This is a genomic window from Cohnella phaseoli, assembly GCF_003386235.1.
GTDB classification, from domain to species: Bacteria; Bacillota; Bacilli; order Paenibacillales; family Paenibacillaceae; genus Cohnella; species Cohnella phaseoli.
On the sequence record NZ_QRDZ01000005.1, the window covers coordinates 346,029 to 403,699 of the forward strand.

General features: G+C 55.3%; 34 protein-coding genes (2 of these 34 cut by a window edge). 26 read left to right on the forward strand and 8 right to left on the reverse strand.

From position 1 onward, the window contains the following. The 5 genes from DFP98_RS09050 to DFP98_RS09070 all read left to right on the forward strand — a co-directional run. On the forward strand, window positions 1-587 hold the 3' portion of the coding sequence (locus DFP98_RS09050; protein ID WP_209074217.1) for an ABC transporter permease. Its footprint begins 313 nt before the window's first position; 587 of the gene's 900 nt are visible here — the last part of the coding sequence; its start codon lies off the left edge, out of view; it ends in the stop codon at window positions 585-587. 17 nt (window positions 588-604) lie between these two features. Next, window positions 605-1,489 carry a carbohydrate ABC transporter permease gene (locus DFP98_RS09055; RefSeq protein WP_116060243.1) on the forward strand — a complete coding sequence of 295 codons (885 nt, stop codon included), beginning with the start codon at window positions 605-607 and terminating at the stop codon, window positions 1,487-1,489. Window positions 1,490-1,516: 27 nt separating this feature from the next. After that, window positions 1,517-3,556: a hypothetical protein gene (locus DFP98_RS09060; protein ID WP_116060244.1), complete on the forward strand. Its 2,040-nt coding sequence runs from the start codon at window positions 1,517-1,519 to the stop codon at window positions 3,554-3,556. Between the two features lie 369 nt (window positions 3,557-3,925). Then, complete coding sequence (locus DFP98_RS09065; RefSeq protein WP_181917578.1) at window positions 3,926-8,884, forward strand: DUF4838 domain-containing protein; 4,959 nt, start codon at window positions 3,926-3,928, stop codon at window positions 8,882-8,884. A 117-nt stretch (window positions 8,885-9,001) separates the two neighbouring features. Continuing rightward, window positions 9,002-11,599, forward strand: coding sequence for a hypothetical protein (locus DFP98_RS09070; protein WP_116060246.1), 2,598 nt, complete (start codon window positions 9,002-9,004; stop codon window positions 11,597-11,599). 278 nt (window positions 11,600-11,877) lie between these two features. Here the strand turns inward: DFP98_RS09070 and DFP98_RS09075 are convergent, their stop codons facing one another. From DFP98_RS09075 to DFP98_RS09090, 4 genes are all read right to left on the reverse strand, one after another. Continuing rightward, on the reverse strand, window positions 11,878-12,669 hold the full coding sequence (locus DFP98_RS09075; RefSeq protein WP_116060247.1) for an ABC transporter ATP-binding protein: 792 nt from the start codon (window positions 12,667-12,669) through the stop codon (window positions 11,878-11,880). Window positions 12,670-12,675: 6 nt separating this feature from the next. Next, window positions 12,676-13,776, reverse strand: coding sequence for a FecCD family ABC transporter permease (locus DFP98_RS09080; protein ID WP_116060248.1), 1,101 nt, complete (start codon window positions 13,774-13,776; stop codon window positions 12,676-12,678). Beyond that, window positions 13,776-14,816, reverse strand: coding sequence for an ABC transporter substrate-binding protein (locus DFP98_RS09085; protein ID WP_116060249.1), 1,041 nt, complete (start codon window positions 14,814-14,816; stop codon window positions 13,776-13,778). Before DFP98_RS09085 ends, DFP98_RS09080 begins: the two co-directional genes overlap by 1 nt. Window positions 14,817-15,037: 221 nt before the next feature. Beyond that, window positions 15,038-16,075, reverse strand: a complete 1,038-nt coding sequence (locus DFP98_RS09090; protein WP_116060250.1) for a helix-turn-helix domain-containing protein — start codon at window positions 16,073-16,075, stop codon at window positions 15,038-15,040. 299 nt (window positions 16,076-16,374) lie between these two features. On the opposite strand from DFP98_RS09090, the gene DFP98_RS09095 reads away from it, so the two are divergent. The 14 genes from DFP98_RS09095 to DFP98_RS09160 all read left to right on the forward strand — a co-directional run bounded on the left by DFP98_RS09095 (window position 16,375) and on the right by DFP98_RS09160 (window position 42,686). After that, entirely contained in the window at window positions 16,375-16,659 is a 285-nt protein-coding gene (locus DFP98_RS09095) for a late competence development ComFB family protein (protein WP_116060251.1), read from the forward strand. Between the two features lie 321 nt (window positions 16,660-16,980). Continuing rightward, window positions 16,981-18,624 carry a type 2 periplasmic-binding domain-containing protein gene (locus DFP98_RS09100; RefSeq protein WP_116060252.1) on the forward strand — a complete coding sequence of 548 codons (1,644 nt, stop codon included), beginning with the start codon at window positions 16,981-16,983 and terminating at the stop codon, window positions 18,622-18,624. Window positions 18,625-18,941: 317 nt separating this feature from the next. Continuing rightward, the gene (locus DFP98_RS09105; RefSeq protein ID WP_220377072.1) at window positions 18,942-24,470 is read left to right on the forward strand and encodes a polysaccharide lyase family 8 super-sandwich domain-containing protein; all 5,529 of its coding nucleotides are present in this window, start codon (window positions 18,942-18,944) and stop codon (window positions 24,468-24,470) included. 326 nt (window positions 24,471-24,796) lie between these two features. Further along, complete coding sequence (locus tag DFP98_RS09110; protein ID WP_116060297.1) at window positions 24,797-25,702, forward strand: ABC transporter permease; 906 nt, start codon at window positions 24,797-24,799, stop codon at window positions 25,700-25,702. Window positions 25,703-25,716: 14 nt separating this feature from the next. Then, window positions 25,717-26,595 carry a carbohydrate ABC transporter permease gene (locus tag DFP98_RS09115; protein ID WP_116060254.1) on the forward strand — a complete coding sequence of 293 codons (879 nt, stop codon included), beginning with the start codon at window positions 25,717-25,719 and terminating at the stop codon, window positions 26,593-26,595. 21 nt (window positions 26,596-26,616) lie between these two features. Beyond that, entirely contained in the window at window positions 26,617-28,941 is a 2,325-nt protein-coding gene (locus DFP98_RS09120) for an AraC family transcriptional regulator (RefSeq protein WP_181917579.1), read from the forward strand. Window positions 28,942-29,276: 335 nt separating this feature from the next. Then, a complete protein-coding gene (locus DFP98_RS09125; protein ID WP_116060256.1) occupies window positions 29,277-30,671 on the forward strand; it encodes an MDR family MFS transporter in 1,395 nt (464 codons plus the stop codon). Window positions 30,672-30,873: 202 nt separating this feature from the next. After that, the gene (locus DFP98_RS09130; protein WP_181917580.1) at window positions 30,874-32,340 is read left to right on the forward strand and encodes a glycoside hydrolase family protein; all 1,467 of its coding nucleotides are present in this window, start codon (window positions 30,874-30,876) and stop codon (window positions 32,338-32,340) included. A 248-nt stretch (window positions 32,341-32,588) separates the two neighbouring features. Beyond that, window positions 32,589-33,623 (forward strand): LacI family DNA-binding transcriptional regulator, encoded by a 1,035-nt coding sequence (locus DFP98_RS09135; RefSeq protein ID WP_116060258.1) that lies wholly within the window; start codon window positions 32,589-32,591, stop codon window positions 33,621-33,623. A gap of 45 nt (window positions 33,624-33,668) precedes the next feature. After that, on the forward strand, window positions 33,669-35,999 hold the full coding sequence (locus tag DFP98_RS09140) for an alpha-galactosidase (protein ID WP_116060259.1): 2,331 nt from the start codon (window positions 33,669-33,671) through the stop codon (window positions 35,997-35,999). A 147-nt stretch (window positions 36,000-36,146) separates the two neighbouring features. After that, window positions 36,147-37,868: an extracellular solute-binding protein gene (locus tag DFP98_RS09145; protein WP_181917581.1), complete on the forward strand. Its 1,722-nt coding sequence runs from the start codon at window positions 36,147-36,149 to the stop codon at window positions 37,866-37,868. 71 nt (window positions 37,869-37,939) lie between these two features. Then, window positions 37,940-38,839, forward strand: coding sequence for an ABC transporter permease (locus DFP98_RS09150; RefSeq protein ID WP_246016468.1), 900 nt, complete (start codon window positions 37,940-37,942; stop codon window positions 38,837-38,839). 15 nt (window positions 38,840-38,854) lie between these two features. Beyond that, window positions 38,855-39,739, forward strand: coding sequence for a carbohydrate ABC transporter permease (locus DFP98_RS09155; RefSeq protein ID WP_116060262.1), 885 nt, complete (start codon window positions 38,855-38,857; stop codon window positions 39,737-39,739). A 49-nt stretch (window positions 39,740-39,788) separates the two neighbouring features. After that, window positions 39,789-42,686 carry a family 78 glycoside hydrolase catalytic domain gene (locus DFP98_RS09160; RefSeq protein WP_116060263.1) on the forward strand — a complete coding sequence of 966 codons (2,898 nt, stop codon included), beginning with the start codon at window positions 39,789-39,791 and terminating at the stop codon, window positions 42,684-42,686. A gap of 204 nt (window positions 42,687-42,890) precedes the next feature. On the opposite strand, the gene DFP98_RS09165 is transcribed toward DFP98_RS09160, so the two are convergent. Both DFP98_RS09165 and DFP98_RS09170 read right to left on the reverse strand, forming a co-directional pair. Further along, window positions 42,891-45,323 (reverse strand): beta-propeller domain-containing protein, encoded by a 2,433-nt coding sequence (locus tag DFP98_RS09165; RefSeq protein ID WP_181917582.1) that lies wholly within the window; start codon window positions 45,321-45,323, stop codon window positions 42,891-42,893. Between the two features lie 129 nt (window positions 45,324-45,452). Beyond that, window positions 45,453-46,196, reverse strand: coding sequence for an AAA family ATPase (locus tag DFP98_RS09170; RefSeq protein ID WP_116060265.1), 744 nt, complete (start codon window positions 46,194-46,196; stop codon window positions 45,453-45,455). A gap of 178 nt (window positions 46,197-46,374) precedes the next feature. Between DFP98_RS09170 and DFP98_RS09175 the strand changes: the two genes are divergently transcribed. Genes DFP98_RS09175 through DFP98_RS09195 form a run of 5 tightly spaced genes read left to right on the forward strand, consistent with a single transcriptional unit; the run spans window position 46,375 to window position 54,238 of the window. Next, window positions 46,375-47,814 (forward strand): SWIM zinc finger family protein, encoded by a 1,440-nt coding sequence (locus DFP98_RS09175; RefSeq protein ID WP_116060266.1) that lies wholly within the window; start codon window positions 46,375-46,377, stop codon window positions 47,812-47,814. Window positions 47,815-47,835: 21 nt separating this feature from the next. Further along, window positions 47,836-49,623, forward strand: a complete 1,788-nt coding sequence (locus DFP98_RS09180) for a HEAT repeat domain-containing protein (RefSeq protein ID WP_116060267.1) — start codon at window positions 47,836-47,838, stop codon at window positions 49,621-49,623. After that, complete coding sequence (locus DFP98_RS09185) at window positions 49,599-50,690, forward strand: ATP-binding protein (RefSeq protein ID WP_116060268.1); 1,092 nt, start codon at window positions 49,599-49,601, stop codon at window positions 50,688-50,690. The genes DFP98_RS09180 and DFP98_RS09185 overlap by 25 nt, the downstream gene beginning before the upstream one ends. Continuing rightward, entirely contained in the window at window positions 50,648-53,008 is a 2,361-nt protein-coding gene (locus DFP98_RS09190) for a DUF5682 family protein (RefSeq protein ID WP_116060269.1), read from the forward strand. The genes DFP98_RS09185 and DFP98_RS09190 overlap by 43 nt, the downstream gene beginning before the upstream one ends. Before the next feature lie 3 nt (window positions 53,009-53,011). Further along, window positions 53,012-54,238 (forward strand): VWA domain-containing protein, encoded by a 1,227-nt coding sequence (locus DFP98_RS09195; protein WP_116060270.1) that lies wholly within the window; start codon window positions 53,012-53,014, stop codon window positions 54,236-54,238. A 246-nt stretch (window positions 54,239-54,484) separates the two neighbouring features. Here DFP98_RS09195 and DFP98_RS09200 read toward each other — a convergent pair whose 3' ends face one another. Continuing rightward, a complete protein-coding gene (locus DFP98_RS09200) occupies window positions 54,485-54,847 on the reverse strand; it encodes a hypothetical protein (protein ID WP_116060271.1) in 363 nt (120 codons plus the stop codon). Window positions 54,848-54,972: 125 nt separating this feature from the next. Here DFP98_RS09200 and hprK point away from each other — a divergent pair, with 125 nt between their 5' ends. Further along, complete coding sequence (hprK, locus tag DFP98_RS09205) at window positions 54,973-55,887, forward strand: HPr(Ser) kinase/phosphatase (protein WP_116060272.1); 915 nt, start codon at window positions 54,973-54,975, stop codon at window positions 55,885-55,887. Continuing rightward, window positions 55,884-56,921 (forward strand): TraB/GumN family protein, encoded by a 1,038-nt coding sequence (locus DFP98_RS09210; RefSeq protein WP_116060273.1) that lies wholly within the window; start codon window positions 55,884-55,886, stop codon window positions 56,919-56,921. The genes hprK and DFP98_RS09210 overlap by 4 nt, the downstream gene beginning before the upstream one ends. A gap of 92 nt (window positions 56,922-57,013) precedes the next feature. Here the strand turns inward: DFP98_RS09210 and DFP98_RS09215 are convergent, their stop codons facing one another. Then, window positions 57,014-57,671, reverse strand: partial view of a bifunctional 3-deoxy-7-phosphoheptulonate synthase/chorismate mutase gene (locus DFP98_RS09215; RefSeq protein WP_116060274.1) — the 3' portion only. Its footprint extends 407 nt past the window's final position; the window shows 658 of its 1,065 coding nt (coding positions 408-1,065); its start codon lies beyond the right edge, outside the window — the gene reads right to left on this strand; the stop codon is at window positions 57,014-57,016.

A 57,671-nucleotide genomic window follows, 5' to 3' on the forward strand; every position in this document is an offset into this window, starting at 1 on the left:
AACGGGGAGTTCAGACGCTTATCTATTTGCCGCATTTTCTATCGTGGGTAATTCTCGGCGGCGTGCTCGTCGATATTTTATCGCCTTCCGAAGGAATCATTAATCAGCTTCTGAATGCGGTCGGCTTGGATTCGATCTTTTTCCTGGGCAGCAACAAATGGTTTCCGGCCGTGCTTATTTTCTCCGACGTCTGGAAGGAATTCGGGTTTAGCACGATCGTATTTCTGGCCGCCATTACGGGTATCAACCCGTCTTTATACGAAGCGGCTATTGTGGACGGTGCGAATTATACGAGACAGGCGTGGCATATTACGCTGCCGGGAATGGTGCCGGTCATCGTTCTGATGGCTACATTAAGCTTAGGCAACGTTCTGAATGCCGGTTTCGATCAGGTATTTAACCTGTACAGTCCGAGCGTATATCAAAGCGGGGATATTCTGGACACGCTAATCTACCGTATCGGTTTGCTCGATGCGCAGTTCGGCGTTGCGACCGCAATCGGCTTATTCAAATCGTTCGTTTCGTTCGTGCTCATCACGATATCGTATTTCTTGGCGTATCGTTTGGTCAACTATCGCATTTTCTGACGAGAGGAAGGTTTCCAATGCAACATCGGGTGTCCGTTGGCCGAAAAGTGTTCGTCGCGGGAAACTACGCTTTTCTCGTTGCGCTTTCCTTGCTTTGCCTGCTCCCCTTGGTTCAGGTGCTGTCGATCTCGTTTAGTTCCAGCGCGGCGGCATCGGCGGGGTTGGTGAAACTGCTTCCCGTCGATCTGACCTTTTCTTCTTATAAGTATATTTTGCAGAAGCAAGAATTTATTAGCTCATTCGGTATCACGTTCCAGCGGCTTGTTCTTGGTTTTAGCATCAATATGAGCTTATCGCTTCTATGCGCTTATCCGCTTTCCAAAGAACGCAAGGATTTAAGGATTCGCAGCTATTATGCTTGGTTTTTCGTATTCACGATATTGTTCAGCGGCGGCCTTATTCCAACGTATATGGTAGTCAGCATGACAGGTTTGATCGATACGATCTGGGCACTCGTCATTCCGAGCGCGGTTTCCGTATTCAATGTCATTCTGCTGCTTAATTTCTTTCGGGGGTTACCCAAAGAGATCGAAGAATCGGCCTTCATGGACGGGGCGGGACATTGGCTCGTCTTGTGGAAGATGTACGTGCCCATGTCTTATCCGGTCCTGGCCACCGTATCTTTGTTTACAATGGTTTTTCATTGGAACGCTTGGTTCGACGGACTGATCTATATGAATTTCCCGAAAAATTATCCGCTCTCGACTTATTTGCAGTTGTTGGTCATCAATAGCAATCCTATGAAAATGGATCCGAAAAATTTAGCGGGCATTCTTGAAATTTCCGAACGTACGACGAGGGCGGCGCAAATCTTTTTGGGCGCGCTTCCGATTCTTATCGTCTATCCTTTTCTGCAGAAGTTTTTCGTGAAAGGGATCGTGCTCGGAAGCGTCAAGGGATAACCGAATCCCATAATTAAGAGGTGCGAGATGAAAGCCGCGAGTTATGAAAAATGGATCTGGATCGAATTAATCGGGTTCGATAATCGGGAAAGCGATTATGGAGTTGCCGCTTATTTAGATACGGTAGGGTTCATACCGGAAAGTATCTTCCTTCTCTTATACACGCCCGACTTCGTGCATGCGCATAAAGGCATGGACACGGAGTGGCATTTGCCGATGGAGGCGTGCTCTTACGGTGCGCGCCCTTACGGCAAGCTGCACGATAGACAAGAGTGGACCAACTTTCAGTTGCGCAGTCTGGTAACGGAATTACAGAAGCATGGAATCGACGTCTACTGCAGCTTCTTCGATATTTATCAATTCCATGTCGGAGATACGCTGCGCGCAAGCGAATGGTGCGCCGCTCATCCGGAGCTCTACGAGATGAGGAAGTCGGGAGAAGCCTTCCCGGCAATCAATCCGCTTAAGCGTTTAAAGGATGGAAGCTGGTATGAAGACTTGTTCGTTCAAGATCTAATGAAAGTAATGTCGGATTATGGTTTTGACGGTTACCATGGCGCCGACGGATACACCAGTCCGCGGCTTAGCCTGGCGGAGACGGATTACTCGGATGATATGGTCGAGCAGTTCATCGCGGCTACCGGAGTCGACATTCATACAGGATTAGCAGCTCGTTGCGACGGAAATCCGCTCGATATGGAACAGCGTGCCGATTGGATTTGGAATAATAAACGTCTGGAATGGATTCGATTTCATTGCGAACGATGGGGTCGATTATGGGACAAAATCATGTCCGCCATTCGCAAGGAAGGGAAGAAGGCCTATCTGAACACGGCTTGGACCAGGGATCCTTTTGAAGCGATATATCGCTACGGCGTCGATTATCGCAGGCTTTCGGATTCGGGGATCGATGGGTTTGTCGTCGAAACCGTCGGAGCATCGCTCTCCGCCGGAGCGGGAGAAACGGAATACGAGCCGGGTGCCGAATTTGCGGCGATGCTGTTATCTATTAAAGCTTATGTGCCGGAGCAGAAGCTGGTCTGCTTAAATGCGATCCAAGATACGAACGAGCAATGGGATGCCTTGAGCCATGCGCCGACCGTGCTGGAACGGGATATTTACTCTTTGGCTAACCTGTATTTGCAAAATTCGTCGGGGATAAGCCGCTGTTCCGGAGGTTTTATGGCTTGTCTCGGGGATGGGATTAGCCGGGATGGATGGAATTGGATAGCCAAACGGTGGGATGGAGCGTTCGACGGAGAGCCCCTTCGGACTGCCGGTGTCCGCATGGTGTGGTCCGATCGGCTGCTTCACCGATCTTTGGAGGATTATTCCGAAACCCGTCATTGGCCGGTTCACAAATATATGACGGAATTGATCTCCCGAGGCGCTCCTCTGCATACGATCGTTAACGTGAAGGATATCCCCGAAACCGATGGACCGATTCTCGTTACTCTGCTGCATCTATTGCCCGACGAGGAATTGCAAAGCGTTCTTGCTTATCGGAACGGTTCGTCCGTTCTGATCGGCAGGATGACAGAGCGTATATCCCGGATCCAGACAATCGCCAATTGGCGAATAGATTGCGAGATTAACGGGTTATTCTGCGTAACAAGGGATTGCAGCGGTGAAGCGGTAGAAGCTTTTGCGATGGAGCATAGCGCCGATTTCGAACGACAAGAGGAGCGCCAGCGTTCCGGGTTCAAGGAGGGAGTGTCCTGGCTCAACAGCCTCTATTTCAGTCCGGTCAGCGAAGCGTTCTTGAGCAAATGCGTCGAGGGAATTATCGATCGGACGAACGTACCCAAGTCGTTGAAGAACGAGGCATTCATTCGCGCTGCCGTACTGGAGACGCTTCCCCATCGCTGGCGAATCCTCATTTCCAATCTGCACATGAATTACAAGTCGGCGCATCTTGATGCGGGTCGTCCCATCGACAAGATCACCGTCTTAACCGATTTCCCCGGAGTTCCGGTCCATCCGCGAGGCTCGGAATTCAGCTTATATGTACCCGGAAGGGGAATCGTCATGATTGAGCTCGAGTTGCAGGCTAGCGGGGATGAGTAGATTGCGTTCGGTATTGGGAGAGCAGCGAGCAATACGAGTATTGAAGTTAACCAATCAATAAATGACAGCCTCTAAGGGGAAGCCCATGAGGCTGTTGTTTTTTTCGTATGGAACCGCTTATTGAGAAGTCGGCTCGACGGCGATAGTAGAACACCGCAACAGATGTCAAGGAAAGCAAGATTGGCAAATAGCGCAGCAAATTCATGTGATTTATAGTTGTTTTGTAAGCGTTTTATATTTGTGTCTATAGGGGGGCCGTTTGGAATAGCTCGAACCATATGCAAGTCCTCGATTTGACGAGAAGCGGAACGATGGACGGCTATGGCTTCTTTGGTATGCTCGTTAATCTATTTAAGAGGGGTTGATGTTGTGGGAAGGTTACGTTCTAAGCGTTTACTATCGCTCGTGTTGATCGCGAGCATGATCGTATCGGTCTGGATGCCGACTCAAGCTATGGCGGTAAACGAAAAGGCCAATACCGAGCAAGGAGCTGCGTATGTCTCGAAACATTGGGCGCAGGGGGTCTTGGATAAATGGATAGGACTCGGCTTACTCAAGGGATACGAGGATCGTGACTATCGGCCGGATAATCCGGTCACCCGGTCCGAGTTTGCGGCTTTGATTAATCGGGTTATCAGCTTGCCGGCCGTTCGCTCCGGCGCGAATCCATTCTCGGATGTCGGCGAACAGGTCTGGTACGCACAGGACGTCTTCAGACTTCACGCTGCCGGCATTATCAAGGGAGCGGGCGGGAGTCGGTTCGAGCCTAACAAACCGATTACCCGTCAAGACGCCGCGGTCATCGTTGCTCGAGCGTTCAGGGTGAAGGCGGACGTTAAAGCATCTGACGAAGGCTTTACGGATGCAGCATCCATCTCTTCCTACGCCGTCTCGGACGTGTCGGCATTAAGAGCCAAGGGGTACTTAAAAGGGAATGGAAATCATCAATTCAATCCCAAGGCAAATATGACGCGCTCCGAGGTCGTACAACTGATAGATAACGTTATGGGAACTTTGATCAAAGAAAAGGGAGATTTCAATACCGACATTGAAGGAAATCTCGTCGTGAATACAGACGGCGTCTCACTGAAAAATATGGTCGTATCCGGCGACCTATTCATTACCCAAGGTGCGGGAGAAGGAGAGATTTTGCTGGACGGCGTAACGGTAAAGGGAGCCACTTACGTTCTGGGCGGCGGAGAAAACAGTATCCTTATTCGCAATTCCCGGCTGTCGGGTCCAGTGATCGTTGACAAATGGAACTCGCGGATTCGCATCGTGGTAGAAGGAACAACGGAGATTCAAGAGGTTCAAATGCTTTCCGGAGGAATTTTGCAAGAAGGAAAGTTGCAAGGAAAGGGATTTGTGAACGTCATTATTCTCGTTCCGAACGATCAAATCGAGGCTAGAATCGTTCTGGATGGAGAATTCGATGAAATTAGACATATGACCGGAACGGTAAGCTTCGAACTAAGTCGTATCGCCAAAGTTGTACTTATGATCTTTAATGCGGCAGCCAACGTTACCGGCGAAGGAGTCATTGAGACGGCTAAGCTTAACGTAAGCGGCGTTAAATTCGACAAGTGGCCCAACAAGGTGAATTTTTCAACAAATGTGTCGGCTATGATTGGGAAAGAGCTTGTGACGGCGGACAATCGGAATGCAACTACAAATTCGGGCGGCAGCGGCGGCGGCTCCCCTCCGTCGACGTCAACGCCGGAACCGTCGCCCTCTCCGGAACCAACGTCAACTCCAGAACCAACGTCGTCCGCAACAATCGTTGAATCCGGTATAGCCAAAGCGGATATTTTCGTGAGTTCCTCGGCGAACGAGATGATGGCGCTTGCTGCGAAGGAGCTTCAGGATACGTTAAAGCTGGTTAGCGGCGCCGAGCTTCCGATTTATAAGTGGAACCCCGAATCATCCGTTAGCGCGGCGTTATCGGTCAGCGAACTAAACGTCAAGAAAAGCGGGACATATCCGATCCGGCTCGATCTCGTCAATAACGAGGAAACGCCGGTACACGTCGACTTGACGCAAAGCTTTGTCGGCCCTATTACGGCAAGCTTCCCTGAAGGAGTGGCATTGGCCGGGTACGAGAACAAATCCGTTGTCGGCGCTGTGTATGTGGCGAGCGCAACGCCGGTCGGAGCACATGTCGTTACGATTCAGGCAAGCGTAGGCGAAACGCCGTTAGGCCCGGTGACCTTAAGCGTGCATTACGATCCCAACCTTCTCGCGAATTCCGGATTCGAATTGTCTAATTCGAACGGAACCAGCCCGACTGGCTGGTATTCGCCTTCAGGAGGCAGAGACAATGTCGTTCGGCACGACGGCAACTACTCGTTAAGGCTGGATTTAGGGAGCTCTGCCTACATGTTTGCGCGCACGGACCAAAATCTCAAGCTGGAGCAGGGAAAACGCTATAAATTAAGCGCTTGGGTTAAGGCAACCGGTAACGGAGAAATGAATATGGAAATTCACGAAATGCAGGCAAACGGGGGCAATAATCCTGTCACCGCTAGGGCGATCGCCTCTTTAAGCGAACAGTGGCAACTCGTGGAATTGCCATATTCCCCGGATGCGAATGCGCAATACGATTATCATCGGATTTTCTTCTTCATGTCCGGTACGGAATCGATGTGGGTGGATGACGTCATCTTAACCGAGATCGTTGAAGAACCTTCACTTGATCTTCTATACAACTCCGGATTCGAAATCGGGAATTCGAACGGCACCTTCCCGGATGGCTGGTATTCGCCGACGGCAACTTGGGACGATCAAGAACGGAAGAACGGAGGACGCTCTTTAAGACTGGAATTACAAGGCTCGGATTATATGTTTACGAGGGCTTTGCAAGATCTGGATCTTATACCGGGAAAGCGATATAAGCTGAGCGCATGGGTGAAGGGAGCCTCGGCAGGTTCCGTCAACATGGAGATTCACGAATTACTGGCAGGCGGCGGCAATAACCCGGTTACAGCAAGGACGGCTGTTGACGTAACCGATCAGTGGCAGCAGATTGAGTTGGAATATGCGCCCGATGCCAGCGCCGTATACGATTATAATTGGATCTATATATTCATGTCGGGGACGGAATCGTTGTGGATCGACGACGTCACGTTAACGGAAATCGGCAACGATGCCGAACCTGAAAACGATGACGGAAGTGATAACGCCAATGAAAGCGCGAGCGATGACGACCGCGTCCGGATCATTCTGGCAACTCCGGATACGAACGCGCAGCTTTCCGGGATGTTTCCGGAAGATCTCGCTTATTTGCAAGGAACGGACGGATTTGCCATTCGAACATCAGGGAATCGGATTTATATTTTCGGGGAGAATGCCAGAGGCGCTTTAAACGGCGTTTATGACTTCCTTACAGATAATGCAGGAGTGCTGTGGACGAGGTCGACGGACTTCGGAACGCTTTACGAGAACCAACCTACCCTTGTTGCGAACAAAATCGATTATCGGGAAAAGTCCCCGTTTAAGCTGCGAGGATGGCATACGACCGGTTCCGGAAAAGCGGGAGAGTTTCATGCGGACGCGGACAGCGAGTCCATGCTGGCTAGGAACAAATTAAACGCCAAGCTGGCCGAGATCGGAAATATCGATTACTGGGAGCGGCAATATGCTCTGGGTCTAAATCCGGTTCTACTCGGTCATAACCTTGATTTCTGGCTTCCGAACGAGAAATATTTTGCCGATCATCCCGATTACTACAATGAAATCAACGGAGAATACGTTCCCGTATCGTTGGAGCATTCTCAAATCAACTTCTATCATCCGGACGTTCCCGGGGTGATCGCGAATGAAATGAGGCAGCTTCTTTCCGTTCAGGACATGGATTACCTTGGAGTCGGAATTATGGATAACCAGGTTTTCGACCAGGGGCAATTAAGCAGGCAGCCGTTCACAACGCCTGACGGACTTGTCGTTCAACCTGAAGATCCGGCTTACAAGTCGACGGTTTTCTTCACTTTTCTTAATAAAATAGCAGCCGATATTAAAACAACCCATCCGAACGTCAAAATTACGACTTTTGCTTACTTTTTTACGGATACTCCTCCGAAAGTTGAGCTAGAGGACAATATCATTATCGTAATGGCGCCGGCTGCCGAAGACGTCAGAGTTCCTTTCAATACGAGCGATCAGAACAATTCGAATTATTCCTATAAGCTTAAGCTCGAAAGCTGGGTACAGAAAACGCACAACATTCTTATGTACAATTACTACGGTTGCTGCGCCACGGACATCTATGAAAGGCCGATAGCCGAGAAGGTGCAGGCGGACGTGCAATATTATCGCGATCTTGGCATATTGGGCGTGCTGCCGGAAGGACAATTGGATAACGGGGTCGTCTGGGGCGTCAACGCGCTGCAATATTGGCTTATTAATCAATTGTTCTGGAATCCGGATGCGGACCTGGAGGCGCTCAAAACCGAATTTTTGGAGAAGGCGTACGGAGCCGCTGCGGAGTCGATGAGAACTTATTACGAGCTGATCGAGCAGGGCTGGAACTATGATCAACAAGCGGTCGGCGTCTATTCCAGGGCAAGCCAGTTGATCGGTCATTACGTTATTCAAGCCGGCATTAAAGATGCCGCCCAATCCGCTTTGGATGAAGCTTGGCAGCTGGCCGACGCGCAAGCGAAGAAGAGGATCGAGCCGATCAAGACGACATTCGAAACGATGGTTTATCTCGTGGGCGAGCTTCCTAATCTGTCGGCAACGGCGTCCAAAACGACCTACGGCAAAGAGCAGATTATGAATGCGTTGGACTTCGGAGCGGGGCCTTGGGCCGGCATACAGCCCGTGACCGAGTTCCGCGAGATGGGTACCCGCAATGAAGTGCAGGAGGAAACGAAAGTGTATCTCTTGTGGGACGACGAAAACCTATATGTAGGTTATGAAAATCTCGATAACGATCTGGATGGTATGGTCGTAAGCGAGGACGCTCCCGGGGAGTGGTGGAGAAGCGGGGCGGACGACTCGGTCGAAACCTACGTGACGGGCGACAAGACCGGAACCTATTACGGATTTTTCTCTAATCCTCGGGAAGTAAAGTTCGAATACAAGTCGTTCCAGGACCCGACCTATAACGGGATCTGGCAAGTCAGCGCGGAGGTGGGGACGGACCGCTGGAATACGATTCAGGCGATTCCGTTCGCGAGCATCGGCGTCGATCCGAGCACGACGGATACGTTGTACGGATTCTTCTTCCGCAATTTCCATGGCAAAGAACGTTTCATTACTTGGGGCGGCGGAATGGTGTGGAATCCGTCCGAATTTTATCCGATTCATCTCGACGGAGGCAATCATTAAGATCGGCATCGTTCCGTAAGCTTGTAGAATCTTCCGATAGCGCGCTCCTCCTCTCCATTGCACAGGGGGAGTGCGCTATTGGTTTCTAATGCTTCTACGAAAAAGGAGTGATTTACGATGAAGAATAAGTATAAAATCGCTTCGCTTCTCTTCTCGGTTACTTTGCTGCTGACTTTTTTTAATCCTTATCAAACGGTATCGGCCTCAACCTCGGGTTCAACAAGTGACGGAACCCTATTGGTTAACGGGCAGCCTTTTTTTCCATTCGGCTTTTACGAAGTGGCATGGGGGCAAATTCCGTGGCACACGAATAATTTTACGGTCGAGTCGGATGTGGCGAGCTTTGCAAGAGTTACAAATGTAAAAGGCGTGAGGTTAAAAATACTTAAAGCCAATATGGTTCAGAACTATTTCGGTATTGTGGAAATTGAGGTGAACGACGGATCGGGACCCAACCTGGCTACCTCGGCTACGGCGAGCGCAACAAGCGTGCATGCCGATCCGAATCATTCTCCTGCCGAATTAAACGATGGCAGCTTGTCCAACGATTATGCCAGCGGCACATTTCCGGCGATGCCGGCATATGTGACCTTGACGTGGAACAGCGCGAAGTCCTTCGATAAAGTCACGCTCAAAGCGTGGCTTTGTCATACGATTGCGCCTACGCATTATGAAGTGGAGGTATCCGCAGACGGAGCGACGGGATGGACGAAAGTGGCAAGCTCATACAAGATGCCGGCGGGCAAGCTTTCAGCGGATATGCATCAATTAGCTGCAGACGGCTTTAACGTCATGCATCCTTCCGCCGACCTGGATAACGGATTCGACACAAGTTTCGTCGACGATGCCGGTGCAAAAGGAATCAAGCTTATGCCTGAAAATATTGCTACGCTCGTTAATTATAATTTTTTGGCGCAATGGAAAGATAAGCCTGCTATTCTAGGTTGGAGCATTTGCGACGATTGCGATCCTTACATCGAGCCCGCGACGGCTCAAAGCTATCAAGACGCTGTCAGGGCTATCGATTCCAATCATATTACTTACGGAACGGGTGCGCATTATACGTATGAGCCGGGATACAATGTCGGAAGTTATGTGAATATCCTGGATACGATGGGGCGGCAGATGTATCCGATCGGCACCAGCATACCTATGAATACGGTATACGCCGCGATGAAGGATACGGCCGATGCTTATAGAGCCGCGGGGAAACCGGCGTTTGGAGTTATTCAGACCTTCAGTTGGTACCAGATCGCGCCTTCGTTGCAGCCGGACCCCGTATTGGGACGTGCTCCCGATGCGAGCGAAGTGAGAAACATGACCTACCAAGCGCTTGCGGCTGGGGCAAAAGGAATCTTATTTTTCCCCTACTATTATGCACCGAACAATACGACGATTCCGGCCGATCTGTACGCGGAGACCAAAGCTATGGTCCCCGAGATTAATGCCTTGAAGCCGGCGCTAATGCTCGGCAATAAGACGGAGGTACCGACGGGAAATCCGAATTTAAGAGTGACTCATTGGGAGTATGACGGGAAAGTATATGTCATCGTCGTCAACACAAGCTATGACTCGGTGGCGAATGTTCCCTATCATCAGCCGGGGGGACCTGGGACGCCGGCTGATGATAGCGCGTCTATTCCATTGCCGGCAGGCTATCAGAATGCTGTCGCGAAGAGCATGTTTACTCGACTGCCATCCACGCTATCGATAGGCACGGACGGGAAACTGTCGGGGACGGTTGGCGCTGAACAGGTACAAGTGTACGAATTGACACCCGTCGGGAAATACGACCCTCTAGTTACCGGGCAAACATTAGGAGCTCTGCGGAACGATTTCACCGGAGAAGCGGGATTCAATTTTACGATCGGGGGAACCGCTCGAACCGTTACATCTCTAGGAAGGTTCTATGTAAGCGGAAATAACAAGTCCCATACGGTATCCCTATATAAGGAAAGCGATAAATCTTTAGTGGCATCCTGCACGGTAAACATGGCAATCGGGACAGCCGACGTTTCGGGGTTCAAGTACTGTACATTACCCGCATCTATTACGCTAGCGGCTAATACTTCATACAACCTTGTTTCGAGCGAGACGAGCGGGGGAGATCAATACTATCATGATGATACGACCGTAACCCTAGGATCGGGCACGGCTAATTTTGCGATATTCAAATGGAATGGAGTCTGGTACTACGACGGTTCGGCTTCTCAAAGCTTTGGTCCGGTTAATTTGTTGTTCAAGGACTCCTCGAATTTCTCTATGCTGACCGGAAAAACATTGGGATCCCCTCAAAATAGTTTCACCGGAGAAGCGGGCTTCAATTTTACAATCGGAGGAACCGCTCGAACCGTTTCGTCCCTAGGAAGATTTATGGGTAACGGCAATAGCGGCTTGCATACGGTATCCCTATACAAGGAAAGCGATAAGTCGTTAGTCGCTTCTTGTACGGTGAATATGGCGGCAGGCAAGGCGGATGGACTCGGCTTTAAATACTGCAATTTATCGACGCCCGCATCGCTGTCGGCCAATACCTCCTATAATCTCGTGGCGAGCGAAACGAGCGGAGGAGATCGATATTATCATGATGATACGACCGTATCTTTAAGCAATGCGTGGACGGCGAACTTTGCGATATTCAAGTGGAACGGAAGCTGGTACTACGACGGTACGGTTAATCAGAGCTTCGGCCCCGTCAATTTGCTATATTATTGAAGGCATAAGCTGGGTGAGACCGCGCTAATTGAGGAAGCTTGGGGATGGAGGACTGAACAAGGACGCTGCGGAAAATGACGCCGCTGCTTGCCGGAGAAAGCCGGCGCCGCCGCGGAACGCTCCGGCGCCGGCCGGAGCGTTGTCTTCGGACTTCGAGAGATTCGGGAACATTCCGCGCTGGTACGGGTGTGGCGCTAAGTCCTCTAAGGTGTGAGCTTCGGCCCCTGCGCCAGCCCATGCCCTTCGAATAGCGCCGAGCCCCATCGATTCTACAGCCCTTACACCGCCTCGGAGCATGGATGCGGAGCGGCCGGCAAATAAGCGATTGCCAGATCGCCGGTGATCGGGTTCGGGTATACCTCGCAATCTACGTCGTATACTTCCTTGATCAACGACTTGGTTAACAGCTTCTTCGGAGGACCGAAGCCTGCTACCTCTCCATGCTTGACCGCATAGAGCACATCGCAGTACATAGAAGCCATGGACAGATCGTGCAGCGCCGCCAGCACTCCGATGTTCAGAGATTTGACGATCGAGAGAATCTGGAGCTGATACTTCATGTCCAAATGGTTGGTCGGCTCGTCGAGAATGAGAAACTTCGGCTGCTGGGCGATGGCCCGGGCGAGGATGACGCGCTGCTTCTCGCCGCCGGACAAGGTCAAATAGCTGCGGTCGGCGTAAGCCGTCAGATCGACTTTATCGAGGGCGTCGCGCACAATTCGCTCGTCCTCCGCGTTATCCGCCTCCATAAAACGCTTGTGCGGCGTTCTGCCCATCGAGACCATCTCCCGGACGGTGAAGTCGAAGCCGAGCTCGTTGAACTGGCCGACTACCCCGAGCGTCTTGGACAGGCTGCGGACGGATGATTTCAGCACGTCCTGCTCGCCGAGCAAGATCCGTCCCTCCCGGGGCTTGAGTATTTTATAAATGCTTTTCAGCAGCGTGGATTTGCCGCAACCGTTCGGGCCGATGAGGCCGACGAATTGCTTGTTCTTGACCTGCAAGCTGATTTTCTTGACGACATCGACGCCCGACAGAGCGACGGACACACAATCGGCGTTTAATTCCATCGTCTATTACCCTCCGAATCCGTATCTTTTTTTGAGCAGCATGTACATGAATATGGGCGCTCCGAACAAGGAGGTGAGAATTCCGATCGGGAGCTCCCCGTTAGGAATAACCGTGCGAGCCGCAACGTCCGTCCAGATCATGAACAGAGCGCCGAACAGGGCGGCGGCCGGGATAAGCCGCTTATGATCCGAGCCGGCGAAGCCGCGCACGATATGCGGCACGATAAGTCCTACGAAGCCGATGATTCCGCAGGAAGCGACCAGAAAGCCGGTAACGACGGCCGAGAGCACCATGTACAGACGTCTGTAAAAGACGAGGTTGACGCCAAGGGTAACGGCAGCCTCTTCCCCCATCAGCATTGCGTTGAGTATCCGGGATTGCAGCAGAAAATAGAGCAGAGCGACCAGAACGACCGCGGCAATGAGCGGCAGGGACGCCCATTGTGCCGAGGCCAGGCTGCCCATCGTCCAGAAGGTGACGGACCGGATGCCTTCGGCGTTTTTGGCGAAGTAAATAATAAAGTTCGACATCGCGCCGCACACCGCGTTAATGACCGTACCGGCCAGCACCAGCTTGACTGCGGAAGATTTGCCTCCGATGCTGGCAAGTCCCAGTACGAGGGCCGTTGCGCCCAACGCCCCGACGAAGGCCCACGAAGCGACCCCGAATTCTCCCAGCCAACCTCCGAAGCCGAAGCCGACCATAATCGCGAAGGTGGCGCCCAGCGACGAGCCGGACGAGATGCCTAGAATAAACGGATCGGCCAGCGGATTCTGCACGGCCGCTTGCATCACCGAGCCGCACAGCGCCAGGCCGATGCCCGCGATTGCAGCCAGCAGCACCCGGGGCAGGCGGATTTGCCAGATGACGTCGACGAGCAGTTCGTCGTTAATTACGCTTGCGTGTCCGGTCTGAAGCCCGGTAATCTGATGGAGCAGAATTCGCAGCGAGTGGCCGAACGGAATACCGATCTGACCGATCGATACGGATAAGATGATCGAGCAGCCCACCGCCGCCAACAAGAGCAGGGCGATCGCCGATGACGGAAGGCGTTTGGCCCCGGGAAGACGGTCGGCGGGGCGCTGCGCGACAGGCGAGCTTGCCATTACGATTGGCCTCCGAACAATCCGGGATGAAGGAAGGCGGCCACATCTTCGTAGAGATCGGCCAACTCCAGGCTGCCGCGAATGGCGTTCGTATAGTCGGCGACCATGACGTCCCCGTTCTTGATCGCCGTTACGCTGCGCAGCGTCGGATTGTTCAACAGCTTGTTCCTCGCGGCTTCGCTATCCGAGCGTTGAAACTCGGTCAGAATGATTTTGTCCGGATTGACGGAGAGAATCGATTCGGCCGACATCTCCACGTAGGTGTCCTCGGACAGTTTCAAATACTCCCCGCCCGAGCCTTCGATCATCTCGTCAATAACGCATAGGGAGGGAGAGTAGTAGTCGTACGTCTCCCGGCCGCCGCTGGCGACGAGCAGCACCTTCGGCTTGACGGATACCTGTTCCGTGGTCTTCTGAATGGCGGCGATGCGCTCTCGTTGTTCGGCGATAAAGGCGTCCGCCTTGGCTTCGATATTCAGCGCGGTGCCCAGGTTGGCAATGTCGTCGAAGAACCCGTCGATCGTTCTTCCGATCGTGTAGTTAATTCCCGCGAGCACGGGAATATTCCGCTCGTTCCAGAACGCGATGTCGCCGATGCGGTCCTTCTTGAAGCCGGACGACATGGCGACGATCAGATCCGGCTTCAACTCCAGGATTGCCTCGGGGGACGGCCACATCTCGGCCAGAATCGGCAGCTTGGCGATTTGTGCCTCGTATTTCGAATAGGACTTGTCCAGATAACCCAATCCCGCGATTTTATCTTCTTCCCCGAAAGCGAGCATCAGCTCCGCAAAGCCCTGTCCGACGACGACGACCCTTTCGGGCGCTTTCTCCAGCGTTTGCCGAATCTCTTTTCCTTCATCGTCGTACATCGAGAGCGTTACAGGGTAACGGCCGGACTGTTCGGAGGCCGCTTGCTTCGAAGGAACGGCGTTTGTCGTTGCGGCCGGCAGTTCCGGCGCGGAATTTTGCGAGCAGGCGCTTAGCAGGGGCAGGCATAGTGCCAGTCCGAGCACGCCGCGTCTTAGTTGAGAGAGCATGTCATTTCCTCCTTTGTAATTGAGAACGATTATCATTATACCTAACAATCGAAGAGCCTCTTATTGAGCGCGGGTCCGATTCTTGTTGAGCGATGAGCCGATTCGTCTTTTTTGACAGCACAAAAAAGGGTTTGTCCCATAAGTAAGGCCGTACAGGCTCTTTCTGCTTACGGAACAAACCGGAAATGCCGGGGCGACGCTCATGAAGGAAGACGAGTCGGTTAACGTTTATGCAAAATGGAAGTTTCCCGGTATTGCATCGGGGTCATTCCGAAATGCTTCTTAAAGGCGACGCCGAAGTTGCTTGGATTGGAGTAGCCTACCTCGTAAGCGATCTCGCTGACGGACCGATCCGTGCCGAGCAGCAGAGACGAGGCTTGCTGGAGCGTCTGCTTGCGGTGATAGCTGAAAATCGTATCCCCGTACAGCATTTTAAACCCTTTCGTAAGCCGTTTAAGCGCAATGCCCAATTGATCGGAGAGCGAGGATAGCGTCGGGCATTCTTCAGGCGATTCCATCAGCAGGCGGGGAATCCGCTTGATTTGCCGATACTCGTGAGGGCTTAAGGAGATGGCCACATAATCGCTGACGCGCTCGATTTCAAGCGACACAATGGCGGACAAGATCTCGGACACCTTGCTCTCGTAGAAGAGGGCGCGCGTTAAGACGGGTAAGCGGCAGTGATAGATTTGCAGGAAGGCCGAGGCGATTTCCGGGGACGCTTGCGCCCCGAGATAATACTCGGCCCGCTCGCGGGCATCCATGCGCTCGATCGTCTCGTTCCAGATTCCGATGCCGGCGCTGCCGAAATAAGCGGGCAGCGCCGCGCGGCTACCCGTGATCGATACGCCGCGGTAGGCTTGTCCGGCATTGCGCCGAATATTGCCGCTGACGGCCTGCGACAAGGAGACGGAAAGCTCGTTGGCGGCAAAGCGGGCCTCTCCCGCCTGCCGTTCGTGAATGTGCATGCTTCCGTCAATGCAGTATTCCAGCTCGAAATAATCGTCGTCCAGATCGAACGCGGTCACCATCTCGTCCGTCAGTACGAAGTCGTAAATGAGCAGCATAACGTTGGATTGCAGAAGATACATTTGCAGCGTGCCTTGGCCGTATTCCGGCTTAATATCGTATACGACGCCGCTGCCTGCGGCATGGTTCGGCAGGAAGCGGACGGTTCCGAGCTGTCCGTGAATGGCTTTATACTGTTCGAGCATACGCATGTATCCGTTGCCCGTATGCACGGAAAAATGGTGCGCCATCTTTAGTCCTCCTTCGCATCGCCGAACTTTTCGAGCGCTTTGGGGAATCGGCCATACCAAATGTTATCATACGCAAGCGCGCAAGTGATAGACTATGGAGAGGATGGGAACGTAGGGGCAACTCGCATTCGCAGTACAAAGGGAGATTCGAACGATCTTTTTATTACGTTAGGCTTAGGAAGAGATCGGGCACCGGGACAATCGAACCAACTCTGCCGCGCCCCTCTATCGATCGGGGACTTGCCTGCCGATATAGGAAGGGAGATCTGCATTACCGATTCAGATGGAGAGTGTCAAATATGTTCTTTTCTCGCGAGCTATCCGTATTTAATGCGATGGAACCGATCGTCAGCGGTTTATTCGAGGAGCATTACGTGAAATCGGGAATTTTGGAATGCAGCTGCAACCAATGTCAGATGGACATCGTGCTGCTGGCGTTGAATCATTTGCCTCCGCGCTATACGTCCGGCCAAGCCGGTGAAGCTTATATTAAAGCGATTTATCAGGAGCCGCAGCTTCAGTCCGACATTTTGCGCGAGCTGACGAAAGCGGTGCAGGTCATTCGGGACAGCCCCCGCCATTAGCCGGCAGAGCGTCATCCGTATAGGGTGGCGTTTTATTTTTTTTGCCTGTAGCGAGCTTGGCTATTTAGGGGAAACTTATATGAAAATAGGGGCATTCCAAAGATAAATGAACCTCGTCAAAAATTGTTACTCGCGATTTGTCTAGATTTGAATACGTCTTCAAGAGTTGCGAATATACACATTCCGGGATGTCCCTGTACGATGGGGATGTGATGAACCGAGCCGGCACGGCAGTCTTGCAGTCATAAACAGTCCTACTAATAAAAGCGGCTGTGCGGACATGCGGTAAACATCAAACTCAATCCTAAAGGGGAGTAACAGATGAAGAAAGTCTCCAAATTTGCGCTTCTGCTTTCTATCGCATTAACGACCGGCGCAATCGCCACGGCTTGCTCCAAAGACAGTTCGAACGGCGGCGCAAGCAGCAGCGCCGCGCCATCCAGCCAAGCATCCAGCTCGTCCTCAAGCGAATCGTCCGCCGGACCGATAACGCTGAAGCTATGGCATCCGCTTAATCCTAACGCCCAAGCGGTCGTGCAGAGCCTGAGCGACGTAGAGATGGTTCAGGAGTGGGAGAAAAAAACGAACGTTAAATTCAAATTCGAGCATCCGACCGGCACTGGCGCCGACGCTCAGCAGCAATTCGGCGTTATGGTCGCTTCGGGCGATCTGCCCGATCTGATCGTGTGGAACATGACCAATTTCCAAGGCGGTCCGGCCAAGCTGTACCAGGACGGCACTATCATTAAGCTGAACGAGCTGATCGACCAATACGCTCCGAACCTGAAGAGAATTCTGGACGAGAATCCGCAGGTGGCGAAGCAGATCAAAGCGGATAACGGGGATCTCTACGTTTTCCCTAACCTGAAATATGGCGAGTACGGGAAATACAAAACGTTCGCCGGCCAAATGATCCGCAAAGATTGGCTCGACGAGCTCGGACTGCAATCGCCGGAAACGATCGACGAGTGGGAAAACGTACTGCGCACGATCAAAGAGAAGAAGGGGATATTCCCTTATACGGCTGAAAAAGATTTGCTGCTCGGCTCCCGCAATTCGTCCGATTTCATGGGAGCGTACGGCATCGGCAAGGAGTTTTACCTGGATAGCGGCAAGGTACAATACGGGCCGATGCAGCCTGCATTCAAAGATTACTTGGCGCGTATGCAGCAATGGTACAAAGACGGGCTGATCGATCCCGATTACGCCTCCAACGACGGCAACGCCAAAACGGCGAAGATGGCTTCGGGCAAAGCGGCCGCATCCTTCGGATATATCGGAGGCAGCATGGGACAGTGGCTACCGGCCCTTCAGGAAACCGTTCCTAACGCGATGCTGGCGGCTGTGCAGTATCCTGTAATGAACAAAGGCGACGAGCCTAAGTTCACCGAAACGGGTTGGGAATACAGCAATGTAGGCGCGCTTATTACCAGCTCGAATAAAAATCCGGCCGAGACGATCAAAGCGTTGGATTACCTGTTCAGCGACGAGGGCGCCGTACTCAAAAACTTCGGAGTCGAAGACAAAACCTATACGTCCGTAGACGGCCAGCCGAAATATACCGATCTGATTCTGAACAACCCGGACAAGCTGCCGATCGGCCAAGCGATGGCGAAATATTTTATCGCGAACTATCCGTTCCCTGGCTTGGACGACGACCGTTACAACGACCAATACTATGCGCTTGACGCTCAGAAAGATGCGGTTAAGGTGTACGCTCAGTATTCGAACAACGCGGCTTCCGTTCTGATTCCGCCGATTTCGTTGACGCCGGAGGAAGCTTCCGAATTTGCCAAAATCATGACCGACGTGAACACGTACCGCGATGAAGTCGTAACCAAAATCATTATGGGTTCCGCGCAGGTCGACAGCTTTGACAAAGCTCTCGAGCAATTCAAGAAGATGGGCATCGATCGCGCACTCGAGCTGCAACAAGTTGCGTACGACCGCTTCCAGCAGCGTTAATCCCGGCGGGGATGTCTCATAAGTCAACCAAGTTGCTGTAAAAGATAATCGATGATAAAGGTGCAAGGGGTATGTGCCTCCCTCCGATGCTATACGCTTTCTGAAGTCTGAATGGGTAAACCCGTGATAAGGTGATTTCAGAAGCGTATGAGGCAGTCTCCGGGAGGCACATCCCCCTTTCTTTATATCTCGATCATCTCAAGCAACTCTGCTTATAGGACAACCCTTTTCATTATCCGAAATCAACTTCATTTCTTCCGAGGTGATCAATTTTGAAAACGCATTCAAAATTATGGAATAAGATGTTAGCGCTTACCATGGTTGTTCAATTGATGGGCATGGCCGCTCCGGCAGGACAGTCACACGTACGGGCAGCGGCAGTAAATGTAGCGGATAACGGCGGCTTTGAAACCATGAGTGCGGGACAAACGGGTTGGGTGAACGGAATAGGAGCGAGCGGATGGGGAGTGTGGAACGCTTCGCCAGGCGGACTTGTATCGGTGACGGACGCCGTATACTATTCCGGCAACCGTTCGCTGGAGATCAAGCATCCGGCATCGGCGAGAACCGGCGTGAGCGAAGATGTGACGGTAGACAAAGTGCAGGCTGGAGGAAAAGCGTATAAGCTGGGAGCCTGGATCAAGACGGAAAATGTAACGGCTAATCTCGGCGCGTTTATCCGCACGCAGTATTACGAGAAGCTGACATCCAAGGACGGCTCGAATGTAAAGCTAGGGGACGGCCCCAGTCTGGAAAAGCTGACGGGAACAAATGACTGGACCTATCGAGAGATCGTTCTGAACGCTCCGCCGTCGACCCGATATATCCGCTTGGAGCCGTTCTTCGAGACGGGAACCGGGACGGTCTGGTTCGACGATGTTACGCTTCAGGAGTGGGAGGGCATCACCGGTCTGAGCTTGGAGCCGGCGACGTTCAAGCTGCGCAAGGACGAGAGCTACACGCTGACCCCCCGCGTGCTGCCTGAAGACAGCACGGGCTACGAGCTGACGTGGAGCTCTTTAAATCCAGGCGTAGCCTCCGTGGACCAGCAGGGCACGGTTACGGCGCATGAGACGGGAACGGCCGTTATCCGCGTCGCAACTACGGACGGCCTGCTCGCGGCGCAAAGCACGGTGTCGATCGAATCGCCCGAGCTATTGGACGGATACGCCGCTTTGCGCGCGAAATGGCGCGATCTGCTGCTGGGCGGGCAGCAGGTGCTCGTTGAAGATCCCGACATCCAATTGGCCATCGAACTGCTCAATGCCAAAGTCGCCAATGCCGAGCAGACGGGCAGTTGGGACCTGCTAAGCAAGGAGGCCGATCCGACTTCCTTGTTCACGGGCGTTATTACAAAGACGAATACGAAGTCCGCCAATATCTCAAGCGCTTACGGCCGAATTGTCGACATGGCTTCGGCTTACAAGAACCCTCATTCGGCGTTCTACGGCAATGCCGAGCTGCTGAACGATGCGTTCAAAGCGCTGGATTGGATGCATAAGTACCAATATAATCCGGGCAAGTCGGTCAGCGACAACTGGTGGGATTGGGAGATTGGCGCTCCGCAGGCGCTCGCCAACATTTTGGTGCTGTTATATGACGAACTGCCCGAGGATAAATTCAAGCAATACTTGCAGTCGATCGATCGTTTTGTGCCCGACCCTCGCAAGAGGCTGAACGGCGTTACCGAGACCGGCGCCAACTTGCTGGACAAGGCGTTGGTCGTCACGCTGTCCGGGGTGCTGGGGGAAAATGCCGGCAAAATCGACTTGGCCAGAAGCTCCATCACGGGCGAGTTCCAATATGCCGTATCGGGAGACGGCATCTATCGCGACGGTTCCTTGATCCAGCATAGCGATCTCGCCTATACCGGCGGCTACGGCTCCGTTCTATTGGGTCGTATATCCGATCTGTTTTACTTGTACAGCCGATCGCCGTGGGAGATCACGGACCCGAATGCGGACAATGCGTATCGGTGGGCGGAGGAGGTATTCGAGCCTTTGATCTATAAAGGCGCGATTATGGATTCGGTCAAAGGACGGAGCATTTCGCGTTCGCGCGATTCCGACCATCTGTCCGGCCGGGGCATCATTCGCACGATCGGAAGGCTGACGCAGGGCGCGCCCGACGCTTACGCCGCCAGCATGAAGAGCAAGATCAAAGAATGGATACTCGCGGACACCAGCTTCGAGTCCTATTACAAAGGGTTGTCGCTGTACGATATTAACGTGCTCAAGAGCATCGTGAACGATCCTGCGGTAACGGCAAGAGGACCTCTGGTGAAGCATCATCAATTTTCCGCCATGGATCGAATCGTGCATCTGCGAGACGGCTACGGCTTCGGCATCAGCCTGTTCTCCGACCGCGTCTCGGCTTTTGAATTCGGCAACGGCGAAAATGCGAAGGGGTGGTACACGGGTATTGGAATGACGAGCCTGTATACCGACGATCTGAAACAATACAGCAATGAGTATTGGCCGACGGTGAACAGCTTCCGCTTGCCGGGTACGACGACGGACGGCTACGCCAAGTCTCCAACCGCTTGGACGTCCTACTACAACGGCCGGGATTGGGTAGGAGGTTCTTCTTTGGACGGTCTGTACGGCTCTGCAGGCATGGATATGGCTCTGAGCAAAAGCACCGGCAGCAATCTGACCGCGAAGAAATCGTGGTTCATGTTCGACGACGAGATCGTAGCGCTAGGTTCGGGAATTACAAGCCCGGACTCGCGGAACGTGGAGACGATTGTGGAAAATCGCCAAATCAACGAGGCCGGCAGCAATGCGCTGATCGTCAACGGCGAGGCGCAGCCGAATCAGCTTGGCTGGCAGACGACGCTGAACGATGTTCGTTGGGCAAATCTGGAAGGCAACGTGCCCGGTGAGCGGATCGGCTACTATTTCCCGTACAGTCCGTCGATTTCCGCTTTGCGGGAAGCAAGAACGGGCACATGGCAGGCGATCAACTCGGGCGAAAGCGCCGATCCGGTAACAAGAAACTACTTGAGTCTGGCTTTCGGGCACGGTACGGCGCCGCAAAACGGCTCCTATGCTTACGTGCTGCTGCCCAATCAAGACGCGGCGACGACGGAGAGCTACAGTATGAATCCCGACATCGAGATCGTCAGTCAGACCAACCAGGCGCATGTCGTCAAGGAGAAGAAGCTTGGCATTACCTCCTACAACTTCTGGGAAGGAGCGACGGCTGGGGGAGTGAGAACGGATCGTCCGGCTTCCATCCAAATGCGCGAGCAGGGGACGGAACTGACCGTGGCGGTATCCGATCCGACCTGGAAGGCCGGCAAAATCATTGTCGATCTGGACAAAGTCGCCGGGGAGACGATGAAGGCAGATGCGAGCGTTCGGGTGCTGCAGACGATGCCTTATCTGCGTTTGGAGGTTAACACACAGGGCGCAATGGGACAAACCCGTACGATTAAATTGCGCTTCGACCCGAATCGCAAGGCCGAGTTCGAGCAGCCGATCGTCATTCCGGTAATTGAGGACGCCTATGTGAATGCCGGTTCGAACGCTGCAGTGAATTACGGATCGGTTCAAAGTCTGCAGTTTAAAAATGGAAGCGGCAACTACTTACGCGAAATATTGCTGAAATTCAATCTGAGCGAATGGGAAGCGGACGAGGAGATTGCTTCAGCTAAGCTGTTCGTATACGGCAACGTTAACGATAGCCGCAAGGGAACGTCGGAAATCGGCGTTTTCCGGGTAGGGAACGGCTGGACGGAGAATGCAGTTACGTGGAATACGAAACCGGCAGAGGGAGCGAGGCTCGATAAGGTCTTGTTCTCGGATCAGCTTCAGTGGAGATCGTTCGATGTGACGGAACTGATCGAATCTTCATCAGAGCCGGATCGTGTCGTCAGCGTATTGGTGAAACAGGTGACGACGGATTTGTCCGGAATTATTAGAAGCAAAGAGAGCGAGAACGGCATCTACAAGTCCTACTTGGAAATTGCCTTAAAGCCGCAGGCGCCGACGCTGGAGAGCCTTGACGTCGCGGCTCCCGAGTCGCTGCTGGCGGGAGCTTCGGGGACGATTCGCACCGAGACGCTGTACAGCGATCAGACCCGTCTGCTTGTAACGGAAGGCGTTCAATATACGAGCAGCGACGAAGCGGTCGCCACCGTCGATGCGGACGGCACGATTCGCGCTCATCGCAAAGGCGAGACGGCGATTACGGTTTCTTATCAAGGCAAGGAGAAGACGTTTACGCTGGAGGTTGTCGTGCCCGAGGCGGAGTTGATCGGCATAATTCTGAACGGCCCGACTGAGCTCGTAGAAGGAGAGACCGGCCAAGCGGTGGCGAAGGCTCTGTTCGACGATAACTCCGAGGTCGTGTTGACGGAAGGCATCCAATACGCGAGCGGCGACGAAACAATCGCATCGATAGAAGCGGACGGAGCAATCCAAGCCTTGGCTAAGGGAACGGCGCTCATTTCGGCGACGTACGCGGGCAAGACGGCTTCGTATACGCTAACGGTCAAGAAGAAAGAACAAGAGCCGGGGAACGGAAATGGCAATGGCAATGGAAACGGCAACAGCAATGGTAATGGCAATGGCAGCGGAAATGGTAATGGAAACGGCAATGGAAACGGCAATGGAAACGGAAACGGCAACAGCAATGGCAATGGAAACGGAAACGGCAACAGCAATGGTAATGGCAATGGCAGCGGAAATGGTAATGGAAACGGCAACAACCCGTCGCCTGCACGAGTAGAAATTACCGGCAATCAGTTGCAAAGCCAAAATGCGGTTAACGGACAAGTGAAACTAAGCTTCGACAAGCCGATCGCTGAGCTCGTCTTGCCTGGCGATGCCGGCGAGCTGCTCGCAGACAACGATCTGGCGATAGCTGCGAACGGTATCGGCATCGTTGTTCGGGCGGAACTGCTCAAATCGTGGCAGAAACTGGCTGGAGACGGTTCTGCGCAGGGAGGCAGCATTGTATTGCGCTCGGGAGCGCTGCCGGACAGCGAACTGAATGCGCTGCTCGCGGCAGAACGAAAGCGTACAGGTGCCTCTATTCAGACGACGGGAGGGACGCTCGGCTTCTCGGTGAATGTGATGCGAGCAGGCGGCGGAACGGTCGCAGTGAACGAATTTGACGAGCCGATCTCTCTCGTGATGCCTGCGAACGTTGACGGAAGCTTGATCGGAATTTACCGGATCGAAGACGACGGCAAGCTTCGCTATGTCGGCGCCGTACACAGCGAAGGCAAGTTTGCGGTCGCTGTGCGCGAGCCGGGCCGGTACGCGGTTCTCGCTTACGAGAAAAAGTTCGCGGATTTGCCGGACGCGCATTGGGCTGCCGAGCAAGTCAAACAGCTCGCAGCCAGACAATTGATTACCGGCGTATCGCTCGATTCGTTCCAGCCGAACAGATCGATTACGCGGTCCGAATTTACGGCGCTGCTCGTTCGTCTGCTTGGTCTTCAGGAAGCGGGAGCGATCGGCTTCTCGGATGTGAGTCCGAACGCATGGTACGCGCATGACGTTGCGTTGGCGATTCAGGCCGGAATCGTCCAGGGGGCCGGCTCGAAGTTTGCGCCGAACGCTGCGATTACCCGTCAGGAGATGGCGGCGATGGTCGTTCGCGCTTACGAGTACAAAGCAGGCAAATCCTCGTTGGACGATGCGTCTTCGGCACAGTTTGCCGACATCGGCTCGGCTCCGGCTTGGGCGCAGGAAGCAATCCTCAAAGCTAATCGGCTCGGGCTCGGAGAGGGACGGACGCCGACGCAATTCCGCCCGCTCGACAACGGCACGCGCGCGGAAGGCGCCATGCTCATCTACAGATTAATGCAGTCGCTGGACAATTCCAACGACTGACCAGAGGCAATAGCGGCTTCCGGCTTCGGCCGGGGGTCGCTATTTTTCGCATAGTGCATTCTCTGCCGGACTCGGCACAATGCCCGCCCAGCAAGGCTTTTTCGGTCCATTCCAAAGAAAAATGAATCGCGTAAAAAATTGCAATCCGCGATTTATCGGGATTTGTCTAGATTTGAATACGTCCTAAAGAGTTCGCAATATACACGCGTTCCCCGTCCCGCTAGTATGGAGCACAGGATCAGGTCGATGGCCGGCATCGACCCTTCACCAAGCAAGCGAAAGGAAGTTAAATTTATGATTTCTCGGGAGGCGGGAGAGCGCCTATGATGCAGAAGCTCAAAAAGGACCTGGTGCAAAACAAAGCCATTTATCTGATGGTGCTGCCGGTCGTGCTGTACTATTTCATTTTCAAGTATTTGCCCATGTACGGGTCGATCATCGCTTTTAAGGACTACAGCATTCCGAAAGGAATCCTGGGCAGTCCATGGATCGGCTTCAAAAATTTCGCGGATTTCTTCGATAGCGTCTATTTCTGGCGGGTGCTGCGCAATACGCTGCTGCTTAGCGTCTACCAGCTAGTCTTCGGATTTCCGGCGCCGATTCTGCTGGCGATCCTGCTGAACGAAATTCGCAGGAAGCTGTTCAAGAGCGTCGTTCAGACGGTCACGTATTTGCCGCACTTCGTGTCGCTTGTCGTGATTTGCGGCTTGATTCTCGACTTTACGAACCGCGACGGCTTCATCAGCACCATTATCGAGTTTTTCGGAGGCGAGCGCACTACGCTGCTCGGCGACGCCGCCAATTTCCGCAGCATCTATGTCGCATCCGGCATCTGGCAGGAGCTGGGATGGTCGTCGATCATCTTCCTGGCGGCGATCAGCGGAATCAACCCCGACTTGTACGAAGCGGCCAGAGTGGACGGAGCGGGGCGTTTCCGGCAAATGTGGAGCATTACGCTGCCGAGCCTTATTCCGATTATTATGATTTTGCTCATATTGCGTATCGGGGGCTTGATGGATATCGGCTTCGAGAAAGTCATCCTGCTCTATAACCCGAACACCTATGAGACTGCGGACATTATCTCCTCCTTCGTTTACCGGAAAGGGATCGCCGAGGGACAGAACTACAGCTTCACTTCCGCCGTCGGCTTGTTCCAGGCGATTATCAACTTTGTATTGCTCATCAGCGCCAACTGGTTTTCCCGCCGTATTTCCGGGAACCGGCTATGGTAAGGAGGGTTCGATAGATGATGAAACTGACCGTATCCGATCGCGTGTTCAACCTGGTCAACGGGATACTTATGCTGCTGCTCGTCGTGCTTACGCTGTACCCTTTTTACCATGTCATCATGGCATCCTTTAGCGACTCGAACCGGCTGCTTGCGCACCAAGGCTTGCTGCTTAAGCCGTTCGGCTTCAGCTTGGCCGCTTACGAGCGGGTGCTCGACAATCCGAACATTTTCAGCGGATACCGCAATACGTTCATTATTCTGATTTTCGGCACGCTTGCCAATCTCTTCTTCACGGCGTTGGGCGCATACGGTCTATCGCGGAATTTCCTGCTGCGCAAGCCGATCATGATCGCGATCATCTTCACGATGTATTTCAGCGGCGGCCTCATTCCGACTTACTTGCTGGTCAATAACTGGCTGCACATGGGCAACAGCTTGCTAGCGCTTATTGTCCCCGTCGCCATCAGCACGTGGAATCTGATCATCATGCGAACGTCCTTCGAGGCGCTTCCGGAAAGTCTCATTGAATCGGCGAAGATCGACGGCTCGGGAGAGTTCGGCATTTTGTTCCGGATCGTCATTCCGTTGTCCATGCCCGTCGTAGCGGTTATGATATTGTACTATGGCGTCGCGCACTGGAACTCGTGGTTTAACGCCATGCTGTTCCTCCGCAGTCGGGATTTGTTCCCGCTGCAGCTCATTTTGCGCGAAATCCTTGTCCTGAACGATACGAATTCGATGCAGCTTGGCGATGCGATGGCCGACCAAGAGGGCGTAAGAGAAAGTATCAAATATGCTACAATTATGGTGGCTACGGTTCCGATTTTGCTGATTTACCCGTTTCTGCAGCGATTTTTCGCCAAAGGCGTCATGATCGGAGCTGTGAAGGAGTAAGCGGCGAGGTCGCGGATGCGGATGAAATTTTCTATTTCGGCGGTGAAGACGGCTATGAAGCGCAAGGTTTATAAGTTTTGGCTGTATTCGTATCTGTTTGTTTTATTTATTCCAATACTCATAACCTTGGTCGTGCTGCTGCGTTCGCAGGATATGCTGGTAACGGAAGTGCGCAAGTCCAACGATGCGCTTCTGGATCAGGTGCGGCAGTTTATCGACAATCAGACCGCCGACATTCGCCGCTTCGGAACGCAGCTGTCGTTCGATCCGAAAATCGCGGCCTATTTGAACCGGGATACGCTGGATACGACGGAGGCCAGGTTCAGCACGATGGACATCATCGCGAACCTCAAGCCGTATACCACTAACGGCGATATGACCGATTTCTATATTTTTCTTAAAAATCATAACTCCGGAATTACGACGACGACCTATATGCCTGCCGACGATTTGTTCTCCGTGCTGCACAAATCGTCGGGAATTAGTTACGAGAATTGGCTGGCGTGGGTGAAAGAGGAACAGCCCGGCACATTCATGGCGCTGAACGAAAATATGCAGCCGGGAACGAACTCGCTCGTCTACGTGCAGTCGCTGCCGCTGCAGGAGCTGCATCAATCCCGGGCTACGCTTGTCGTCCTGCTTAACCAGAGCAGGATCAAAGAGGCCGTCTCTCACATCGAGCTGGCGAGTCAAGGGTCTGTGTACGTGCTCGACAGCGAGGGGCGCCCGATCATGACGACCGGAACGGAGAGCGAGCTAAAGGAGCTTCCTTTGGCGCGAATGGCCGATACTCGCGGTTTTATGGTTGAGCATATAGAGGGCAGCAATGCGGCAATTTCCTACGTCCGCTCCAACGAGACGAATTGGACCTACATTTCGGTGCTGCCGGAGAAGGTGTACCTGGCCAAAGTCACGCTCCTGAAAAATCTGATTTACCTCGCGATGCTGCTGTGCGTCGTCCTGGGCGGTCTGACGGCTTTCTGGCTGACGAGAAGGAATTACGCCCCGATTCAGAATATGATGGATTTCGTGTCGAGCAAGGTTAAGACGAATATGAAAAGCATGCCGAACGAATTCGCCGTGCTGCAATCGTTCATGACCGAAAGCGCGGCGATTCAGGACGAAGCGAACAAGCGCATGCTGGAGCAACGGCTTGTGCTGCGCAATCAATTTTTGAATCGTCTGCTGAGTGGCCGTGTGGACACGGAATCCGCGCTGTCGCAAGCGATTGAGTCGCACGATTTGCGCTTCGAGACGGACCGCTTCGCTGTGCTGCTTATGCAGGTCGAGGATTATGCGCCGCTGTTTAGGGACAATGAGAAGCTTGACCTGGAGAAGAAAACGCAGTTCGTCTATTTGATCGTGACGAACATTTTCGGGGAAATGCTGTCGTCCGGTTATCGCGCTTATTTTACCGAGACGAATGGGAAGATCGCCTGCCTGGTCAACCTGCCCGGCAAAGAGAAGGAAGCGAAGAAGGAACTGCTGCAGATTGCCGCGGAAGCCAAAAGCTTTATCCAGGAACGGTTTTTCGTCCGCTTCTCGATCGGGGTCAGCGATGTGCATACGTTCTGGTCTTCGATTCCGAAGTGCTTCGAGGAGGCCGAGGAATCGCTCGAATACAAGCTGGTGCTCGGCTCCAATCAGATTATCGCGTACGAATCCGTCAAGCGGCCCAAGCACGAGCTGTACTATCCGCTGGATAAGGAACGCCAGCTCATCAATCAGATGGCTGCGGGCGATTACGAGCAGGCGGCGGAGGTGCTGCAGCGCATTCTGATGGCGAACTTCTCGGACGGGACGCTGTCGCCGCAGATGGGCAAGCTGCTCATGTTCGAGCTGGCGGGCACGATGCTGAAAGCGGTGGAGCAGTTCCAGCTCGGCACGACGGAGATCATGGTCGAGAAAACGGATCTGATCAAGCAGATTACGCAATGCGAGACGTTCGCCGAGATGGAAGTCGAAATTTTGACGTTCCTGAAAACGGTATGCGACTATTTGCAACAGAAGAAGAAGAGTCACAACACCGACTTGAAGAGCCAGATCGTGGAGCATGTGCTGGACAACCTGAGCGATATGAACCTGAGCCTGACCAGCATCGCCCTTGAGTTCGACATCAATCCGACCTATCTGTCCCGGTTCTTCAAGGAGCAGACGGGGGAAAATCTGATCGATTTCGTCAACAAGCGGCGAATCGATAAAGTGAAAGACCAGCTTACGTCTACGGACGATGCGATTCAGAATATCGCCGAGCAGTGCGGCTTCGCCAGCAGCCAATCGCTGCTGCGCGTATTCAAGAAGTACGAAGGCATCACGCCCGGACAATACAGACAGAGCCGGGGCTGACGTGACGGCCCGATCTGGCCGGGCCTTGCGCCGGAAGTGGCTGTCCCATAAGCAGCGTTGCTCAAGATGATCGATAAATAAAAGTAAGGGGGATGTGCCTCCTGTAGATGCCTCATACGCTCCTGAAACCACCGATTAACGGGTTAACCCATTCGGGTTTCAGGAGCGTATAGCATCGGAAGGAGATACATACCCCTTTTTAGTATGGATCATCTGTAAGAGCAACTTGACCTGCTTATGGGACAGCCTCTTGGCGTTGACAAAGAATGGACGCAAGCCTATGATCGTAGAATATCGAAGCAAGCATTTTTTAGAGAGAGAGAAGGATAAGCTAGATGTCTCAGAAACAAACGAACCGAACCGTCGTTACGATCGGACTGCTGTCCGCGCTGTTTATCGGAGCATTGGACTCGACGGTCGTGACGACTGCGACGACAAGCATCGTTAAAGATTTGCAAGGGCTGAGCCTGATCGGTTGGATCTTTTCCATCTATACGCTGACGACCTGCGTCACGACGCCGATCTTCGGCAAGCTGGCCGATCTGTTCGGCAGAAAGTCGATTTTTACGATCGGATTGTCATTGTTCCTGATCGGCTCCGTGCTGTGCGGAGCGGCGGAGACGATGACGCAACTGATCTGGTTCAGGGCGATTCAGGGAATCGGAGCGGGCGCGCTGACCCCGGTTATTTTTACGATTATCGGAGATATGTACACGGGAGAACAGCGAGGCAAGGTGCAGGGCGTATTGTCCTCGATGTGGTCGATCGCCGGACTGGTCGGTCCGTTCGTAGGCGGCTATTTCGTGGATACGATTTCGTGGCGCTGGATTTTCTACATGAATATTCCGATCAGCATCATTTCGTTTGTCTTAGTGCTCGGCTTCATGCACGAGAAATTCAAGAAAGTGTCCAGGAGCAGCATCGACTATCTCGGGGCGCTGACGTTTACGATCAGCATCTCCAGTTTGCTGCTTGCTTTGCTGACGGGCGGGGAGACTTATGCCTGGGATTCCGTCGCGATCGTTGTGCTTTTCGCTGTAGCGGCCGTCTTCTTAGTCATCTTCCTGTACATTGAAACGATCGCAAAGGAGCCGATGCTCCCTCTGTCGCTGTTCCGAGAGCGGCGGTTAACGATTCCGTACGTGCTCGGGTTCTTCGGATTTTGTATCGTCGCGGGAGTTACGATCTACATTCCGTTGTGGATTCAGAATGTCATGGGGCTAAGCGCCACGTTGTCGGGACTTATGCTGATGCCGATGTCGCTCGCCTGGCCTTTCGCGTCGAATCTCTCGGGCAGGTACATGTTCCGGTTCGGGGCGCGGAGATTTATGCTGCTCGGAACGATTATGGTTGCGTGCGGGGCATTGTGGCTGTTTACACTGCACGAGGGCTCGTCCTATTGGAACGTCATCGGTTTGCTAGTACTGATCGGCTTCGGGATGGGCTGTATTAATACTCCGGCAATCGTGACGATTCAAAATTCCGCCGCCGACAACATGCGCGGAGTCGCCACATCCACCAACTCCTTCATGGGGACGCTTGGCCAGACGGTGGCGGTAGCCGTATTCGGCATGCTGTTCAACCGAATCGTGGTCGAGGAGGTTCCATCGCAGATGGCGGCCGGCATGCACGCGATTTTCATTCTGCTGGTAGCGATCGCGTTGGTCAAAATCTTCATCGCGGGCCTGCTGCCCAAAGCGAGCAAGGTCAAGGCGGCAGAGGCCGTCTAGAGCCGTCCTTTGTCCCTGATCGCCGCAAATACTCGTTTCAAACTGTTAAGCCGTCCTTCCGGATGGCTTTTTTTACTGCTTAAGTGTACCGGTTTACTAAATTAACGGTGAAATTCTCCTCTGCGGTCCTTTATGATTAAGCATGTAGATGATAAAGCGCTTACATCTAAGCTTGGCTACTTTGACTTCAGGGAGGATGAGCATGAAGAAGAAAATCTCAAGTATTTTGCTCGGTTTGGCCTGTTTATGGGGAGCGGCATCGCCCGCATTCGCGTTGTCGGCGAATCAAACTTACGATTATGGAGATGTCGCGCTCTCCGGAATTGTCAACGACGACAAATACGACTGGGGCGCGGCCGTTATTCGCAACGGAGACAAGTATCAAATGTGGTGGACGCGGCAGGATCCCCACGATTCGGTCTATTACGCGGAAAGCTCGGACGGGCTGCATTGGTACGACCTGCAAAGGGTGCTGATGCCGGCCGAGAACGCCTGGGAAAGCATCCACGTGGCGGATCCTTCGGTCGTCATCGTAGGCGGCACCTACTACATGTTCTACGAAGCGCCGCGCAGCCCGTATCAGACCTGTACGCCGGAAGGCTACGACAACGCCATCTTTATGGCGACCTCGACCGACGGCAAGACATGGAACAAATATCCGAGCAATAGCGATCCGCAGCCCGTCGTCCGCCAGCCGGTCTCGACCTACTGCTCGGGCGTATACGGCGTAGGACAGCCGCAGGTGCTCTATCGGAACGGACAGTTCGAGATGTATTATACGTTCGCGGCGCACCCCGATTCGCTCGGACGCAATGACGTTGCCCGCGCCGTATCCAGCGACGGCATCAACTGGGGAGCCTCCGAAAACCATGCCAAGGTGCTCAAAGGCGGAGGCGCCGATGTCAAATTCAGCCCTCTGCTGAATAAGTACGTGATGGTCTATACGCTGAACAATCAGGTCGGTCGGACGAATCCGCCGCCGGATTCCGCTTTTACCTACGACGTGCATCTCCTCACCTCAGACGACGGCGTGTCGTGGACCGGCAGCCAACCGGCGACGATGTGGGACGCGGCGTCCGCCTCCAATTCGATCACGGTCGGAGCGCCGCGCGCTACTCGCACGTTCGCCAACTTCCTGACGGACGGACAAGGAAACATTCCAGGCGATACGTTCCACATCTACTATATGGAAGGTCAAATCCATCTGCCGTCCGAGGATTTCAAGAATACGGCTTCGACCTGGGATCTGAGAGTCCGCTCGGCTCACATCGCCGATTTGCCGGGAACGCTTGCCTTCATGGAAGGCATGAACGTTAAAACCTCTTCCAGCGGCAGCCTCTACCGGATGTGCGGAACGCAAAAGTGCGCCTATGTGAACTGGGGGACGTACGAAGCGATCAACGGCAGCAGAGCGGGGGATTATGTCACAGTTCCCGCGAATTTGCTGGACCCGGTTCCCGGATACAAGTACTATCTGGAGGGCTTGAATATCAAGCGGCCAGGCTCCTCCGGCATTGAATGGGTGAACGGGTTTACCCGTTACGGGTATACGAGCTGGGCAAGCTTCCTGGCCTATAACAACAATGACGGTAGCGCTTATTTCACGCTGACCGACGAAGAATACGACCGCGTCGAGGCTTCTCTGCCGTACGGAGGTACTCGGCCGTAGCGCTAGTTAACGTCACAGGGGATGACCCAAGTCATAAAAGCTGACTAGGTCATCCCCTGTTCTTAGGTTCACGACTCAGATTTTATTTGAGCGTCGATTTCGGTAAAACGGTTCACTAAAAAGTGATAGTATTTACGCTTTCGACGCTTATATAATGGCCTTAGGACGCCGGTAAACGCAAGTAAACGCGGCTACTGCCGCGACTGCGTCGCAAGCGGCTGCCGAGGAAACAGACGGAGGGGACGCACATGAGAGTGACGATGGCGGACGTCGCCAAAGCCGCCGGCGTATCGAAAACGTTAGTCTCGCGCGTCATCAACGACGACAAGACGTTAACGATTCCGGTTGAAACCAGGGATAAAATCTGGGAGGCCGTTCAGCGCCACGGCTACATTCCGGATTATGCGGCTCGCTCTCTGGCGCGGAAGACGACCGGTGCGGACGGGAACAAAGCGATTACGATCGGTTACGTGACCTATACGAGCTTCGAGAAGATCGGACACCCTTACTTTTCGGCGATTCTACAAGGCGTCGAAGAGGAGGTGCACGCCCAAGGATGCAAGCTGGGCATGGCTTTTACCGTCGAGGAGCTAACGAAGAAGAAGGATCTTCGCGAGAGAATACAGGCCGAGAAGATGGACGGAATTATCTATCTCGGGGCAATCGACCGGGGCTTCTACGAGATGCTCAAATCGTTCGCGACCTATGGAGTCTGCCTGGAAAGCCTGATCGATCCGACAATGGACTTCGTCGGCACGCCTTACGATCAATCCGGACGAATGGCCGTCGAGCACTTGATAGCGGCCGGCTATCGGGACATCGGGTTTTACGGGAAGGAAGGGGACTATCGGCACCAGGCTTATCGGACGGTTCTGGAAGCGCATTCGCTGAAGCCGCGGGAGGACTGGATGTTGGACGCCGGGTACACGATGGAGCAGGCCTACGAGTTGACCAAGCGAAATCTCGAGGAGCGCCCTCCGCCGGAAGCGATCTTCGCCTCCAACGACGAGATGGCGATCGGATGCATGAGAGCGTTCATCGAACGCGGGTATCGCATCCCTCAGGACATCGCCTTGATGGGTCACGACGATATCAGCATGGCGGCGTTCGCCGGCGTTCCGCTGTCCACGATCCGAATCCATAAGGAAGAGATCGGCAGGATGGCCGTCAAGATACTGATCGACCGGGTAAAGACCAAGCGAAAAATTCCGATATCGGTCCAGTTTCCGCCTAAGCTTGTCGTCAGAGATTCGTGCGGCTTTCGAACCAGAAAGCCGAAATAATCCAGCTGAAACTAAAATAGAGAAGGAACGCATAAGGAGAGAGCCATGCAGATAAAATCAACCTTGGCGAACGCCGTCTGGGAAATGCGGGCGGGGCGGATCGGACTGACGATCGCTTCGACGGAAGGCGGCTGGCGTAAAACGATATTCGCTCGGAACGGTCCGATCAAGCTTGAGATAGACAGCGCTCGCGAGTTTAAGCTAAGGACGGGAAGGGGCGCCGCAGATGAACGAATCTACTCGGATGAAAACTGTCGGCTGATCGAGGCGAAAACGTCGGAGGGCCGGATCGAGCTTTTTTTTCGGGAAATCGGAGATTTGTTCGAGGCGGTTGTTCGCTACGAAATTGAACAAGACCGGTACGTCAAGAAAACCGTTGAGCTCCTGCCGCTGCGAGGGTCGCTTTACTTAAAGGAGCTGACGCTGGAAAGCTTCGAAACGGCTCGGCCCGGAGAACGGGGCGGGGAGGGACAGCCGGTGTTTGTAGACGGCCATGCTTTTCTGGGAGTGGAATTTCCGGTCTCCAGAAACGAGATCGCGGAGGGATGTCTCATTTTCGGGCATGCGCCGGGCATCGAAATCCCTGAGGGTCGCGAATGGCGCTCCTATCGGATGACGTATGGTCTGAACGAAGGGAAAGGGCTGACGGAAGCCTTCCTGACCTATATCCGGAAGCATCAAGCAAGGAGAAAGGTCGAGCCGCTCGCCATTTATTGCGATTGGGGCTTGCACGACGAGCTGTCCGATCAAATCGAGCTGACGGCGGAGATGACGGACGGGATGCTGGAGCATTTGCGGTGGATGAAGGAAATCCATGGCATCGCCTTCGATTATTATTTGATCGACGCTTTCTGGTTCGAGGAAGGCGAGGTGTACGGAAGTTTCAAGGCCAGAACCTGGCCGTCGGGCTTCGGGGCGATCCGTAAAAAAATGGACGAGCTGGGCTTGAAGCTGGGACTGTGGTTCGATCTAAGCGGGAATTTCCTGCGTATGGAGAGGCTGCGGGAGGCGCGCATCGAGTGGGACAAGTACGAGTTGTGTCTGGGGCATCCCGACTATGCGAACGCTTTGAAAGAGGCGCTGCTGCACCATGTTCGCGAGCACGGCATGAAGATGATCAAGCTCGATTTTGCCGCATTTTCCTGCTCCAATCCCAAGCACGATCATCTGCCCGGAGAGCATTCGAAGGAAGCTTCAATTTCCCGGTTCGTCGAGCTGCTGAGGGAGGTCAAGGAAGCGGAGCCGGAGCTTGTGGTGCTGGCGTATAACGGGTTTACGACGAATTACGATTGGATCAAGGATGTGGACGGGGAGAGAGAGGGAGCGGCCGTATCCCCGTGGTGGGCTTTTCACCTTGACTTTATCTATTGCGGTGATCCCCGACCGTCCGAGCTGCCGGCGCTGCGCTTGCGCGATTCGATCCATTCCTATACGGACGCCATGATTCGGCAGTTCGAGCATTCGCTGCTCCCTCACGAAACGATGGACGATCACGGGGTTATGATCGGGGATACCGGTACGATCTATCGGTTAGGCAAAGAGGGCTGGCGCAACGACTGGCTGCTGTCGATCGCACGAGGGGGGCGGAAAACCCACTTCTACGGAGACTTGAGGCAATTGAATGAAAGCGATTACATTTTCTTGAAAACCACTTGGCCGCTGCAACGGGAAGCTGTCGCGAAGGAGTATTCGACCGAATCCGTCGCAGGCAATCCTCTGCAAGAGCAAGCTTACGGATATATGAACGCCAATGAACGCGAAGGCTGCATTACGCTGTTTAATCCCCATCCGATTCGGACGGCAGTGAAACTCGCGGACGAGATCGGCAAACGGGCGCGAGGCGGAGAGGCGAATGTTGCTCTGGCGAAGCTCTACGCGGGAGAACGCTGGCTGGGGTCGGGGGGAGCGAGGCTGAATCCGTACGAGCCGATCGAGCTCGAACCGTTCGAGGTGGTGATGCTGAAGTGGGACGCTGCGGAAGCGCCCGGAATGTCTTCGGCGGAATGGCAGGTGGAAGAGGTCGTTCCGTTTACAAAAATGGAAGGTACGGCTCGTCTTTGGACGGTCGTTCCCGTCTCTTCGTCTCCGGAGGACCGATGGGTTGTGCGCTATAGGGACGGGGCGATGAAGCCGCTGCGCACCGTTCGCGGCAGGCCGGACGGCATGAGAATTGCGGTTGGGACGGGAGAAGAGAAACGCGAGCTTATTCCGCTCTACGATCAGGACGTCTGGAGCGGGATGTCGTGGATGGTCTACCGGATCGAAGAGGAATGGACGCCGACGGAAGAAGCGTTTCTGTCGCTGGAATACGACGGAGTTAGCGTTGTCTATGTCGAAGTGCAAAGATGGAGCCGCAAGTCGGGGGAAGCGGTCTGATTGCTGGAAGGCTTGCGCCGTGAAGGAGGTGATGCCCGCGGTTTTCGTCAAGTTGGCGCTGGACGGGAAAACCGCGAACAACCGATGCAAGGCCATCATACCGAATCTGTTTATTTACTGTCAAACCTTTCTAAGGGGGAAAAGAGCATGCAGCTCGGCAAATTCAAAATTCCAGTCCTGCTCGCAACGGTAACGGCCATGCTTCTGTTAAGCGCTTGCGGCGATTCGAACAACAGCAAGGGGGAGACGGCCGCTCCGTCCGCCGGAGCTTCGGCGGCTCCAGGCTCAGCCTCCGCAAGCACGGAGCCATCCTCGTCCGCATCCGCAGAAGCGCCGGCCGACCCGATGGCGAAATACGATCCTGCGATCGAGCTCAGCACGGTCGTCATTTCGGATCCGACGATGAAATTCGAGAACGGAGATTCCGTCGACAATAACAAATATTACCGCACCTATGAGAAGGAGCTCGGCATCAAGCTGACCAATCTATGGGTCGCGGACCAGTCTCAGCGGGATCAGAAGATGAACCTGGCGATCTCCTCGAACGATCTGCCGGACATCCTTCATGTAGATGCCAAGCAACTGCAGCTATTGTACCGTTCGGGCAAGCTGGCCGATCTGACCGACGTTTACGAGCAGTACGCCACGCCTTTCACGAAGCAGTTTCTGACCGTAGACGGCGGGTTTAACCTGGAAAGCGGCAAATTTAACGGAAGGCTGTTCGCCATTCCTGAAACCCAATCGTACCTGGACGGAGCCTTCGTGCTTTGGATCCGCACCGACTGGTTGACGAAGCTGGGCCTTCCGGAGCCGAAGACGATGGACGACGTGCTCAATATCGCAATCGCGTTCGCCAACGACGATCCGGACGGCAACGGCAAGAAGGATACGATCGGGCTGCCGTTGACGAAGGACGTGTTCGCCGGTTATGCGGGAACGGAAGGTCTGTTTTACGGTTACGGAGCTTACCCCGGAGTCGACGTTTGGGTTCAAGACGACAACGGAGAGCTGGTCTCGGGCAATATCCAGCCGCAGGTCAAGACGGCTTTGGCTAAGTTCCAAGAGCTGTTCAAGGCCGGCGTGATCGATCCCGAATTCGGCGTCAAGGACGTCTGGAAGGCGGCCGAATCCGCGGTGGCGGGCAAAAACGGCCTGTTCTTCGGCACGATGGCGAACTCGTTCCAGCTTCAGCCGGGCAAGGAACGGGATCCGGAGATGGAATGGAAGGCGTTCCCGATTCCATCCGCAGACGGCGGTCTTGCGAAGGTACTGCGCTCCAGAGTAACGAACACGGGCTACTATGTCGTGAACAAAAGCGCTAAAAATCCGGAAGCGGCAATGAAAATGCTCAACCTGTTCATCGATAAGCAGTTCGGTCCGACGCCGGACAAGGAATTCGTCGACGACGGCGTAGCCTGGAAGCTGGCGGCGCTCCGTCCGATGCCTGCGGCGAAAAACTACGACAACTTCAAGGCCGTTCGCGACGCGCTGAGCAGCGGCGACGCCTCAAAGCTTACCGCAGAGCAGCAAAATATTATGAAAAACGTCGAGCAGCTGAAGGCGGGCAATGTCGGCGACAACAACTGGGCGATGGTCAAGGTGTTCGGAGAAGGCGGCTCCTACGCCGCGATTGATCAATACGTGTTGGGCGACAGCTTCCGCTTTAACGAGTTTTACGGTTCGCCGACCGAGACGATGCTTGCCAAGGGAAGCGTTCTGAGCAAGCTGACGACGGAGACGTTTACGAAGATCATCATGGGCAAGAGCGCCGTCGAGGATTTCGACGATTACGTGAAGAAGTGGAAGGCGATGGGCGGAGACGCCATTACGCAAGAAATCAACGAATGGTACTCGACGAAGAGCAAATAAATTAAACGCGGCGGAAACAAGAGGGGGGATATGTCCCTCTCTTGTCCGTTCCGTCTATGGGGGACATCATCGTGAAGCGTCAAGGCGGAATCAAGCAATGGCCGCTGCATCTGCTGCTGTTGCCGGGAGTCGCTCTCGTGCTGATTTACAGCTACGGACCGATGCTCGGCATTGCGATCGCGTTCAAGGATTTCAACCCAGCGCAAGGGCTCCTTCGATCTCCTTGGACGGGCTGGAGCAACTTTACTTTCCTATTCGAATTGACCGATATCTTCGCCGTGCTCCGCAACACGATCGTCATCTCGGCGATGAAGATCGTCGCGGGGCAGGTCGCGCCGATTGTCGTCGCGCTGCTGCTTAACGAGCTGAGAAAGCAATGGTTCAAACGAACGGTGCAGACGATCGTTTATTTGCCCCATTTTCTGTCATGGGTCATTCTGGGCGGCATATTGATCGATCTGTTATCGCCGAAAGAAGGAATCGTTAACGGGCTGCTGGGCGGACTGGGCATTGAGCCGATCTTTTTCCTGGGAGACGAAAGATGGTTTCCCTACACTATGGTCGTCTCCGATGTATGGAAGGAATTCGGCTTCGGCACAATCGTCTATTTGGCGGCGCTGACGGGAATCAATCCGGCGCTGTACGAGGCCGCCGTCGTCGACGGGGCAGGACGCTGGCGCCAAACCTGGAGCATTACGCTGCCGGGCATCGCGCCGATCATCGTACTGCTCGCGACGCTCAGCATGGGAAATATTCTGAACGCGGGCTTCGATCAGATTTTCGTGCTGTATAGTCCGCTCGTCTACGAGACGGGGGACATTCTCGACACATTTACGTACCGACTCGGACTGATCGATTACCAATACGGACCTGCGGCGGCAGTCGGGCTGTTCAAGTCGGCCGTATCGTTCCTGTTCATCTCCGTTTCCTATTTGCTCGCTTATCGGTTGGCTAACTATCGCATCTTCTAGAAGGGAATGTTGAGCATGGTGGAACGAACATCTTGGGGGAGAAGGCTGTTCGTCGTTCTGAATTACGTCTTCCTCACGGCCCTTTCCTTGACCTGCCTGCTGCCGATTCTCCACGTGCTGGCGATCTCGTTCAGCTCCAGCGCCATGGCATCCGCGGGAGAGGTCGTGCTGTGGCCGGTCGACTTTACTTTGAAATCGTACGAGTACGTTCTCGGCAAGGAAGCGTTCGTGCAATCGATTCTGGTCACGCTGCAACGGGTGGCGCTTGGCGTAACGCTGAACATGCTGCTGACGATTGTGATCGCCTATCCGCTGTCGAAGGAGGTTCAAGGCTTCCGTTATCGAACCTGGTACGCCTGGTTTTTCGTCTTTACGATTCTGTTCAGCGGCGGTATCATTCCATGGTATTTTACGATCAACGAGACCGGCCTGATCGACACGATCTGGGCTTTGATTCTCCCGGGGGCCGTGCCCGTGTTTAATGTAATATTACTGCTCAATTTTTTCCGGGGGCTGCCGAAGGAGCTGGAGGAAGCGGCTTTTATCGACGGAGCCGGGCATTTGCAAATTTTGTTTCGGTTGTTCGTTCCGCTATCCAAGCCCGCGCTGGCGACGATTCTGCTGTTTACTGTCGTCGGGCATTGGAATTCCTGGTTCGACGGGCTTGTGCTGATGAATCGGCCAGAGCATTATCCGCTGCAAAGCTATCTGCAGACGGTCGTCATTATGCAGGATCTCTCCTCGATGACGCTGGAGGACGCCAAGATGCTGTCGGAGATTTCGGATCGGACGACGAAGGCGGCGCAGATTTTCCTGGCGGCGTTTCCCGTTCTGCTTGTCTATCCTTTCCTGCAGAAGTATTTCGTCAAAGGGATCGTGCTGGGCAGTGTAAAAGGTTAAGCGGGACAAACGGATCGGGAGCTTGGGACAAGAGGGGGAAGCAAGCGGAATGAGACATGGGGAAAAATGGCGGGCAAGCTGGATATGGGGAGGCGCTGAGGAGAGTCCGCGCAACGAGTGGCGATGCTTTCGCCGGTCCTTTGTCGCGCCGAAGGGCTGCGACGCGGCCGTTTTGTCGATTGCGGCGGATTCCCGGTACGCGCTGTACGTCAACGGAGAATGGGGCGGACGAGGTCCGGCGCGATCCTGGCCTGAGAAGCAGTCCTACGATACGTACGAGGTCGGTCATCTGATCCGCGCGGGAGAGAGGAACACAATTGCCGTCTTAGTCATGCATTTTGGCGTTTCTACGTTCTATTATGTGCGCGGAAGAGGCGGTCTTCTCGCCCAAATGGAGCTGCTGTCGGAAGGCCGAATGCTGCAGACGATCGTAACAGACGGAGAGTGGAGGACCGTTCGGCACCCCGGACACGATCCCCGGTCCCCGCGAATGTCCTGCCAGCAAGCGTTCGCGGAACGGATAGACGCCAGATTGGGAAGTACGGAATGGGTTTCGCCGCATTACGACGACGCCGAGTGGGAGAGAGCGCTGACGATCGGGATCGCTGGCACGGCGCCATGGACGGAGCTTGAACCGAGGGATATTCCGCTGCTTGCCGAGGAATCGCGGTATCCGTCCAGAATCGAATCGTTGCGTCGGGTGGAGCCGATCGCTTGGTCGACGGCGATCGACGTGCGCAGCCAGATGGACCCGGACAGCGCGAACCATTGCAATCCCGTCGGGTACGTCGGATATTTGGCGACGACGATTCGGGTGAAGTCCGCCGCCGTGCTGACGCTCGGCTTTCCGAACGCGACCTCGCATCTGCCGGGTGTCGCCCTAAACGGCGCGCATATCGAAGCCTCGGCGTATACCGGAAAGCCGCCCGAAAGATATGTCGAGCTGACGCTGCGCCCGGGAGACAATTTTCTATGGCTCGACGTAACGCATGAGGCCGATCACGGGCGCAATCTGCAGCTCGGAATGGACAGCGCGGAGCCGTTCGAGCTGGTTTCCCCGTTCGGGGAGCAGATCGGAACGTCGGCGTCGCCCTTCGTCTCCGTCGGACCGTTCGACCGGGTCGAGGTGATCGACCACCGGCCCGGTCGGGAGCTGAGCAAAAATCACGAGGGATATTTGCGGCTGCGGAATTGTCCGTCGCCGTCGGAATTAACGGAATTCGAACGCTGGATCAGGCAGGTGCCCAAGACACTTGTCAGCCGGGACAACGTATTCGTCGCGTGTATTTGGTCAAGACGGGAGACGCGCTTGCAGGTGCCTTACGAGCTTCGGCACGCAATCGATTCCAGTCCGGCTCCCGGCGTCGTGCCGCTCTTCGATGAAGCGGATACGGAAATGATCGTCGACTTCGGCCTTGAACTGTCGGGCTATCTGGCTTTCGATTTGGAAGCCTCCGCCGGGACGATCGTCGATTTTTACGGCTTTGAATATATGAGGGACGATTACCGCCAGGATACGTACGACCTGGATAACACCCTTCGCTATATATGTACGGAAGGCCGCCAAGCCTATATTTCCCCGATTCGCCGGGGCATGCGGTACGTAATGGTTACGGTTCGGGGAGCGTCGAGGCCGCTTAAGCTATATGGACTGCAAGTCCGGCAAAGCCATTATCCGGTTGCCGAGATCGGTGCGTTTCGGTGCTCGGACGCTTTGTTGAACGACATCTGGGACATCAGCCGCCATACGACGCGCCTATGCATGGAAGACACATTTGTGGACTGCCCGGCGTACGAGCAGGTATTCTGGGTCGGCGACAGCCGCAACGAGGCGTTGATCAATTACTATACGTTCGGGGATACGGCGCTCGTCAAGAGATGCCTGAGGCTCGTGCCGGGGTCGAGGAGCCAGACGCCGCTGTATGCGAACCAGGTTCCAAGCGGCTGGAGCAGCGTTATTCCGAATTGGACGTTTTTCTGGGCGCAGGCTTGCAAGGAATTCGTCGACCATGCGGGAGATGCGGAGTTCGCGGTGGAGATGTGGCCGCATATCCGCTACACGCTGGATCATTATTGGCTTAAGCGAGACGAGCGCGGTTTGCTCTCGATCGACGGCTGGAATCTGCTGGACTGGGCCCCCATCGACCAGCCGAACCGCGGCGTTGTAACGCACCAGAACGCTTTTCTGTGCCGGACTCTTCAGGATGTCGCCGCGCTGGCTCGTATTGCCCGGGACCCCGACGGGGCGGAGCTTTACGAAGCCCGGGCGGAAAGGCTGCGAGAGGCGGTCGTTCGCTGGCTGTGGTCCGACGATCGGCAGGCGTTCGCGGATTGTCTTCGCGAGGACGGAAGCTTGTCCGATACGTTCAGCGTGCAGACGCAGGTTGTCGCTTATTTGTGCGGCATTGCCCAGAAGGAGCGCGAGGCGGCGGTGAGGCGGCATATCGTCCACCCTCCCGAATCGTTCGTGCGGATCGGCAGTCCGTTCATGGCCTTCTTCTATTATGAGGCGCTGGCGAGGATGGGGGATTATGGCGAGCTGCTGGCGGACATGCGCCGAAACTACGGACAGATGGTCGAGCTGGGGGCCACCGCGTGCTGGGAGATGTATCCGAACTTTGCCGTGAATCGGGCCAATCCCGAAATGCCGACGCGCAGCCATTGCCATGCCTGGTCGGCTGCCCCCGGCTATTTTCTCGGAGCGTACGTTCTGGGAATTCGTCCGTCTTCGTCGGGATGGGAGGAAATCGTCGTCGAGCCGCAGCCCGTCGATCTTCTGTGGGCCAGAGGGAGCGTGCCTCATCCTGCAGGGGGAAGAATCGACGTGTCCTGGCGCATCGTCGCCGAATGCGAAATGCAGGTGCGGGTATGGACGCCCGCAGGAGTGCGGGCGAACGTTCGCCTGCCGGAAGGGTTCCGGGGAACGATCGAGCGCGCGGAATTTTAACCTGGGGATTCCGCCGGGGAAGACCGATCGAATGACAAACGGCTGCATATGCCCCGCCGGGGACATTGCAGCCGTTTGTGTTTATTGCTGCGCAGCGGGAGCTTCGTCCTGCCGCTGACCTCTGCGACCTCCAGCCAGCCTACGAACGAGGAAGGAGAGAGGTATCGGTCGTCGAACCTGATCTTCGTTTATCCGAATTAACGTTCAACGAACGATCGGCCTCGGAATTTGGATGGGAGCCGGAACGATCGGAATCTCTTCGTAGTTCTCGTCGGCGGGAGGCTCGGGATAGATCAGCTTGCCTTTCTCGGCGAGACTGGCCATATCGCTGGCTTTCAGCTCGCTCGCGGACAGCGTAAACAGCGTATCGCCCGAATAGAGAATTCGCCGAACGGCTTTCGAGTCGTCGTAACCGTATTGGCCGCTCTTTAGAAAATCTTCGTCCGACAGATGGGTGATGCGGCCTCGAAGCTTAAAGCCCTCGTTCGGATCGATCCGGTAGACGTAAGCGCCCTGGTAGACGAACTCCCCGTATTCTGTAATCTCTTGCTTCCCGCCGGACGCTTTGTTCGGAATTTCCATAAGCTCGACGGGGAAAGCGAGCAGGTTTCTGGACTTGGAGAACAGCAGCGCCTTCGGATTGCTCAGCAGCTCGGAGTGGGTTCCCCTGTCGCCAATGATCTCCTTGAATTTCTCTTTCGGCCGGGCGACGTCGGAGACGTCGAACAGCGCCATTTTCAACCCTTGGTAGAATGCCATCGGTTCTCCCGTTTCCGATCCCTTGGACGACTGCACCTCCGTATCCTTCCCGAACCCGATAATATGGTTGTCGTCATACGGGTGGAGGTAGTCGCTATAGCCCGGAATCTTCAACTGGCCGAGCACGCTGGGCTTTGCGGGATCGCGAAGGTCGATCGCGAACAGCGGGTCGACATTGCGGAATGTGACGATATAGGCGCGTTTGCCAACAAAACGGACCGAGTATATGCGCTCGCCCGGCGCCAGCTTCTCCAGCTTGCCTACCGTCTTCAGGCCTTCGTCCAGCACGTATAAATTGTTTGTGGACTGAGCCTCTCCGCTGCCCCACATGTTTCCTTTGGTCGTTGCAATCCGGAAGAAGCCCTGGTGTTCGTCCATCGAATACTGGTTTAACGGCGTTCCCGGTACGGAGCCTTCCCCGGCGTAAACGACGGAACCGCCATCCAGCCTGAACTTATGCACCTTCGTCCGTTCCTGGAAGCCGTCCCCTTTGGCGACATATTCGGGGATTGCGGCATACAGGTGTTTCGTCGAAGCGTAAATCGTCTGTCCGGAGCCGAGATACGCGGACACCTGCATTTCCCGGTCAGATTTGCTCAGATCGAGGGCCCCGATCAGCATCGTCGTGTTGTCGGGGGAACCGGGGAAATACCGAATCCGGTCGATCGGAAGCTTCTTCAGCTCGGGGGAGCGGCCCGTATCTCCGTACCACGGTTCGTAATCCTGGGCGGTCTCGTACAACGTCGGATAAAAATAGCCTTTGTTCGAGACGATGTACAGCGCATCATCGATTTTGCGCGAGGTGACGTATTGGCCTTCAAGCTTGGTTTCGCGAACGAGCTTCGGCGCATCCGCGTTCCCGATCTCATAGATTTTCGCCGTTACGGCGCTTCTCGAGGCTTCAGGAACGGGAAGAATGGAAATGCCTTTCCTGTCCGTCGCCGGAGCGGAGCCTTCGGGCCCCTCATCTTCCACTACTAGGGGGACAGGAGAGGAAATCCAGTTCTGCCCGATCACGATCAGCCGGGATTCGTCGACGTACAGCTCTTGCGGTACGAATCTCTCGGTCGCGTCGTATTCAAGCGTTGCCGCCAGCTTAGGCGCACGCGGATCGGAGACGTCCGCGATGAGCACCCTCGATCCGCTGATCTGGTAGACGAACCTCCCGTCGGTCTTGGCCCAATCGGCTTCGTCGACGCCTTCCGTTTGCACGTTCGTGCGGGAGTAATCGTCGGTTGGAACGGCTCCCGTAAGCGATTCCTCCGCTACCGGCGCTACGTTTAATGGACTCTCGGCCACCGGACTTTCCATCATCCCGCCTTCGGTCGTCGTAAAGAGGATGTCGCCCCTGCGGTACAAGTTCCCTCTTTCGTTCGCCTTTCCGATCAGCTCGCTTAATTTCTTATAGGTGCCGATGGCCGGGAGCGCCGCCGGGTCGTCGACCCGTACGATTCGGCCGGCCCCGTCCCAAGCGACGATCATGCCGAGCGCCTCGGACAGCGCGCGAAGCGGAACGTAGACGTCGCCGCCGGAGCGTCTTGGGGCCGTCTCGAGCTTGACCGTCCGACCGTCCGTCTCAAGCGAGACGCTGCCGATTGTCAGTCTCGCCGAACGATCCCCCCGTTCAATCGTCGCGGTATCGCGATTTGCGCCCGTTCCCCACGCCACCTTAGCGCCCAGGGCTTCGGCCGCTTCGGCCAGCGGAACGACAAGCGCGTTATTTTCCGTAAGCGCGGGTTGCGATAACGCTGCCGGGTTTCCGTTTACCCGGATTTGAATGTCCTTCTGCTGCGGCCGAGCGACCGTCGCCTTATCCGCGGATACGGACGGGATGGCCAGCATGGAGCAAAGCAGCAGGCCTAAAATCGTTTTGCGCACGGAAGTACGCCTCCCTTTTTGGGTTTGTTTTGTCTTCGCTACAGCCATAGACGCAGTGTGGAAACATTTGGTTGCGGCATTCCGGGCGCATTGGAAAATTTGTAACGGATGGCGAATATACAATGACTCTCAGCTCTCCTCGTCGTCGAACAAATCGCGGAACACGGCCTTGCGATTTTCGAGGAACCTTCTCGTAAGCTGATAATGCTGCGTATTTTCGTATGCGATCTCGGAGATCGGGGCTTCGTCGAAGGAATAAATCCGGGCTTCGGGAAAACCGAGCAGGATGGGGGAATGCGTGGCGATAATGAATTGGGCGTTCTTCCGCATGCCGTGAAGAATGGACAATAGATTCAACTGTCGGGCGGGCGAGAGGGCGGCTTCCGGCTCGTCCAGCAGGTAGACGGCTTGCTTGCCGAAGCGGTTGCGGAACAGGCTCAGGAACGATTCCCCGTGCGATTGCTCGTGCAGAGATTTACCGCCGTAGGAGGCGTAGATTTGGTTGCGATACTCCGGCAGCTCCCGAGCTTCCCGGTCCAAGTAATTGGCAAAATCGAAAAAAGACTCCGCGCGCAGGAAAAAACCGTTGCGCACCTTAGGCAGCCAGGACAAGCGGATGTGCGGCCCAAACGCGGCCTCCGCGTTTTCCGCCTCATAGGTGTTGTTAGGTCCTCCTCCGGCCGTATGAAAACCGCACTGCCATGCGATCGCTTCGAGCAGGGTCGATTTGCCCGAGCCGTTCTCGCCGACGAAAAAGGTGACCGGGGCGTCAAGATTTAGCTTCGTGGTGTTCCGCAAGGAAGGGATGGAGAACGGATAGGCGGCCCGGGACGGAAAGGTTTCGTGCAATACAGTAACTTCCTTCAGGTACATAGACGCACGGACTCCTTGCAAAATTAGGCTTTTTCACACATTTGACGATTCTAATCTCCTAAAGTTGCGAATCTATATAAATTGCGACCATTTTCCCATATTTCCCATTGTGAGAGGAAAACCCCAAGCCTGTGGGGAAGTAGTCACAGATTCTTATTACAGATGCGAGGGAAATCCGATGAATCATTTGACTGAAGCTTATGTGGACAGTCTCGCCCTCAACGCCGCCGCAATCAAGAACGGCAAGGACTTGGTGAGAAAAAACAGCCTGCAGCAGCTCGGCCGGGCGGAAGACGGCACGCTGCTGGTGGGAGAATGCAAAGGAAGCGGCAAGGAGCCGTATCGCTGCTCGGCGGATTTCGTCAATCCCGAGAACCCGGTGTTTCGCTGCTCGTGTCCGAGCCGTCAGTTCCCCTGCAAGCATTTGCTGGGGCTGATGTATGCTTACGTATCCGGCCTGCCGTTCTCCGTGGCCGAGGTGCCGCAGGACATTGCCGACAAGCGGGAGAAGGCCGAGAAGCGCGAGGAGAAAAAACGCGAGGTCGCCGTCGAAGGAACGGCGCCGGTCAAGCGCAAAACGAACAAAGCCGCGCTCGTCAAGAAGACAGCCGCGCAGCTGGAAGGGCTGGAAATTGCCGAGAAGCTGCTGCGCAGCCTCGTTCAGTCCGGCCTTGGAAGCGTGGACAAGAAAACGATCAAGCTGCTGTCCGAGCAGTGCAAGCAGCTCGGCAATTATTACATACCGGGCATCCAGAATGCGTTCCGGGGACTGCTGCACGAATTGGATAACGATCGCGAACGCGAGACGATGTATACCCGGGCGGCGTCGCGTATGACGCTGCTGCATTCCCTGCTGAAGAAAAGCCGGGAGCATCTGAGCGCAAGGCAGGAGAATCCCGACTTGCCGCTGGACGTCGACTCCGCGCTGGAGGAGAAAATCGGCCATGCCTGGCAGCTTGCCGAGCTGCGGGAACGCGGGCTGGCGCATAACGACGCAAGACTGCTGCAGCTTGCCTTCCGCTCGTTCGAAGATGCGGCAAGGGGGGAGTATGTCGACGAAGGTTATTGGTTCGAGCAGACTACCGGACGAATACATGTTACCCGCACTTATCGTCCGTTTCGCGCCGCCAAGCATATTCGGGAAGAGGACTCCGTCTTCGACGTTGTGCACGCGGGCGAGCTGTTTATTTATCCGGGTGAGCTGAACGCCCGAGTGCGCTGGGAGACGCACACGTTCGAGGAGCCAAACGCACAGACGTATGCCTCGGCATTGTCCGGTGCGATTCGCTCGTTTCCCGATGCGATCAAACAGGTGAAAAACCAGATCAAAAATCCGCTGTCCGACAAGCATCCGGTCTTGTTGCTGGCGTTTAAGGAAATGGTTGCAGACGAGACGGGCCGATATGCGCTCGTCGACGACCAAGGCGGCAGACTGCCGCTCGCGGATATCGAATATTTGGAGCAGCCAACGACACACTTGCTGACTCTCCTTCATCGTCGGGATGTCAAGGGAAAGGCGATGCTGGCGATGTTCGAGCACGACGCCGAGAGCGGCAGGCTGAACGCGCAGCCGCTTAGCGTGGTGACGGACGATGCTGTCGTTCGCTTATTGTACTAGTCTGCAAGGGAGGATCAGAGGATGAGTTTGGAAACGCTGCAAGAACTGGACAGAGAGACGAGAAGATTGTTCATCGCCGGGAGCAAGCTGGCCCGCGGCGATCTGAGATTAACCAAGCTGCTGCCAAGCGTTCGCAAGCTGGGGGAGGCTTCGCCCGTATTCGCGCGCGTCGCGCAGGCCGTCGAGCAGACGCTTGAAGCCGGGCAGGAAGAAGCGGATATGAGATTGCTCGATTTGTCCGCGCTGCTGAATTCGATTTTGTACACCCAAGGACGGACGGACGTTCCGGGAGAGGTCGCTGCGCTGGAAGGGACGGATACTTTCGATTACGCGATGCAGCCTTATCGCAAGCTGAAGCCGGTGATCGAGGCGCTGACCGTGAAAGGGCAAGGAAGAATGGAAGTGCTGCGTCAGGCTTGCGAGGAAGGCGCGATTCGCGACTATCGGCTGCTGCTTCCGGCTGTGGCCGCATTGGAGGACAGCTACGCGGAAATTCCTGAAATCGCCGAGGAGAAAATCATCCCCGGATTCGGGCAGGCTGCTCTTCCCGCGCTGCTCCGCGCTTTCCGTTCGGATGGCGGCAAAGGGGACTCCCGCCGGCTTCGCCTCATTCACGGGATGCAGGGGGAGGCGGCAAAGCCGCTGCTGCTTCGGACCGCGGAGGAAGGCTCGCCGGAGGTGCGGGCAACGGCGATTGAACTGCTCGGAAGCTATGCGGATCAGGAGAGCTTTCTGCTCGCTCAGGCGGGCGAGAAGCGCAAGGAGATTCGCCGCGCGGCGCTGCTGGCGCTGGCGAATGTAGGCACGCCGGCTGCGTCCGAGCGGATCTACAAGGCGCTCGTCTCCAAGGACCGCGAGCTTGCCGTCGAGCCGATCCGGATGTCCGCGGACGCCGACTTGATTCGCCATGCCCTTGCGTATGCCAAAACGGTGAACCGCGAGTTGACGGAGGAAGAGGCGAAGAAGGAAGAGGCGTGGGCCCCGGTGCAAGCGGTGCTCGATGCGCTCGGAGACCGGAGGTTCGCCGAATCTACGGAACTGCTCAAGGAGCTGTTTTCCAACCCGCTGTTTGCCGCCCATGCGCCGTATTGGCTGCAGCGGACGGCGGGAGAGCATCTCAAGGACGACGTCGGACAGGACGCCCGAAGCTTCGCCATTGCGTTGGCCGACAACAACCGGGGAAGGTATCTTGAGCTTAGCCTTTATGCCGCCATGCGCAGTCTGACTCCGGCCGAAGTGTACGAGCGCTTCTCCAAATACAAGCTGACGGGGAAAAGAAAGGCGCTGGCGGAAAGCATGCAGATGCTGCTGCCGACGATCGCAGATCACTTGATGCGCGAGGAGCCGGAGGAGTCGATTCCGGCGTTGGACTCGCGCTGGCTGGAGCTGTTCATCGAGCAGGACGAACTGGAGGTCGTGACGAGGCTGGCTAACGAATTCGACAAGCAGACGGAGCGGTATTTGCTCGATAAATGCGAGGCGAAGCCGGATTTCACCGAAGACGTCATCGCTCATGCTCTGCTGGCCTTGTTCAAGATCGGCAGCAAGCAGGCTCCGGATATGCTGATACACGTGCTGGAGACCGGGAAGAGACGTACGATCTATTACTTGTATCCGCAGCAGCGCCTGCTGCTTGGACTGCTTCCTGGCTCCTACGCGGATCGACTTGAACAGTATATCGAGAAGCTTCATTATCCGAGCGTTCGGGAGCAGGTGCAGGAGATTGTGCAAGAGCTGAGAGCCAAGCGGCAGGAAGCGTCCGGCCGCGGGAAGGGGATTATGGAATGGATCAAGCAACGAATGTCTTAAGATTGTCTGCGGAAAGGCTTTACGCCCATGAGCTAGAGGCGCTGACTGCAGCGGATGCGGGAGCGAAGCCGCCGGGGTGGAGGCTGTCGCCTCGTGCGGTACTGACGTTTATTACGGGCGGCGAGGCAGGCGGCGTGCCGATCCGACCGAAATATATCGGCAATAAGCGGCTCGTCGAGATGGCGATCGCCACCTTGTTGACCGATCGGGCGCTGCTGCTGATCGGCGAGCCGGGAACGGCCAAGTCGTGGCTGTCGGAAAATTTGACCGCCGCCATCTACGGCGATTCGTCCAAGGTAATTCAAGGGACGGCGGGCACGAGCGAGGAGCATATTCGCTACTCCTGGAACTATGCGATGCTGCTGGCGCAAGGACCGTCCGATCAAGCCTTGATCAAGAGTCCGATCTATCGGGCGATGGAGGACGGCGGCATTGCGCGGTTCGAGGAAATTTCCCGTTGCGCCTCGGAGGTGCAGGACGCGCTGATCTCCATTTTATCGGAGAAAACGATCTCGATTCCCGAGCTCGGACGCGAGCTATCCGCGTCCAAAGGCTTCTCCGTCATCGCGACGGCCAACACGCGGGACCGCGGAGTGAACGAGATGTCGGCGGCGCTGAAGCGCAGATTCAATATCATTGTACTGCCGGCGCCTTCCAGCATTGAGACCGAGGTCGACATCGTCAACCGACGCGTTGCCGAGATCGCCGCCAGCTACGAGCTGCAGGCCGCGCTTCCCGACGAAGAGGCGGTGCGCAAGGTGGTCACGATTTTCCGCGAGCTGCGCGGAGGAGCGACGCTCGACAACAAGGAGAAGCTTAAGCCTCCGAGCGGCGTCATTTCGACGGCGGAGGCGATTTCCTTGCTGACCGGAAGCATGGCTCTGGCCGCCAGCTTCGGCACGGGGGAGATTGCGGACGAGGACATTGCCGCTTGCTTGCAAGGAGCGGTCGTCAAGGACGAGGAGAAGGACCGGCTCGTCTGGAAGGAGTATCTCGACAATGTGATGAAAAAGCGGGGATCGGAATGGCGCAGTCTGTACAACGCTTGCAAGGAGCTGAACGGTTGAACGGGGAGCAGGTGCGCGTCTTCGGCGTCAGACACCTGTCCCCGGCGGGCGCCTATCACATGCGGACGTATCTGGACGAGATCAAGCCGACGGCCGTGCTGGTCGAGGGGCCAAGCGACGCGAATGCGTTTATCGGCCAGTTGACGAAGAGCGGCGTAAAGCCTCCCGTCGCTCTGCTCGCGTATACGGGCAGCCTCCCGGTGCGTACATTGCTTTTTCCGCTTGCGGCCTATTCTCCCGAGTATCAGGCTTTCGTCTGGGCGAATAAGCGCGGCGTACCGTGCGAGTTCATCGATTTGCCGACGGATCGTTCGCTGGCGCTGCTCGGATTGCGGGAAAAGGGCGGCGAGGACGACGTAGCGGAGGATGCGGTGGAGAAGAGGAGGGCGTATGCGGGCTGGCAGCATTCGCTGTACGAATCTATCGCCGAGCTGGCGGATGAGCCCGACTACGAGGCGTATTGGGAGCGTCACTACGAGCATGCCGGAAGCCAGGGCGCTTATCGTCAGGCGATTCATGCCTTTTCGGCGAGCATGCGCGAGCTGACGGAAGCGGAGGAACGAACGTCCGCGCCGCAGGAGCTTGCCTATAACGAGCTGCGCGAAGCGTTTATGCGCCGACGGATTCGCGAAGTGATGGCGGCGGGGCACGAGCCGAACCGTATCGTCGTCATAGTCGGCGCGCATCACGCTTCAGCGGTGGACCTGTCGCTTCCGGCGATGACGGACGCGGAGCTCGGCAAGCTGCCGTCCGTACCGACAAGCTTGACGCTGATGCCTTATACGTACTACAAGTTGTCTTCGCATTCCGGCTACGGGGCGGGCAATCAAGCGCCCGCTTATTATCAGTTGTTCTGGGAATGTCTGACCGGGAGCAAGTCGGACGAACTGCCGACGATCTACATGACTCGCCTGGCGACGCTGCTTCGCGAAGCGGGAACGTATCGCTCGACGGCCTCCGTTATCGAAGCGGTGCGCATGTCCGAGGCGCTGGCTTCTCTGAAGGGCGGCAGCAGACCGACCTGGAAAGATCTGCGCGACGCTGCCGTCGTCTGTCTAGGCAACGGCGATTATGCGGTCGTTGCGGAGGCGCTCGCACGCATCGACGTCGGAACGGAGATCGGCAAGCTCCCCGAAGGGGTCAGCCAGACGCCGATCCAGGACGATCTGAACCGCGAGCTGAAGCGGTTGAAGCTGGAAAAGTACAAAACCGCCGTCGCTCAGGACCTTGAGCTGGATTTGCGGGAAAACCGCAGGGTGAAGTCCGAGGAAGCGGCGTATCTGGACTTGAACCGTTCCGTCCTGCTTCACCGGCTTGAGATTCTTGGCATCGGGTTTGCGCGCAAGCAGGCGGTTCATCAGGAGTCGGCCTCCTGGGCGGAGCGCTGGGTGCTGCAGTGGACGCCGGAGGCCGAAATTCAGGCGGTCGAGTCGACGCTAAAGGGCGAGACAATTCAGATTGCGGCGGCTTATGTGATTCATGAGCGGCTGCAGCAATGCGAGAATTTGGCGGAGGCGGCCAAGCTGATTCGCGTTTCCTGCGAATGCCGGCTTGTCGAAGCGATGGCCGAGTCGACCCGCGCCCTGCAGGAGCTGGCGACGGAAGCCGGCAACTTCGAGCAGATCGCGGGCGCGGCGTTCGAGCTGTCCGCGCTCGTCCGCTACGGCTCGGTTCGCCGCCTCGAGACGGAATCGCTTGTGCCGCTGCTGAAGCAGCTGTTCCTTCGAGGCGCATTGCTGCTCGTGGATTCGGCGAATTGCAACGACGATGCGGCGAGAGGCATGGCTGCGGCGATTCAGCAGCTGCATGCGGTTGCGCAGGAGCATTACGAGGAAGTGGACGAAGCGCAATGGCGGACGAGGCTGCGAGAGCTGGCTACGCGGGACGACCGGAACGCCAAGCTGTCCGGCTTCGCATTCGCCATTCTATTGGAGCGGGACGAAATATCCGCGGACGAATGCTCGCAGGAGGTATCGCGTCGTCTGTCTCCAGGCGTTCCCGCGGATTTGGGAGCCGGCTGGTTCGAAGGGCTGTCGATGCGCAACCGTTATGCGCTGCTGTCCCGCGCCGCCCTATGGGAGCAGTTGGACCTGTACGTTCAGTCGCTGGAGGACGAACCGTTTTATCGTTCCTTGGTGTTTCTGCGCAGGGCGTTCGCGGATTTCGAGCCGCGGGAACGGGCTTCCGTAACCGAGCTGCTCGGAGACCTGTGGGGAGCGGGGGCGGAACAAACGAGCGAGGAGCTGCTGCAGCCGCTCGACGAAGAGGAGAAGAAGAAGCTGGATGAACTCAACGAATTCGATTTTGGAGATTTGTAGCCTATGAGCGATCTCGATCGAGAGAAGCTTAAGCGATGGCGGCTCATTCTCGGAGCGGCGGCGGAGGAGAAGCTGGAGGCGATGAGCGCTTCCGGACCTGGCGGTCTGCTGGATCCCGAGGATTTGCTGAGAGACGAGGCGCTTGCGGCGATCTATGACGATACCGGAAAAGACGGAGGAGCCGGTGGCAGCGGCGGCGGGAGCGGTGCTTCCTCGCGGTCTGCGGGGCTCGGCAAATCGTCTCCGCGTCTGGCCAAGTGGCTCGGAGACGTCCGTTCGCTGTTTCCGGCCGACATCGTGTCCGTGATTCAATCGGACGCCATTGAACGCAAAGGATTGAACCAGCTGTTGTTCGAGCCAGAGCTGCTATCCAAGGTCAAGCCGGACATTCAGATGGTGGCGACGCTGCTTGCGCTCAAGGGGCAAATTCCCGAGAAAGGCAAGGAAGCCGCGAGACAGCTTGTGAAGACGGTTGTCGAAGACATTATGAGACGGCTGGAGCAGGAGATGAGGAGGGCCGTAACCGGGGCGCTGAACCGGCGGCAGCACTCTCCTCTGCCTTCGGCCAACGGGCTGGACTGGAAAACGACGATTCGCAAAAATTTGAAAAATTACGATCGGGAAAGAGGTTTACTTATCCCCGATAGAGTGTTCTTCTATGACCGCGCCCGCAGAAGCAAGGAGTGGACGGTCATACTCGATATCGACCAGAGCGGCTCGATGGCGGGCTCCGTCATCTACGCTTCGATCGTCGGCTCCATCTTCGCGAGTATGCCATCGCTCGATACTCGCGTCGTCGTGTTCGATACAGAGGTCGTCGATCTGACGGAGCAGTGCGCGGAGGACCCGGTCGATATGCTGTTCGGGGTGCAGCTCGGAGGCGGTACGGACATCAACAAGTCGCTCGCTTATTGCGAATCCTTCATTCGCGAGCCGAAGAAGACGCTGTTCATTCTGGTGTCGGACCTGTACGAGGGTGGCAATCGGGCGGAGATGATCCGGCGCATGGGCGAAATGCGGCAAGCGGGCGTTCAGGCGATCTGCCTGCTCGCGCTGTCCGACGACGGGGTGCCTTCCTACGACGAGGGGATCGCGAAAAGATTAGCCAAGCTCGGTATCCCCTGCTTTGGCTGTTCCCCGGATCGGCTGCCGGAGTTGATCGAAGGGGCGCTGAAGGGAATGGATTTGGCCGCGTTGGCGGATCGGATCCAGGCTGGACGGAAGGGGTAGTTCGGCAAGCTCTCTCAACGCGCGAAGAGACTGTCTCATAAGCCGATCAAGTTGCTGTTAAAGATAATTGATAAAAAAGGTGACGGGTGTATGTCCCTCCTCCGATGCTATACGCTCCTGAAATCTGAATTGGGAAACCCGAGACGGGTGATTTCAGGAGCGTATGAGGCGTCTCCAGGAGGTGCATACACCTGTTTTATATCTCGATCATCTCAAGCAACTCAGCTTGTGGGGGATCCCCTTATGCTACGTTTGCGTCTCGCGAAGCGTGGACGACACGTACAAATAAGGAGTACGCATCGTCGTATAGGTGCCCTCGAGCGATTTTTCGTTCAGCAGACCGGTTTTCACTAGCGCGGATATTTTGGCCGGATCGGCTTTAAACAAAGCTCTCCACAGCTCGGGATCGGGCAGGACGGCGGCTAGCTGCTGATCGTTGTAATGTCTTTTTTCCTGATAGACGATTTTCAGCGTGTAGTCGCCGCAGACGAATTCCGCATCCTGGGCGATTTCGCCCGTAATCTCCTTGCGAAGCTGTTCAAGTTCGTCTTCCGTCTGTTTGATCTGGGCTTTCAATTGGCAATACCGGGCGAGCTTGTCTACGTTCATTCAATAACCTCCATTTCATCGATATTCATGGATATGAGAGAAAAGAAGAAGTTATGAAGAGCCGACAACTGCTGTGGATGCCGGGTAATTTTTGCTATAATGGAGGCGTTAGGAGGGGAAATCGATTGAAGTCCATTACGGTTAAGCAATTGCAAGAGAAATTCAGCCTGGAAATTCTGGCTGGGGAGGACAATCTGGAGCGGGCAATAACGCGTTCGAGAGCCCATCGTCCAGGCCTTGAGTTTGTCGGCTATTTCGATTTCTTCCCGATGAACCGGGTGCAGGTACTCGGTCGGAAGGAAATCAACTATTTGCATAAGCAGACGGAGGAAGAGCGGCGGCTGCACATCGGCAACGTCGTGAAGTATCACCCTCCTTGTTTTATCGTTACCGCTAACCAGGAAGGCCTGAAGTATTTGATGATTTATTGCCAGCAAGAGGGCATACCGCTGCTGCGAACATCGGATGCGACGACGGAATTTCTCGGCAAGCTGGATGCTTATCTGACGCAGGCGTTGGCTCCGGAAATCGCCATTCACGGCGTATGCGTCAACGTTTCCGGAATCGGCATTTTGCTGCGGGGAAAATCGGGCATCGGTAAGAGCGAGACGGCTCATACGCTTATTCGCAGAGGCCATCGGCTGGTCGCGGACGATATTGTCGTAATGAAAAAGCTAAGCTCCAAGACGATTCTCGGCACCCACAACGAGACGACGCGGGAGTTTCTGGCGCTGCGCAGCATCGGTCTGGTTAACGTAGTCCGTCTATACGGCAGAAAGGCGTTCCAGGACGAGACGCGCATCGTATTGGATATCGAACTGGCTCCGTGGAAGGACCAGACGCTGAACAACGAGCTGGAGATCGAGCAGAAGTATACGGAATATCTCGGCGTAAAAATTCCCCATCTGGAAATTCAGCTCCAGCCCGGGAGGGATGTCGCCGGCATGATCGAGGCGGCGGCCAATAGCTGGTACTTGAGACAGCAAGGCTACAGCGCGGCCGAGGAATTCATGAAGCGGATTGAAGGTGAGATGAAGTGATTCGAAGCCTGTCACGGCCATGGACTGCGGCGATTTTGGCCGTCTTCGTCCTCTTCGTTTCCGCCTGCAGCTCCAAGACCGAGAATGCGCCGCAAGCTACGTCCTCGCAGACGGCCTCACCTTCCGCTTCGGGTGCGGTTGACAGCGCTCCTTCATCAAGCTCGGAGCCTTCGACTTCCCCCGAAGCGGCACAACCGGCCAAAGGGTTTCTGTGGAAGATCGAAGGCGGAGCCCATCCCGGTTACTTGGTCGGCACGATCCACATTGCGGACAAGAAAATGTATCCGCTGGACCCACAGCTGGAGCGGACGCTGGACGAAGCGGATTTCGTCGCTTTGGAGCTGGATTTGACCAAGGCCGATCAGAAACGGACGCTGGAGCTTGTCAACGAGCGGGCGATGCTGCCGGAAGGAACGACGCTTAAGGATGTCGTAGACGAGAAGGATTATGAACGTTTTCAATCGATTTTGAAGAAATCGCTGCTCGCCGCGGCAGCGCCGATGTTCGATCAATACGAGCCCTGGTATGCGGCGATGACGCTTGAAAGTTTGCCCGCGATGAGGTTTATGTTGACCGAGGGCATCGATATGCATTTTGCCAAGCAGGCTCACAAGGAAGGAAAAGAAGTGATCGAGCTGGAGTCGTTGGAAGCTCAGTTGGACATTTTCGACGGACTTTCCGAAGAGATGCAGCAGCTCTATTTTCATCAAACGGTGAGCAGCAGCGGCAAGGCGATGGAAGGGATGCAACAACTGATTGAGATGTGGCAGGCAGGGAATCTCGATGAGCTGGAGACAGCCCATAAGCAGTTCGAACAGGAAGGCCTGGAGTCGATGGGCAAGCTGTTCGAGGAGTATAATGATGCGCTGCTGCTGAGCAGGAATGTCGCGATGGCGGATAAAATTGACGATTTTCTTCAGAAGGGGAAGGACGGCACTTATTTGATCGCCGTGGGCTCCCTCCACATGCCCGGAGAGAGCGGCCTGGTGTCGCTTCTGGAACAGAAGGGCTATGACGTCAAGTTTATGCAATAGCCGGGTCGGCATATAACATAAGAGGGAACCCGTAAGTCAAGGCAGCAGGCTACTGCGACGACTGGGGTTCCCTTTTTCAGCTAGTAACGAGCTTATACGGACAGACCTACTTCTTCAAGGAACTTGCGGAATTCGTCGAAATTCATCTGCTGGGCGGCGTCGGACAAGGCGGTGGCCGGGTCGGGGTGCACCTCTACCATTACGCCGTCGGCTCCCGCGGCGATAGCCGCTTTGGCGCAAGGCGCCATAATATCCTTGCGGCCGGTCGAGTGCGTAACGTCGACCAATACCGGCAAGTGGCTCTCCAGCTTGAGAATCGGCACGGCCGAGATGTCGAGCGTATTGCGGGTCGCTTTCTCGTAGGTGCGAATGCCGCGCTCGATCAGCATAACCTGCGTATTTCCTCGCGACACGATGTATTCCGCCGAATGGAGGAACTCGTCTATCGTTGCGGCGAGCCCTCTCTTAAGCAGTATAGGCGTCTTGACGTCTCCCGCAGCTTTGAGCAGCTCGAAGTTCTGCATGTTTCTGGCGCCGATCTGGATGACGTCAATATATTGTCCGGCCAATTCGACATGCGCAGGATCGACGATCTCGCTGATCGTTTTTAAGCCGAATTCGTCCGCGACCTCTTTGAGAATTTGGAGGCCTTCGATGCCGAGCCCCTGGAAGTCGTAAGGGGAGGTACGAGGCTTGAACGCACCGCCGCGCAGAACGGTCACTCCCGAAGCCTTCAGCATGGCGGCCGTT

Excerpts from the sequence above, each read along its gene's own strand:
- DFP98_RS09075 (WP_116060247.1), bottom strand. The coding sequence starts at position 12,669 with ATGGAATTAAACGCCGATTGTGTGTCCGTCGCTCTGTCGGGCGTCGAT.
- DFP98_RS09155 (WP_116060262.1), top strand. The coding sequence starts at position 38,855 with ATGGTGGAACGAACATCTTGGGGGAGAAGGCTGTTCGTCGTTCTGAAT.
- DFP98_RS09200 (WP_116060271.1), bottom strand. The coding sequence starts at position 54,847 with ATGAACGTAGACAAGCTCGCCCGGTATTGCCAATTGAAAGCCCAGATC.
- DFP98_RS09060 (WP_116060244.1), top strand. The coding sequence starts at position 1,517 with ATGAAAGCCGCGAGTTATGAAAAATGGATCTGGATCGAATTAATCGGG.
- DFP98_RS09185 (WP_116060268.1), top strand. The coding sequence starts at position 49,599 with ATGGATCAAGCAACGAATGTCTTAAGATTGTCTGCGGAAAGGCTTTAC.
- DFP98_RS09055 (WP_116060243.1), top strand. The coding sequence starts at position 605 with ATGCAACATCGGGTGTCCGTTGGCCGAAAAGTGTTCGTCGCGGGAAAC.
- DFP98_RS09145 (WP_181917581.1), top strand. The coding sequence starts at position 36,147 with ATGCAGCTCGGCAAATTCAAAATTCCAGTCCTGCTCGCAACGGTAACG.
- DFP98_RS09100 (WP_116060252.1), top strand. The coding sequence starts at position 16,981 with ATGAAGAAAGTCTCCAAATTTGCGCTTCTGCTTTCTATCGCATTAACG.
- DFP98_RS09095 (WP_116060251.1), top strand. The coding sequence starts at position 16,375 with ATGTTCTTTTCTCGCGAGCTATCCGTATTTAATGCGATGGAACCGATC.
- DFP98_RS09170 (WP_116060265.1), bottom strand. The coding sequence starts at position 46,196 with ATGTACCTGAAGGAAGTTACTGTATTGCACGAAACCTTTCCGTCCCGG.
- DFP98_RS09110 (WP_116060297.1), top strand. The coding sequence starts at position 24,797 with ATGCAGAAGCTCAAAAAGGACCTGGTGCAAAACAAAGCCATTTATCTG.
- DFP98_RS09090 (WP_116060250.1), bottom strand. The coding sequence starts at position 16,075 with ATGGCGCACCATTTTTCCGTGCATACGGGCAACGGATACATGCGTATG.
- DFP98_RS09125 (WP_116060256.1), top strand. The coding sequence starts at position 29,277 with ATGTCTCAGAAACAAACGAACCGAACCGTCGTTACGATCGGACTGCTG.
- DFP98_RS09175 (WP_116060266.1), top strand. The coding sequence starts at position 46,375 with ATGAATCATTTGACTGAAGCTTATGTGGACAGTCTCGCCCTCAACGCC.
- DFP98_RS09115 (WP_116060254.1), top strand. The coding sequence starts at position 25,717 with ATGATGAAACTGACCGTATCCGATCGCGTGTTCAACCTGGTCAACGGG.
- DFP98_RS09195 (WP_116060270.1), top strand. The coding sequence starts at position 53,012 with ATGAGCGATCTCGATCGAGAGAAGCTTAAGCGATGGCGGCTCATTCTC.
- DFP98_RS09180 (WP_116060267.1), top strand. The coding sequence starts at position 47,836 with ATGAGTTTGGAAACGCTGCAAGAACTGGACAGAGAGACGAGAAGATTG.
- DFP98_RS09070 (WP_116060246.1), top strand. The coding sequence starts at position 9,002 with ATGAAGAATAAGTATAAAATCGCTTCGCTTCTCTTCTCGGTTACTTTG.
- DFP98_RS09160 (WP_116060263.1), top strand. The coding sequence starts at position 39,789 with ATGAGACATGGGGAAAAATGGCGGGCAAGCTGGATATGGGGAGGCGCT.
- DFP98_RS09140 (WP_116060259.1), top strand. The coding sequence starts at position 33,669 with ATGCAGATAAAATCAACCTTGGCGAACGCCGTCTGGGAAATGCGGGCG.
- DFP98_RS09135 (WP_116060258.1), top strand. The coding sequence starts at position 32,589 with ATGAGAGTGACGATGGCGGACGTCGCCAAAGCCGCCGGCGTATCGAAA.
- DFP98_RS09105 (WP_220377072.1), top strand. The coding sequence starts at position 18,942 with ATGGTTGTTCAATTGATGGGCATGGCCGCTCCGGCAGGACAGTCACAC.
- DFP98_RS09120 (WP_181917579.1), top strand. The coding sequence starts at position 26,617 with ATGAAATTTTCTATTTCGGCGGTGAAGACGGCTATGAAGCGCAAGGTT.
- DFP98_RS09085 (WP_116060249.1), bottom strand. The coding sequence starts at position 14,816 with ATGCTCTCTCAACTAAGACGCGGCGTGCTCGGACTGGCACTATGCCTG.
- DFP98_RS09190 (WP_116060269.1), top strand. The coding sequence starts at position 50,648 with ATGGCGCAGTCTGTACAACGCTTGCAAGGAGCTGAACGGTTGAACGGG.
- DFP98_RS09080 (WP_116060248.1), bottom strand. The coding sequence starts at position 13,776 with ATGGCAAGCTCGCCTGTCGCGCAGCGCCCCGCCGACCGTCTTCCCGGG.
- DFP98_RS09130 (WP_181917580.1), top strand. The coding sequence starts at position 30,874 with ATGAAGAAGAAAATCTCAAGTATTTTGCTCGGTTTGGCCTGTTTATGG.